This window comes from Clostridium frigoris (assembly GCF_018861865.1).
Taxonomy (GTDB): Bacteria; Bacillota; Clostridia; order Clostridiales; family Clostridiaceae; genus Clostridium_AD; species Clostridium_AD frigoris.
Window position 1 is genome coordinate 1 of sequence record NZ_JAHLDV010000023.1, and the last position, 49,855, is coordinate 49,855.

Annotated in this window: 50 protein-coding genes and 2 pseudogenes; 19 read left to right on the forward strand and 33 right to left on the reverse strand. The window is 29.8% G+C overall.

All coding sequences use genetic code 11. The features are described from left to right. Positions 1 to 843, forward strand: a pseudogene (locus tag KPL37_RS10975) (ISNCY family transposase); the annotation flags it as partial. Between the two features lie 460 nt (positions 844 to 1,303). Beyond that, positions 1,304 to 1,711, forward strand: coding sequence for a bacteriohemerythrin (locus KPL37_RS10985; RefSeq protein WP_216149268.1), 408 nt, complete (start codon positions 1,304 to 1,306; stop codon positions 1,709 to 1,711). A gap of 152 nt (positions 1,712 to 1,863) precedes the next feature. Here the strand turns inward: KPL37_RS10985 and KPL37_RS19735 are convergent, their stop codons facing one another. Then, entirely contained in the window at positions 1,864 to 2,217 is a 354-nt protein-coding gene (locus KPL37_RS19735) for a helix-turn-helix domain-containing protein (RefSeq protein WP_246578229.1), read from the reverse strand. Then, positions 2,207 to 2,644, reverse strand: a complete 438-nt coding sequence (locus KPL37_RS19740) for a hypothetical protein (protein WP_246578230.1) — start codon at positions 2,642 to 2,644, stop codon at positions 2,207 to 2,209. Before KPL37_RS19740 ends, KPL37_RS19735 begins: the two co-directional genes overlap by 11 nt. Positions 2,645 to 3,009: 365 nt before the next feature. On the opposite strand from KPL37_RS19740, the gene KPL37_RS10995 reads away from it, so the two are divergent. From KPL37_RS10995 to KPL37_RS11005, 5 genes are all read left to right on the forward strand, one after another. Continuing rightward, positions 3,010 to 4,731, forward strand: coding sequence for an FAD-dependent oxidoreductase (locus tag KPL37_RS10995; RefSeq protein WP_246578231.1), 1,722 nt, complete (start codon positions 3,010 to 3,012; stop codon positions 4,729 to 4,731). 51 nt (positions 4,732 to 4,782) lie between these two features. After that, the gene (locus KPL37_RS19745) at positions 4,783 to 5,253 is read left to right on the forward strand and encodes a hypothetical protein (protein ID WP_246578232.1); all 471 of its coding nucleotides are present in this window, start codon (positions 4,783 to 4,785) and stop codon (positions 5,251 to 5,253) included. A gap of 37 nt (positions 5,254 to 5,290) precedes the next feature. Continuing rightward, positions 5,291 to 6,361 carry an MFS transporter gene (locus KPL37_RS11000; RefSeq protein WP_246578233.1) on the forward strand — a complete coding sequence of 357 codons (1,071 nt, stop codon included), beginning with the start codon at positions 5,291 to 5,293 and terminating at the stop codon, positions 6,359 to 6,361. Further along, entirely contained in the window at positions 6,312 to 6,455 is a 144-nt protein-coding gene (locus KPL37_RS19750; protein ID WP_246578234.1) for a hypothetical protein, read from the forward strand. Before KPL37_RS11000 ends, KPL37_RS19750 begins: the two co-directional genes overlap by 50 nt. 255 nt (positions 6,456 to 6,710) lie before the next feature. Beyond that, positions 6,711 to 7,385: an HAD family hydrolase gene (locus KPL37_RS11005; RefSeq protein ID WP_246578235.1), complete on the forward strand. Its 675-nt coding sequence runs from the start codon at positions 6,711 to 6,713 to the stop codon at positions 7,383 to 7,385. A gap of 108 nt (positions 7,386 to 7,493) precedes the next feature. Here KPL37_RS11005 and KPL37_RS11010 read toward each other — a convergent pair whose 3' ends face one another. From KPL37_RS11010 to KPL37_RS11035, 6 genes are all read right to left on the reverse strand, one after another. Continuing rightward, on the reverse strand, positions 7,494 to 8,504 hold the full coding sequence (locus tag KPL37_RS11010) for a LacI family DNA-binding transcriptional regulator (RefSeq protein WP_216149270.1): 1,011 nt from the start codon (positions 8,502 to 8,504) through the stop codon (positions 7,494 to 7,496). A 30-nt stretch (positions 8,505 to 8,534) separates the two neighbouring features. Then, on the reverse strand, positions 8,535 to 10,769 hold the full coding sequence (locus KPL37_RS11015; protein WP_216149272.1) for an alpha-galactosidase: 2,235 nt from the start codon (positions 10,767 to 10,769) through the stop codon (positions 8,535 to 8,537). Between the two features lie 296 nt (positions 10,770 to 11,065). Further along, on the reverse strand, positions 11,066 to 11,602 hold the full coding sequence (locus KPL37_RS11020) for a PTS sugar transporter subunit IIA (protein ID WP_216149274.1): 537 nt from the start codon (positions 11,600 to 11,602) through the stop codon (positions 11,066 to 11,068). 180 nt (positions 11,603 to 11,782) lie between these two features. Further along, on the reverse strand, positions 11,783 to 12,538 hold the full coding sequence (locus KPL37_RS11025; RefSeq protein WP_216149276.1) for a MurR/RpiR family transcriptional regulator: 756 nt from the start codon (positions 12,536 to 12,538) through the stop codon (positions 11,783 to 11,785). A gap of 253 nt (positions 12,539 to 12,791) precedes the next feature. After that, positions 12,792 to 14,114, reverse strand: coding sequence for a 6-phospho-alpha-glucosidase (locus KPL37_RS11030; protein ID WP_216149278.1), 1,323 nt, complete (start codon positions 14,112 to 14,114; stop codon positions 12,792 to 12,794). A 109-nt stretch (positions 14,115 to 14,223) separates the two neighbouring features. Next, positions 14,224 to 15,801: a PTS transporter subunit EIIC gene (locus KPL37_RS11035; protein ID WP_216149280.1), complete on the reverse strand. Its 1,578-nt coding sequence runs from the start codon at positions 15,799 to 15,801 to the stop codon at positions 14,224 to 14,226. A 287-nt stretch (positions 15,802 to 16,088) separates the two neighbouring features. Between KPL37_RS11035 and KPL37_RS11040 the strand changes: the two genes are divergently transcribed. The 4 genes from KPL37_RS11040 to KPL37_RS11055 all read left to right on the forward strand — a co-directional run bounded on the left by KPL37_RS11040 (position 16,089) and on the right by KPL37_RS11055 (position 19,726). Next, a complete protein-coding gene (locus KPL37_RS11040; protein ID WP_216149282.1) occupies positions 16,089 to 16,658 on the forward strand; it encodes a TetR/AcrR family transcriptional regulator in 570 nt (189 codons plus the stop codon). A gap of 107 nt (positions 16,659 to 16,765) precedes the next feature. Continuing rightward, positions 16,766 to 18,217 carry an MDR family MFS transporter gene (locus tag KPL37_RS11045; RefSeq protein ID WP_216149284.1) on the forward strand — a complete coding sequence of 484 codons (1,452 nt, stop codon included), beginning with the start codon at positions 16,766 to 16,768 and terminating at the stop codon, positions 18,215 to 18,217. A gap of 92 nt (positions 18,218 to 18,309) precedes the next feature. After that, the gene (locus KPL37_RS11050; RefSeq protein WP_216149286.1) at positions 18,310 to 19,245 is read left to right on the forward strand and encodes an NAD(P)H-dependent oxidoreductase; all 936 of its coding nucleotides are present in this window, start codon (positions 18,310 to 18,312) and stop codon (positions 19,243 to 19,245) included. A gap of 115 nt (positions 19,246 to 19,360) precedes the next feature. Next, positions 19,361 to 19,726 carry a winged helix-turn-helix transcriptional regulator gene (locus tag KPL37_RS11055; RefSeq protein ID WP_216149288.1) on the forward strand — a complete coding sequence of 122 codons (366 nt, stop codon included), beginning with the start codon at positions 19,361 to 19,363 and terminating at the stop codon, positions 19,724 to 19,726. Between the two features lie 69 nt (positions 19,727 to 19,795). On the opposite strand, the gene KPL37_RS11060 is transcribed toward KPL37_RS11055, so the two are convergent. Continuing rightward, the gene (locus KPL37_RS11060; protein WP_216149289.1) at positions 19,796 to 20,968 is read right to left on the reverse strand and encodes an iron-containing alcohol dehydrogenase; all 1,173 of its coding nucleotides are present in this window, start codon (positions 20,966 to 20,968) and stop codon (positions 19,796 to 19,798) included. A gap of 314 nt (positions 20,969 to 21,282) precedes the next feature. On the opposite strand from KPL37_RS11060, the gene rpiB reads away from it, so the two are divergent. Beyond that, the gene (gene rpiB, locus KPL37_RS11065; RefSeq protein ID WP_216149292.1) at positions 21,283 to 21,753 is read left to right on the forward strand and encodes a ribose 5-phosphate isomerase B; all 471 of its coding nucleotides are present in this window, start codon (positions 21,283 to 21,285) and stop codon (positions 21,751 to 21,753) included. 178 nt (positions 21,754 to 21,931) lie between these two features. On the opposite strand, the gene KPL37_RS11070 is transcribed toward rpiB, so the two are convergent. From KPL37_RS11070 to KPL37_RS11105, 8 genes are all read right to left on the reverse strand, one after another. Further along, entirely contained in the window at positions 21,932 to 23,017 is a 1,086-nt protein-coding gene (locus KPL37_RS11070) for a GerAB/ArcD/ProY family transporter (protein ID WP_216149294.1), read from the reverse strand. Between the two features lie 212 nt (positions 23,018 to 23,229). Continuing rightward, the gene (locus tag KPL37_RS11075) at positions 23,230 to 24,414 is read right to left on the reverse strand and encodes a DHHW family protein (RefSeq protein ID WP_216149296.1); all 1,185 of its coding nucleotides are present in this window, start codon (positions 24,412 to 24,414) and stop codon (positions 23,230 to 23,232) included. Positions 24,415 to 24,435: 21 nt separating this feature from the next. Beyond that, on the reverse strand, positions 24,436 to 25,842 hold the full coding sequence (locus KPL37_RS11080) for an MBOAT family O-acyltransferase (RefSeq protein ID WP_216149298.1): 1,407 nt from the start codon (positions 25,840 to 25,842) through the stop codon (positions 24,436 to 24,438). 30 nt (positions 25,843 to 25,872) lie between these two features. Beyond that, positions 25,873 to 26,358 (reverse strand): DUF4358 domain-containing protein, encoded by a 486-nt coding sequence (locus tag KPL37_RS11085; RefSeq protein ID WP_216149299.1) that lies wholly within the window; start codon positions 26,356 to 26,358, stop codon positions 25,873 to 25,875. A 24-nt stretch (positions 26,359 to 26,382) separates the two neighbouring features. Further along, positions 26,383 to 27,150: a GDSL-type esterase/lipase family protein gene (locus KPL37_RS11090; RefSeq protein WP_216149301.1), complete on the reverse strand. Its 768-nt coding sequence runs from the start codon at positions 27,148 to 27,150 to the stop codon at positions 26,383 to 26,385. 257 nt (positions 27,151 to 27,407) lie between these two features. Next, entirely contained in the window at positions 27,408 to 29,180 is a 1,773-nt protein-coding gene (locus tag KPL37_RS11095; protein WP_216149303.1) for an aminopeptidase P family protein, read from the reverse strand. A 121-nt stretch (positions 29,181 to 29,301) separates the two neighbouring features. Further along, the gene (locus tag KPL37_RS11100) at positions 29,302 to 29,955 is read right to left on the reverse strand and encodes a TatD family nuclease-associated radical SAM protein (protein WP_216149305.1); all 654 of its coding nucleotides are present in this window, start codon (positions 29,953 to 29,955) and stop codon (positions 29,302 to 29,304) included. A gap of 74 nt (positions 29,956 to 30,029) precedes the next feature. After that, positions 30,030 to 30,860, reverse strand: coding sequence for a pyridoxamine kinase (locus tag KPL37_RS11105; protein ID WP_216149307.1), 831 nt, complete (start codon positions 30,858 to 30,860; stop codon positions 30,030 to 30,032). Between the two features lie 263 nt (positions 30,861 to 31,123). Here KPL37_RS11105 and KPL37_RS11110 point away from each other — a divergent pair, with 263 nt between their 5' ends. After that, complete coding sequence (locus KPL37_RS11110) at positions 31,124 to 32,218, forward strand: NADH:flavin oxidoreductase (RefSeq protein WP_216149309.1); 1,095 nt, start codon at positions 31,124 to 31,126, stop codon at positions 32,216 to 32,218. A 99-nt stretch (positions 32,219 to 32,317) separates the two neighbouring features. Here KPL37_RS11110 and KPL37_RS11115 read toward each other — a convergent pair whose 3' ends face one another. The 8 genes from KPL37_RS11115 to KPL37_RS11150 all read right to left on the reverse strand — a co-directional run bounded on the left by KPL37_RS11115 (position 32,318) and on the right by KPL37_RS11150 (position 38,823). Then, the gene (locus KPL37_RS11115; protein ID WP_216149311.1) at positions 32,318 to 34,057 is read right to left on the reverse strand and encodes an ABC-F family ATP-binding cassette domain-containing protein; all 1,740 of its coding nucleotides are present in this window, start codon (positions 34,055 to 34,057) and stop codon (positions 32,318 to 32,320) included. Positions 34,058 to 34,226: 169 nt separating this feature from the next. Then, entirely contained in the window at positions 34,227 to 34,796 is a 570-nt protein-coding gene (locus KPL37_RS11120; protein ID WP_216149313.1) for a DJ-1 family glyoxalase III, read from the reverse strand. Positions 34,797 to 34,889: 93 nt separating this feature from the next. Beyond that, positions 34,890 to 35,489 carry a P-loop nucleotide/nucleoside kinase family protein gene (locus KPL37_RS11125; RefSeq protein ID WP_216149316.1) on the reverse strand — a complete coding sequence of 200 codons (600 nt, stop codon included), beginning with the start codon at positions 35,487 to 35,489 and terminating at the stop codon, positions 34,890 to 34,892. Between the two features lie 218 nt (positions 35,490 to 35,707). After that, positions 35,708 to 35,869: a hypothetical protein gene (locus tag KPL37_RS11130; RefSeq protein WP_216149318.1), complete on the reverse strand. Its 162-nt coding sequence runs from the start codon at positions 35,867 to 35,869 to the stop codon at positions 35,708 to 35,710. 79 nt (positions 35,870 to 35,948) lie between these two features. Continuing rightward, the gene (locus tag KPL37_RS11135; protein WP_216149320.1) at positions 35,949 to 36,971 is read right to left on the reverse strand and encodes a potassium channel family protein; all 1,023 of its coding nucleotides are present in this window, start codon (positions 36,969 to 36,971) and stop codon (positions 35,949 to 35,951) included. 99 nt (positions 36,972 to 37,070) lie between these two features. Then, positions 37,071 to 37,751 (reverse strand): DUF1129 domain-containing protein, encoded by a 681-nt coding sequence (locus tag KPL37_RS11140; RefSeq protein ID WP_216149322.1) that lies wholly within the window; start codon positions 37,749 to 37,751, stop codon positions 37,071 to 37,073. Between the two features lie 69 nt (positions 37,752 to 37,820). Then, positions 37,821 to 38,498, reverse strand: a complete 678-nt coding sequence (locus KPL37_RS11145; protein ID WP_216149324.1) for a DUF1129 family protein — start codon at positions 38,496 to 38,498, stop codon at positions 37,821 to 37,823. Beyond that, positions 38,491 to 38,823 carry a PadR family transcriptional regulator gene (locus KPL37_RS11150; protein WP_216149326.1) on the reverse strand — a complete coding sequence of 111 codons (333 nt, stop codon included), beginning with the start codon at positions 38,821 to 38,823 and terminating at the stop codon, positions 38,491 to 38,493. Before KPL37_RS11150 ends, KPL37_RS11145 begins: the two co-directional genes overlap by 8 nt. Positions 38,824 to 39,162: 339 nt before the next feature. Between KPL37_RS11150 and yidA the strand changes: the two genes are divergently transcribed. Beyond that, positions 39,163 to 39,987 (forward strand): sugar-phosphatase, encoded by an 825-nt coding sequence (yidA, locus tag KPL37_RS11155; protein ID WP_216149328.1) that lies wholly within the window; start codon positions 39,163 to 39,165, stop codon positions 39,985 to 39,987. Between the two features lie 120 nt (positions 39,988 to 40,107). Here yidA and KPL37_RS11160 read toward each other — a convergent pair whose 3' ends face one another. From KPL37_RS11160 to KPL37_RS11175, 4 genes are all read right to left on the reverse strand, one after another. Continuing rightward, positions 40,108 to 40,575, reverse strand: coding sequence for an acyl-CoA thioesterase (locus tag KPL37_RS11160; protein WP_216149330.1), 468 nt, complete (start codon positions 40,573 to 40,575; stop codon positions 40,108 to 40,110). 218 nt (positions 40,576 to 40,793) lie between these two features. Then, positions 40,794 to 40,907: an oleate hydratase gene (locus tag KPL37_RS20375; protein WP_216149332.1), complete on the reverse strand. Its 114-nt coding sequence runs from the start codon at positions 40,905 to 40,907 to the stop codon at positions 40,794 to 40,796. 237 nt (positions 40,908 to 41,144) lie between these two features. Then, positions 41,145 to 42,377 (reverse strand): serine/threonine transporter SstT, encoded by a 1,233-nt coding sequence (gene sstT, locus KPL37_RS11170; RefSeq protein ID WP_216149334.1) that lies wholly within the window; start codon positions 42,375 to 42,377, stop codon positions 41,145 to 41,147. 169 nt (positions 42,378 to 42,546) lie between these two features. After that, the gene (locus tag KPL37_RS11175; RefSeq protein WP_216149336.1) at positions 42,547 to 42,999 is read right to left on the reverse strand and encodes a helix-turn-helix transcriptional regulator; all 453 of its coding nucleotides are present in this window, start codon (positions 42,997 to 42,999) and stop codon (positions 42,547 to 42,549) included. Between the two features lie 347 nt (positions 43,000 to 43,346). On the opposite strand from KPL37_RS11175, the gene KPL37_RS11180 reads away from it, so the two are divergent. Continuing rightward, entirely contained in the window at positions 43,347 to 44,066 is a 720-nt protein-coding gene (locus KPL37_RS11180; RefSeq protein ID WP_216149338.1) for an ice-binding family protein, read from the forward strand. 125 nt (positions 44,067 to 44,191) lie between these two features. Here KPL37_RS11180 and KPL37_RS11185 read toward each other — a convergent pair whose 3' ends face one another. Both KPL37_RS11185 and KPL37_RS11190 read right to left on the reverse strand, forming a co-directional pair. Next, positions 44,192 to 44,620, reverse strand: coding sequence for a universal stress protein (locus KPL37_RS11185; protein ID WP_216149340.1), 429 nt, complete (start codon positions 44,618 to 44,620; stop codon positions 44,192 to 44,194). A 76-nt stretch (positions 44,621 to 44,696) separates the two neighbouring features. Beyond that, complete coding sequence (locus KPL37_RS11190) at positions 44,697 to 45,407, reverse strand: GntR family transcriptional regulator (protein ID WP_216149342.1); 711 nt, start codon at positions 45,405 to 45,407, stop codon at positions 44,697 to 44,699. A gap of 192 nt (positions 45,408 to 45,599) precedes the next feature. On the opposite strand from KPL37_RS11190, the gene KPL37_RS11195 reads away from it, so the two are divergent. From KPL37_RS11195 to KPL37_RS11210, 4 genes are read left to right on the forward strand one after another with little or no spacing between them, the layout of a single operon-like run. Then, positions 45,600 to 46,988 carry a glycoside hydrolase family 1 protein gene (locus tag KPL37_RS11195; protein WP_216149344.1) on the forward strand — a complete coding sequence of 463 codons (1,389 nt, stop codon included), beginning with the start codon at positions 45,600 to 45,602 and terminating at the stop codon, positions 46,986 to 46,988. 16 nt (positions 46,989 to 47,004) lie between these two features. After that, positions 47,005 to 48,306 (forward strand): PTS sugar transporter subunit IIC, encoded by a 1,302-nt coding sequence (locus tag KPL37_RS11200; RefSeq protein WP_216149346.1) that lies wholly within the window; start codon positions 47,005 to 47,007, stop codon positions 48,304 to 48,306. Positions 48,307 to 48,336: 30 nt separating this feature from the next. Further along, positions 48,337 to 48,639: a PTS sugar transporter subunit IIB gene (locus KPL37_RS11205; protein ID WP_216149348.1), complete on the forward strand. Its 303-nt coding sequence runs from the start codon at positions 48,337 to 48,339 to the stop codon at positions 48,637 to 48,639. 12 nt (positions 48,640 to 48,651) lie between these two features. After that, entirely contained in the window at positions 48,652 to 48,972 is a 321-nt protein-coding gene (locus KPL37_RS11210) for a PTS sugar transporter subunit IIA (RefSeq protein WP_216149350.1), read from the forward strand. Between the two features lie 76 nt (positions 48,973 to 49,048). Here KPL37_RS11210 and KPL37_RS11215 read toward each other — a convergent pair whose 3' ends face one another. Together KPL37_RS11215 and KPL37_RS20260 are read right to left on the reverse strand one after the other, a co-directional pair. Further along, a complete protein-coding gene (locus KPL37_RS11215) occupies positions 49,049 to 49,549 on the reverse strand; it encodes an acyl-CoA thioesterase (RefSeq protein WP_216149352.1) in 501 nt (166 codons plus the stop codon). 140 nt (positions 49,550 to 49,689) lie between these two features. After that, positions 49,690 to 49,855, reverse strand: a pseudogene (locus KPL37_RS20260) (FprA family A-type flavoprotein); the annotation flags it as partial.

The window sequence follows — 49,855 nt, forward strand, 5'->3', positions numbered from 1 at the left end:
TTGGTTTGGTGAGTCTAAGAGCCAGCTTCATATTGCTGTAGACGATTCTACCGGAGCTATTGTAGGAGCTTATTTTGATGCCCAAGAAACACTAAATGGCTATTACCATGTACTTGAGCAAATATTGAAAACCTACGGTATTCCTTATATGTTTTACACCGATAGGCGTACAGTTTTTGAGTATAAACAGAAAAAATCCCCTTCTATCGAAGAGGACACTTTCACTCAATTTGGCTATGCATGTAAACAACTTGGAATCGATATTAAAACCAGCAGTGTTCCCCAAGCTAAGGGACGAGTGGAACGAATGTTCCAAACACTGCAATCAAGACTACCAATTGAATTACGTTTAGCCGGAGTAGGCACACTTGATCAAGCAAATGAATTTTTAAACTCCTACATAAAAAAATTCAATACTCAGTTTGCACTACCATTAGATAATATCAAATCTGTATTTGAAACACAACCTAGTATTGAAAAAATTAATCTAACTCTTGGCGTTCTTGCTGGTAGAAAAATAGACAATGGGAGTTGTGTAAAATACAATAAAGAATATTATCTTCCAGTGGATGCTAAGGGTCACCCTGTGTATTATCATAAAGGTACCTGCGGTATGGTAATAAAAGCGTTTAACAATGAGCTATATTTTGCGTAAATGAAAAAGTTTATGCTCTTGAATTGCTTCCAGCGCATGTTCCTTCATCAAAGAGCTTTGATCTTGCTGTGGTCCCTAAAGCTCCTAAAAAACATTACATACCACCGATGAATCACCCATGGAGGAAAGCATCATTTGAAATGTACTGTAACAAGCAGGCTCATCGCCCAAAAGAAGGCATAGCCTAAAAGACTAAAAAACCACTTGAAAACTGCTTAAAAAATCAAGTTTTAAGGTGTGTTTGCTATATCCAAAAACAGGTTGAAACGTAACAAAGCACCAGCTATTGCTGGTGCTAATAATTAAAACTTTTTGGGACATTTTCAAATTCAGTTGACAGTTATCTACCCCTATATATTATTTTATTATATAATATATGCATTAAGCTCCCACTTGCAACATAAACCGATACCTATCATAGATATTACTTATCGCTATAACTTTATTATTGAGTTTCCTCCAATAACTTATTATACGTTGTTTAGTCTAATTATCATTACCAGTAAATATAATATAAAATGTAATTGTTTACATTTCTTTCAAAAAAAATAAAGGGATTTCGAAAAATAAGGAGAATTATATGTTTAACTACCATCTTAAGTTCACTTTAGAATGTAGTTAAATTATAAATTTATAGGGAGTGATAAAATGGTGTTATTTGTATGGGAAGATAAGTATAAGGTTGGAATAGCTGAACTGGATGAACAGCATAAAACATTGATTGGATTAATTAATAAATTATACAATGCAATGAAGCAAGGACATGGGAAAGATGTTTTAAAATCTATATTAGATGATTTATTAGGGTACGTGAAATATCATTTTGGAACAGAAGAAAAATACTTTACTAAATATAACTATATAAATAAAAATGAACAGATAAAATCACATAATGATTTTAAAAATACAGTTATAGAATTCAAAAAAAAGTTTGAAGATGGGAATACATTTATCTCCACTGAACTTATGAATTTTCTAAAAAACTGGCTTGGTACTCACATTTTAGAGAGCGACATGAAATACGGAAAATTCTTAAATGAAAAAGGGGTTTATTGATATATTATATTATAATTTATATATCTTAAATTTATATATAAACTATACTTATTTTGTATACATTCAAAGAAAATATTTGTCTCTGGTAAGCTGAAGGCTTATTAAATATAAAAAAACGTGGAATACCCCACGTTTTTTATGCGTTAACTGAATTAACGATATTTTTTTCTATAATTTGAAGGCGTTATCTCCAAATTCTTCATAAATACCCTGCTGAAATAAAAACCGTTATCATAACCACATTTAGAAGCTATACAATCTACTGTATCATTTGTTCTTAATAAAAATATCTGAGCTCTTTTTAAACGAAGTGATGTTATATATTCTATAGGAGTTGTTCCTATGCATTTGTGAAATCTTCTTGTAAATTGAACAGAGCTAAGTCCCAGTGAGGTTGAAAGTTCTTTGATTTTAATGGGACTATAGGCTTCTTTATTTAAGTATTTAATAGCATAATTTATTAGTTCATCTTGAACAAAATTTTTAGGGGAATTGCTATACTGCATTTCTATATAATATAATTATGTCACTTATTAATGAACTTTTATATTCAGTTAACTCTATATTATTATTGTTATGACTATATAACTTTAAGTAATAGTATGTGTTATTAAGCCTTTTTAAATCTGATATAGAAATTTTCCCGATTGGAAAGGAATGTTGATTAGTTTTAGTAGTCACTGAAAATTTTATGACATGAAACGTTAAAGAACTAATAACTTTTCGTTTAAATATTGAACCAGGAGGGCAAATAATAATATCTCCGAATTTACCTATTCCTTTATGTGTCAATATCTCATAATCATATTCACCGTCCTCGATAGCATATAAAATCCAACTAGAATCTATATCTTCATCTAAAGAAAAATGTTTCTTTTTATCCCAAAAAATATGCTGATTAATATTTATATTTAAGCTATTTAAATTAAGCATATTATAAACCGCCTTTCAGAAAATATAAGAAGTGTCTATGCTACATAAAGTATAATTAAATTCATCTAAAATGTAAATAGTTAAATGTATTATTTACTAATCACATTCTTATTTACATTTAAATATTAATATAAGTTAATTATACATATGAAATAAAGTATATATGGATGACATGTTAGTGCATTGAAAAAATAAACGACTTATTATATTATAAATATGTAATCAGGTAAGAAAATAAATTGAAAAGCAAGTAAAATCAACATTATTAACTAGTTATAAAAAATAGTACGATGTATCTGTAAACGATTTATTATAACTATATAAAATAATATATAAAATTTTTGCTTTTTAAGGAGGAGAGGATTATGAATTACAAACATGAAAAAAAAGACATAACTATAATAGGAGGAGGATTGGCTGGAATATGTGCTGCAATTTCAATTGCTAGAAATGGCAAAACGGTTTCTTTAATACAAAATCGTGGAATTTTAGGTGGAAATTCAAGCAGTGAAATTCGTGTATGGGTATGTGGAGCAACTAAACATGGCATAAACAGATATGCTAGAGAAACTGGAATCATGGGAGAATTATTTCTAGAAAATCAATATCGTAATCCTGATGGAAATCCTTATCTTTGGGACCTTCTATTATTAGAAAAAGTAAAAGACGAAAAGAACATTTATTTATTTCTAAATTCAGAAGCAACAGAAATTAATGTATTGAAAAGTAAAAAAGGAAATATAATAAAATCTGTAACCGCATGGACTAATGGGTCAGAAATTAAAACAATATTTGAAAGTGATATATATATTGACTGCTCAGGAGATGGTTTTATTGGATCCGCAGCAGGAGCTAAGTATCATATAGGAAGAGAATCACGTTACGAGTTTAATGAATCACTGGCCCCTGAAAAAGCTGATAAAGTCTTATTAGGAAGTACTATATTATTTTATACAAAAGATGTTGGTCATTCAGTTAAATTTGTACCACCTAATTTTGCAAAATATATAAGCAAAACTAATATTCCTAAAAATAGAGTTATAAAGTGTAATGACTCAGGATGTTGTTATTGGTGGATAGAATTAGGCGGGGAACTAGATATCGTTAAGCAGAATGAAATGATAAGAGATGATTTATGGTCATTAGTCTATGGAATATGGGACTATATAAAAAATTCTGGCAAATATGATGCAGATAACTTAACTCTGGATTGGGTTGGATCAATTCCTGGTAAGAGGGAATATAGAAGATTCATTGGAGATTATGTACTAAATCAAAATGATGTTATTAATCAGACTAACTTTGATGATCAAATAGCATTTGGAGGGTGGTCCATTGATCTTCATCCTGAAAAGGGAATATATGAGGATGGTTGTGGTTCAAAGAATATACAAGCTAATGGGGTTTTTCAGATACCTTTTCGTTCAACTTACTCTGTAAACGTATTAAACTTAATGTTTGCAGGAAGAAATATTAGTGCTACACATATCGCGTTTGGTGCAACTAGAGTTATGGCAACTTGTGCCACTATAGGTGAAGCCGTTGGAACAGCAGCCGTTATCTGTATAGAAAATCAAATTAATCCAAGAAATTTGTACGAGAAACATATAAAAGAATTACAGCAGCTGTTACTAAAGCAAGATGGATCACTTATAGGCATACAAAATGAAGATAAAAAAGATAAAGCGAAATTATCATTTGTAAAAGCTTCTAGTTCACTAAGAAAAATAGAAATTGTAAATCCAGATGGAAACTATAATTTATCTACTGATGTAGGAATTCTATTTCCATTAATAGGTGTAATAGAAGATATAGAACTATTAGTTTCATGCTTAGAAGAAACTACTCTAGACATAGAAATTTGGAATACAGGTAAAGCTGAAAATTATATTCCTCAAAAATTTGAAAAGAGCATCACAATAAAAATAAAAAGAGGAAAAAATGTATGGATTAAAACGGGTCTATTTTTACAATCAAAAACACCAAAAAATATATTTTTAATTATAAAAGCCAATGATAAAATATCAATGCTTTTGTCTAAAGAAACATTAACCGGAGTACTTTCATTTACTAAAACAGTAATTTAAAATACTAATTTAGATGATTATATTGGTGTTAATCCAATAGTTGAGTGGTCTATGAAAGAGATGGTACGAAGAGACTTTTGCTTCAAAATCAAAGGAATAACAGACGTATTTGCTCCTAATAAAATTATAGATGGATATGTTAGGCCTTATGGTGAGCCGCACATGTGGATCTCTGAAAACATAACAAAAGACAACGAGTGGATTGAACTTCAATGGGAAAATAACATTGATATTAATGAAATTCACGTTACTTTTAATGATAACGTTAATGAAGATCTTATCAATCTCCATCATCATCATACTGATTTTCCAGTAATACCAGAACTTATAAAAAACTATAAAATAGAGGTATATAAGGACAATAAATGGGAGATTATTATATCTAAGAAAAATAATCGTGAGAGAAATGCAATATTTAAGAATATAAATAAAATGTCAGTATGTAAATTGAGAATTAATATTGAAGCTACAAATGCAAATGGAAGTAAAAGAGCCGAACTAGTTGAGGTAAGAGTGTATTAATAAGGTATTACTTATTCATATAAGGGGGATTAAATTTATGAGCATAAATAACAATTATAAGACGAATATTGTAGAAGAAACACCTAGTAAAATTAGGTACTCCATGCTAGCTCTAATATTCATAAACATAGTAATAAATTATATGGATCGTTCTAATATATCTGTAGCAGCAACTCATATGTCTAAAGACTTACAATTATCAACAGTTCAGATGGGATTAATATTTTCAGCTTTTGGTTGGATATATGCAGCATTACAGATACCTAGTGGATTTTTAGTTGACAAATTTAAGCCGCGTATTGTATATGCATGTAGCTTATTTGTATGGTCATTAGCTACATTATTACAAAGTATGGTAGGGGGTTTTGGCTCATTATTAGGCTTACGTTTAACTATAGGATGTTTTGAGGCACCAGTTATGCCAGCTAGTAACAAAGTAGTTTCAAGTTGGTTTCCTACTAATGAACGTGCATCTGCTATTGCAATATATGCATCAGCACAGTTTGTTGGGTTAGCATTTGTAAGTCCCTTATTATTCATAATAGAAGATAAATTAGGGTGGAGATCTTTATTTATAATTACGGGTGTAATTGGGGTTGTGTGGTCTATAATTTGGTACACATTATATAGAGACCCAGATAAAAGCAAACGTATTAATAAAGCAGAACTTAAGTATATAAAAGATGGCGGGGCTATAATAGATATAGATAATGATTTAACACCTATTAAGCAAAACACAAAGTTTAAATTTAGTGATTTAAAAATAATGTTTTCCAATCGTAAATTGATAGGAATATATATTGGTCAATTTGCTATATCATCAACTTTCTGGTTCTTTTTAACATGGTTTCCTACATATCTTGTGCAATATAGGCACTTAAGTTTTATAAAATCAGGATTTATATCATCAGTTCCATATTTAGCAGCATTCTGTGGAGTTTTAGTTTCAGGATTTGTATCGGATAAACTTATAAAAAAAGGTGTTTCTATAAATGTGGCAAGAAAAGCTCCAATAATTATAGGATTATTATTAACAACTACTATAATAGGAGCAAATTTTGTTAATAGTAATTCCAATTGTTATTGGCGTAATTGTATCAGGCGGTAACTTTACTCCAGCAATATTTCTAATAGGAGCTCTAGCTTTAATAGGAGCATTATCATATATTTTTATAGTTGGAAAAATAGAAGAAAACAACTAAAAAATATTTTATATTAGGAAAAACTAGTCCTGCGCCAATACTTTATTCTGATGTAAAAAAATAACGCTATTAAACATATGTAGTAGTGATATAATTAGTTTTAGTGGTGTTAAATATTTTACAGCATTAACTGATTTACGCTCTTATGGTAATCAATTAACAACCTTAGATTTAAGCAATCACGAAAAATTACATATGAATTTAGTATATAATATATATTATTTCAAATGCTATAGTTATAAGGAGATGATAAGTTTGGATAAAAACCAGGATAATTTTATGTTGAAAGCAGTTATATTTGACATGGATGGCGTAATTATTGATAGTGAACCAACACACATGAAGCTGGAAAACGAGACTTATAAAAAATTAGGCATAGAGGTTACAGATGATGAGCATCACTCTTTTGTAGGAGCAAACTCTCATTATATGTGGGAAGCTCTAAAAAACAACTATAAACTTAATCAAACACTTGACGAGTTAATTGAATATGATCGAAATAAATATTTTAAATATCTTAATTCAGATGAATGCGATATAACTCTTATTGATGGGGTGAAAGAACTAATAAAAGACTTTCATGAGAATGGAATAAAGCTAGCCATTGCATCATCATCTCCACTAGATGTAATTATGGTCATTGCAAAGAAATTTCAAATAGAAGAATACTTTGATGTTTTTGTTACCGGTGACTATGTACAAAAAAGTAAGCCTGAACCAGATATATTTCTTTTTGCTTCAGATAAGCTTGGGGTAAGCCCTGAAAATTGTATGGTTATTGAGGACTCTCATAACGGAGTTCGTGCTGCTAAAAAAGCAGGTATGAAGTGTGTAGGAATTAATAGTGGTGCTGCAGGAAGCCAAGATATTTCCATGGCAGATTTAGTTATAAATAGCTTTAAAGAAGTTAATTACAAAAAATTAAGTTAACAATTATAAGGTTACTCTAAAAGAGGCAAAATTAAGGGGGATACAAAAATGGCAACACTGACCTCCCCTTTTACCTTTGTAGCCATATTATATATTTGTCCTTGACCTTCAAACCTTAAAATTTTTACAACTTTCTCTAATCATTAACTTAGTTGGAATAACAACTTTTTTGTTTACATTTCTTTCTTTTATAAACCGTTCTAATAATAAATCAACTGCTGCCTCACCTATAAATTCAGTATATACCTTTACTGTAGTCATAGCTGGAACCATAAACTTTGCCATTTCAATATCATCAAACCCCACAATGCTTATATCACGCCCAATAGTAAATTTATTTTCAATTATTGCTTTATAAGCACCAATAGCGATAGCATCACTACCTGCAAAAAAAGCTGTAGGTATCTTATTGCTCAGTATTATTTTTTGCATAATATTATAACCATATTCATAAGAAAACTCACCAATGTTAATTAATTCAGGATTAAATAAATTTTTATCTTTCATATATTTCGTATAAGTATCAAGGCGAATACCTGCATTATTTTCTTTTTTTTCTCTACCGGTTTTAATTAATTCGTTTCCGCCTATATAACCAATATTACAATGCCCAAGTTTTACTAAATAGTCTAATACCTCCGTCACAGCCTTTTGAAAATCAATTACTACTGAGTCATATAAACTCTCATTAGGCGATGAATCAACAAAAACTATTTTACTTGAGAACTTTTTAATTTTATTTATCTCGCTTTCAGAATAGGTTCCAATTGCAATAACTCCATCAATATAATCCAATTCATCATACTCTACTTCAGTAAATAGTCTTTCAACTCTAATTAGGTTATTTGCACATTTTTTCTCTATAGCAGTTCTAATAGATAAATAATATTGATCACTTATCTCCTCTTTATCCGTAAACCACTGTATTAATCCAATTGTGTAATTAGTTTTTTTCTTTTTTCTTTTTCTTAATGTTACATAGTTTAATTCCTCTGCTACTTTAAATATGTTATTCTTAGTTTTTTCTGAAACATTAATTGATTCATCCAAATTAAGGACCCTTGATACTGTGGATGAAGATACAGCTGCCTTTAATGCTATTTCCTTAATTGTTGCCACTTAAATCCTCTCCTCACCCAAATAATGTTTTTAATTATCCACAGTTAAAACGAAAATTTGCGAATTAAAGTCACCATCTTCAATTTCACCAAAATTTTCATTAAACCCTGTAAAATTGTCATTTATAAGTAATCCAATATTCATAAGTTCATCCCCGTAATATTTATCTCCAGTTGAAATTATTTTGTATAGTTTATTATTATCAAGTCCCACTAATCTCAATCTTTCATAACCTGGGTTTGGCTTATTTAAAATTCTATATCGTCCTACTATAACAGTATTTTTATCCTTTGAAATTATCATCCATGAAATGTAGTTAACATCATTTTCAAATGGACTACTCAATCTATAAAAGATACCCTTTTGAATGATTTCTCTATATTTTTTGTAGAATTCTATTTGTTTCTTAATTTTCAACTTCTCATTATCATTTAATTTATTTAAGTCTAATTCATATCCTAAAGCTCCAAAATAAGCTACATTTCCACGAGTATCAAGGCTTGTAATTCTCTTAGCCTGATGATTAGGAACAGCTGACACATGTGCCCCCATACAGCTTATAGGATAAACCATCGATGTCCCATATTGTATCTTCAATCTTTCAACGGCATCCGTATCATCACTAGTCCATGCCTGAGGTGCATAATATAACATTCCCGCGTCAAACCTCCCGCCACCACTAGCACAAGATTCAAAAAGAATATCTGGAAATTTACTAATTAATCTTTCATAAAGATCATACACTCCTAAAATATATCTATGCATAACTTCACCTTGTCTCTTAGCCGAAAGCTTTGCAGAAAAGGCCTCAGTTATATTACGATTCATATCCCACTTTACATAAGAAATAGAAGATTGAGTTAGTATTTCACTCATTTTGTTATAAATATAATCTACAACATCTGTTCTAGAAAAATCCAATACAAGCTGATTTCTACCATGTGATACTCTTCTATTAGGTGTACTTATTATCCAATCTGGATGATTTTTATATAGCTCAGAAACCTTGCTTACCATCTCAGGTTCAAACCAAAGACCAAATTTCAATCCCATCTTTTCAATCTCTGAGGCTAAATTTGAAATTCCATTAGGAAGTTTATTTTTATCCACAACCCAATCACCAAGTGAAGTGGTATCGTCATTTCTCTTTCCAAACCAACCGTCGTCTAGTACAAATAGTTCCATTCCTAATTGTTTCCCAGTCTTTGCAATGTTTAATATTTTGTCTTCATTAAAATCAAAATAAGTTGCTTCCCAGTTATTCACTAAAATTGGTCTTACTTTATCTCTCCATTGCCCTCTAGCAAGTCTTGTTCTGTATAATTCATGATAGGACTGACTCATATAATTTAGACCCTTATTAGAGTACACGAGTACTGCTTCTGGAGTTTGGAATTCTTCTTCTTTATCTAGTTTCCACTGAAACCCAAATGGATTAATTCCAATAGTCACTCTCGCAACTGAATATGCATCCACTTCTACCTGTGCCTTGAAATTTCCACTGTACACTAAACTAAATCCATAGACCTCACCCTGAAATTCATCCGCATTTAGAGATTTTAAAGCTATAAACGGATTATGGTTAGCACTGCTTGCTCCTCTCGCACTATAAATAGATTGAATACCCGGCTTAAGTTTTCTTTCCGTTATATATCTTTCACGACTCCAAGCTCCTGAAAGTTGAACCATTTCATATTCATCGCTAGGTAAGTCTAAGCTCAAACTCATGCAACCAGTAAGATAAATTTCATCATTTCCATAATTTTTATATCTTGCACTTCTTGTTATTATTGGATAATTTTCAAAAATAGTATAACTTAAAATTAATTCTGCATTTATTAAATCATCGAAAAGTGTTATTTCTAAAGTAGTTGCCTCATCATAATTTTCCACATAAGTGGCTGGAAGTCCTTTTAACTTCTTTTTACCTTTAAAAATATGGTTAGACTTATATTTAAAATCGGTAATCCTACTTCCATTTCCCTGAAGAATTTCAAAGGCCGGTTCCCTAAAATCTGTTGTTCCATATGATGGATATTCTTGTTTAACATGTTCGAGAGAGAAAGTTAAATCCCCTTCAAAAACGCAGGCTGTTAAAGCCCTAGCTTCAACTTGAAAAAGATGTTCAAAAGAATCTCTATGTTTAACATTCTTTCCAAAATACAAATGACCTAATTGAGAATTGGGCATAATATTAAAAATATAGCTGATTTCTTTATTGTATAAATGGAACTCCTTAGTTTTTTCATTAAATATTATAGACATAAATGATACCTTCTTTCTTTAATAGTTAAGTTTATAATTTTCCATTCTTTTATGTATACGTTTAACTCTCTTTTACTTATAGTATATAATATTTAGTAAATAGTCAACCATTTTTCTTGATAATTTTAGTAAACTTTTCTTAATATTAAATTATAATAATAGCAGCACCTATTCTATATGTACCAATTTAGAATAGGTGCTGCTATATAATTTATTACATAGGGATACTAATATGAATAATCATTTTCATATTTCTTTCGATATATATTAATAAAAGTATAAGTTATTACAAGAGATTATTTTATAATAATAACATTTTTGTCCTTAGCTTTAACCTTTCCAAGATTATAACTAAAACTTTTTCCATTGAGTTCAATGAAAACTATAAGTACAACAATAGATGGTACCTTATCCTTTATTTCTTCAATATTAACTTTTAATAACCTATCTCCCGCCTTTACTAAATCCCCTTGCTCAACATAAACATCAAATCCTTCACCCTTTAAATTAACAGTATCCAATCCAAAGTGAATTAAAATATCAACTCCATTATTACTTTTTATTGAAATAGCATGTTTGGTAGGAAATACTGATGTAATTACTCCATCAACTGGTGAAAACAGGTCTCCATTTTCAGGCTCTATGGCAAACCCATCTCCCATCATTCTTTGAGAAAACACTTCATCTGCTACGTCCTCTAAGCTTATTACCTCTCCAGAAATAGGTATTATAAATGTTTCACTCTTTTCTTCGTTTTTCTTAACTTCCTGCACTTTTCCTTTGTGAGTGTCTGATTGATCATTAGACATAAAAGCTTTAATTTTATTAAACATTTTTCGCCCTCCAAATATCATATATTATAATAAACTTGTGTTAAATTAAATATTGAAACTTCTTTATAATACTATTATATTAAAAATTTCAATTAGTTTAAACCTTTTCATTACTTTTTAAAACAGGTACTACATAAAAATAACATGTATTTACTATGACCTTTTGTCTTAGTATTAAATTCAATTTTTCTGGTTTTTTTCTAAATATATACCTATTAAAAATTCAAATAACATTAAAATATTAGAATAGAAAGAAGTGGCTAATTTATTACGATCGTCAATAGTATTCATATCATATAATTTAAAATTTATATCTGATATTTTAGCTATTGTATTATCCACATCTCCAGTAAATGAAACTACTTTTATTCCATTCTTTTTAGCTGATTCTGAGACTTTCACCAAGAAATCAGTTTCACCTGACTTTGATACAGTTATAAATAGCTTTGCTTTTATTGCATTTACATCATAACTTTCATAAGCTTCAGAATAAATACAATTAAAACCAAGTACTAATAATTTTTTAGTAATATATCTTACAATCGGATCTGAAAATCCTTGTCCACAAGTGTATATAATTTCTCCTTTATTTTCTACTAACAAATTTATAAAATCACTTATTTTTTTAGATTCTATCAAAGCTAATAATTCTTCTAAATCCACTCCATAATACTTATTATTCTTTTGACATGAAAAATGAGATTTCTTTTGTTTTAATGTAAAATTTAAATTATAATACATATCTAAAAAACCTGAATATCCTAATTTTTTTGCTAAATTCATAATAGTAGTAGTAGATGTGTAATTTTCTTTTGCTATGCCTCTTACACCTATATCTTTAACATTCTCTATATTATTTATAATATAGAGTAATATCTTTTCTTCTGTCTCACTTAATTGATATTTATCCACCATTTTGCTAATATCTAAGTTCATGCAACTCTCACCCACTATAAATAGTATATAATTTATTTAATAAATATTGTATTATTTCACTACTATATTATACCTTATATTCGACAAGATAGGTTAATAAAGCCATTAATTTATATTTATGTGTTTTTATTATATTTGGGAATTTAAGATAATGGTTAATAAATTTCAATTGTATCTGAAATTAATCAAAAATAAAAAAGAGACTGCTAAATATAGATCTGAAATCTATATTTAGCAGTCTCAATTTTAAAAGTTATTTTAATTCAGGCCAATATTCTTTGTTTACTTTAATTAAATCATCTAATATATTCTTAGCAACAGATGCACTAGGTACAGTTTTAGAAAGTGTAATAGCTTGCCATAATTTTAGATAAGATTTTTCTACCCAAGCTTCAACTACTAATTTTTCTACAGAAACTTGTTGCTCCATCAATCCCTTTTGAAATTGAGGAATTTTTCCTACTACTAATGGTTCTGGACCATTACTTCCAACCATGCAAGGGATTTCAACCATAGCTGTTGGATCGAAGTTTTCAATAGCACCGTTATTCTCTACAATTAATAACATCCTTGCCTGTGAATTGTAGGCTATAGCTCTTGCTAAATCAACTATATATGATGCATGATCATCTACATGCAAAGCGCATCCTTTTGTAGATTGTTGTTCAATGACTTTCGTACACTCACCAAAGACAAACTTTTCTCTTCCATCCATTACTTCATTTGCTCTTGAATATTCTTTATTTGAGTGCTTAACAACATAATCCTGGAATAGATAATATTTTAAATAAGTATTAGGTAATGTATTTGGGTCTAATGCATATACATCTTTTGCTTTTGCAAAGGTATCGTACCAACTTGCCTCCTTTTCTTGGGTACCTCCTTCACTAATATAGCCATACTTAGCAACATGTTCCTTTAATCTTGGCATTAGGTCATTTCCGTCATTATCACGTATGTCTGTCCACCATCCAAAATGATTAAGACCATAATAGCGAGTTTTCATTTCTTTTCTCGAGTTTAGTCCTAAAATTTCAGCCATACGTACTTCTATACCTATTGGCATATCACATATGTTTAATATTTTTGAATTAGGCCTTAATTTTCTAGTTGCTTCTGCAACTATTGCTGCAGGATTGGAGTAGTTAAGCATCCATGCACTAGGTGAATATTTCTCCATATAGTCAAGTATCTCAATAACTCCACCGATAGATCTCATTCCATAAGAAATTCCTCCTGGACCACAAGTCTCTTGTCCAAGTACATCATACTTTAATGGGATTTTCTCATCTAATTCACGCATTGCATATTTGCCTACTCTTATATGGGCCATAACAAAGTCTATATCCGTAAACGCTTCTTTTGGATCGGTTGTTACACAAAATTCAATCTCCGGTGCTTTCTCCTTCAAAATAATTGCACATGCGCCAGCAACTATTGCCTGTCTTTCCTTATCATTATCATATAATTTTAGTTTTCTTATAGGGAACCTGTCTAAGTTGTCTAAAAGCATTAATATTATTCCTGGTGTAAATGTACTTCCACCACCAGCTATTGTTACTGAAAATTTATTCATTATTATACCTTCTTTCTAATTTTATATATTGTAAATGAATGGGTAAACTATATTCTAATTATTCACCAATTCACTGTATTAACCGTTTTGAATGTTTAATATAACTTTTTCAAACAGAAAGATACTTGTCAACAGCAGTTCTTACTCCACTTACTTTAGGTCCATATATAGCTTGAATATTGTTACCGTTTTTTATTACCCCTAAAGCTCCAGTGGCTTTTAACGCTATCTCATCAACTTTATCTGCATCTGTTATCTTTACTCTTAAGCGAGAGAAACAATTATCCACAGTTTCAATATTTTCCTTTCCACCAAGTGCTTCGACTATAACACATGCTAAATCGGAACTATTGGTTTTAACTACTGCTTCTTTTACTGAACTATTACTAACTTTATCTTGATAATCTTTTTTAGTATATAGTTTCACTTCACTATCTTCTCTACCTGGAGTTTTTAGATTAAACTTAGTAATTATAAACTTAAATAAAAAGTAAAATGCTACTAGTTCAACTAAACCTACAACCACAGCAATAGGCCATCTAGTTCTACTAATTCCTGCTGGTAAATTGTATGTCAAGAAATCTATAATACCACCAGCTGAATAAGTTCTAACTCCAAGTGCTACAACAATTACTTGAAATATTCCATCAAATACTGAGTAAGCTATCCATAAAGCTGGTGCTACAAATAAGAACGTAAATTCTAAAGGTTCTGTAATTCCAACCAAAACTGATGTTGCTACTGCGGGTATTAAAATAGCTTTTAATTTAACCTTATTTTCTGGTTTAGCCGTTTTATAAAATGCTAAAGCTGCTCCTACAAGCCCAAACATTTTGACCATACCATACTGTAAATATTTTGATGAAGGATCAAATATTTTTATTGATGGATCTGTTAACTGTGCCAAAAATATATTATAAGCTCCAAATACCGTTTTACCACCAACTGCTAATGTTCCACCTATATTAGAGTAAGAAAATGGAGTCCATATTAAGTGATGTAATCCTGTTGGAATTAACACTCTATTTAAAAATCCGTATAAGAATACACCAACATAACCTGATACATTTATAAACCCAGTTAGGCCACTAATACCTATTGCAATAACAGGCCAAATATAACTAAATGCCACACCAAGGATTAATAAACTAGGTACTAAAACTAAAAGAACTAATTTTGTATTTCCGTAAAATGCAAATGCACCTGGGAACTCTTTATTACTAAATTTATTATGGATAAGTGCTACAACCACACCAAGAATTATTCCTAAAAAAACTCCCATATCAATTACTTGAAATCCCAAAATTATAGTTTGGCCTGTACCATATAAATCAGAAGTAGTTTTATAGCTTACCAGTTTCCCAGTTAATGTAAGCCACTCATTATTAGCTCCTAAAAAAATCAAAAATGAAAGTAATGCGACAAGAGCTGCTTCCGCCTTTTTATCTTTTGCCATCCCCATAGCTATACCAACGCAGAAGAGGATACCCAAATTATTCATAATGGGCCAAAGACCACTTGCAATATATTTTCCAACATTTATTAAAGAACTACCATCTCCAACAATTGTCGGATTGCTTAAAATAGAAGATAATGCAATAATGATACCAATTATAGGTAAGAATAATACTGGAACTACTATAGCTCTTGCAAAAATTTGCATTCCATTTACTATTTTTTCTTTCATCTAAAATCCCCCTTTTCAATTTTACCGTTAGATTAAATGTAATCATTTACTTATTTTACAACAGGTCTCCTTTCTTTTATTTTTTTATTGGTTTGTTATTAGTTACACTCTAACAAATTTTTGTAATAATTTAAATAGAAATACCTCCTTTAAAAACAGGTTAACTCAATTGACAACCTGTTTTTATTTAACATTATGATTAATTTTTAATTATTGACATTCGCTATGACCTAAAGTATAATAAAATATAGACCAGTCACTATAATATATTAAAGAGGGATATTAATATGAATAATAAGGTAAATGTAAAAGAAAAATTTATAGAAACTGCATCAAAACTTTTTCAAATTAAGGGATATAACGCAACTGGACTAAATGAGATTTTAACAAAAAGTGGAGCGCCAAAAGGATCGTTATATTATCATTTTCCTAAAGGAAAAGAGCAACTTGCATTAGAATCTGTAAATTTAGCAGGTCAAAAAATAATAACTAAAATAGTTAATGCATTAGGCAGTATCGAAGATCCAATTGAAGCTATTAAATTTAATATAGAAAACATTGCAATACTAATTGATAATGAACAAAGTACTCCAGATATTTCTATAAGTTTAATAGCTTTAGAGACATATATAACAAGTGAAATTTTAAGGAAAGCTTGCGACGAAATATTTACTTCATTAGAAAATATATATGCAGAAAAATTAATCAAATCTGGAATTAGCAAAGATAAAGCCTATGAATTAGGTTGTGTAATTGCTGCAATGATAGAAGGCGGAATTACTTTATCACTTACAAAACAAAGTGGTGATTCACTTAGAATCCTAGCTAAACAAATACCTAATTTAATAAATATATAGTAATGAAATACAAAATTTAAATGATTAATCAAAACCTATTTTATAAGTAGGTGTTTTTTTAGGAGTTTATTATAAAGACTGGTCTAATATTAGGAGGAACGAGATTTATGGAAACAACGAAACCTACAAAAAAATTCAATTCAAACGCAATTATAGGAGTTTTAGCCTTCAGCGCATTTTTAGCTGTATTTAATGAAACTATATTAAATGTCGCATTATCTCCTCTTATGAAAGAAATGAATGTTACCGCAGGAACAGTGCAATGGATAATTACTGCATACATGATAGTTGTATCAGTTATGGTACCAATTACAGCATTTCTAATTCAAACATTTGAAACAAAGCATTTATTTTTAGGTGCAATGACATTACTTTTAGTTGGAACAATATGTGCAGCTTGTTCAGGCTCTTTTGCAATGTTACTTGTTTCAAGAATGTTACAAGCATGCGGAACTGGAATGATGATTCCACTTCTAATGAATACAGTATTAATAGTAACCCCACCAGAAAAGCATGGTGTGGCTATGGGAATTTGCGGTTGTGTAATTTCAATTGGACCAGCACTTGGACCAACAGTTTCAGGGATTTTATTACAATTTTTTAGTTGGCATGCATTATTCATAATGTTAATACCACTTATATTAATAGCTATGGTTTTAGGTTCAATTTATTTAGTTAATGTGTCAACTCTAACAAAACCTAAAATCGATTTTATATCAATTATATTGTCAAGCCTTGGAATTGGTGGAGTTATATATGGTATAAGTAGTTTTAGTGGTGATGGAAATATGAAGATTATTAGTTTAATATTTATTGCTGGAATAATATCATTAATTATATTTGTTAAACGTCAATTGTCTTTAAAAGAACCAATGTTAGAAATGCGTATATTTAAATATCCTTTATTTTCAGTAGGGGTAGTACTTGTTATGCTAACAATGATGACCATGTTCACTATGAACGTAATGTTACCTATGTTCCTTCAAGGAGCGCTTAAAACAACAACCTTTGTAGCCGCTATGGTATTACTTCCAGCATCACTTGCTTGTGGAGTTGTAACTCCACTAGGCGGGAAAATTTATGATAAAATTGGAGTAAAAGTACTAATACCAGTGGGTTTTACTATAATCCTTGTGGCATTATTCGTTTTATCACGTTCAAATAGTGATACATCTCTTATTAAGATTATGGATTCATATATTGTAGTGTGCATTGGGGTTGGTATTACAATGTCACCTTGTCAAACGAGTTCTCTTAACCAATTACCAAAGGAAGCTTATCCACATGGAATAGCAGTTATGAATACTCTTCAACAAATATCAGCAGCAATTGGTTCATCATTATTTATTGGTATTATGTCAGCTTCGCAGCTAAAAGCCTTAAATAATTCAGCTTCCGAGCAAATTGCAGTCACTACCGGATTTCAGTCAAGTGCAACAGTCGCAGTAATATTTGTTTTAGTAGGACTTTGTTTATCCTTTGCTTTAAGATTTGGGAATAAGAATTCTTGTTCAACCTCTGATTTAAGCTTAAAAAACGAAAAAGTGAGTGGTCTTTAATTTAACGACATTTCAAAATGAGATACATTTTCTTTGAAGCTGTTCAGCGACCCAGGAGATGATTTAACTAATGTATAATGCGGAGGATAAAAATGAAAATTTTAGGTGTTTCAGGTGGAAGAAAAGATGGTAATAATGATTCTATGTGTAAAGAAGCTTTGATGGCTGCAAAAGAAATGGGTGCAGAGGTTGAATTTATTCATTTATTAGATTTGGATATAAAATATTGTATTGGGTGCACAGCATGTGTTGGCTCACTTATGACAGGGAAAGGAAATATGTGTGTACTAAAAGATGATTTTGATTGGTTACTAGATAAGATGCTGGATGCAGATGGAATAATTTTTGCAAATCCGATTTTTTGCAAAGGTGCTCCAAGTTTATTCCTTACAATTAGAGACCGTTTCGGCCCAAGAATGGATAGAGGTAATAATGTTATCGCAACTAAATTGGCACAGGCAACAGGAGGTAAAGCTCCAGATCCAAGAATATTAAAAGATAAAGTGGTCTCTTATATAGGGTTTGGTGGTTCAGACTGGGTTACAAGATTTCAATGTGACTGCGCAATACAAGCTTTAACTCCTATGTGGAAAGTTATAGATAACGAAGTATTTCCTTGGTCTACAGGCATTATTATAGATAATGCTAAAGTAGCACGTGTACATGAGATAGGTATGAATCTTGCAACAGCTGCAAAAGACATTACAAATGCTTCTTATAAAGGAGAAGAAGGAGTTTGTCCACATTGCCATAGCAGAAACTTCTATTTAGATAAAGACTCTACACATGCAATTTGCTGTATGTGTGGTATTGAAGGTGATGTTAAAATTGTAGAGGGTAAAGTAAGATTTGAATTCCCCGATGAGCAATTAGAACACGCTCATGATACTTTATCCGGAAAACTTATTCATGTAGAGGATATCAAAAAAACTGTTGCCATAAGCATGGAATTAAAAAAATCAGATGATTATAAAAAACGTTTAGAAAACTACAAGAAATTTATTGTGGCAACTAAACCAGGAAAATAAAATATATTTTTATCTACTGTTAAAATAGGTTATAATTTCCAGCTTATAACTGCCATTATGAAAATTGCTTTCACTAGTACCTTCGTATATAATTATGATACAAGGAAGTGATGTTATGCCCGCAGATAGACTAAATAAAGTTAGTTGTAGTTCTTATAGATGTGAAATTGAAGTTACTTTAGAGATTTTAAGTGGTAAATGGAAAGCTCTTATTATTTGGAATCTTAACATACATAAAGTTATAAGATATAATGAACTTAAAAGATTAATTTCAGGAATAACCCAAAAAATGTTAAGTCAACAATTAAAATATTTAGAACAAAATGGGCTAGTCCATAGGACTGTTTATTCTCAAGTACCTCCTATGGTTGAATATTCACTTACTAAAATGGCAGAAGATTTAATTCCTATTTTGGAAGCAATGGATATATGGGGAAAATATTTTGTAGATAATTACAATAACCCAGATCATACATCTTAAAATCTATTGTTGATATAAAAAACAAAAGGGTATAGCTAATTATTAATTAGCTATACCCTTTTTATGTATTTAGAAGTTTACTTGTGTTCCATAATAAGTAGCTTCAAATAGTTTCTTCATTTCTTCTACAGATATTTCTCTTGGATTCGTACCTGTACATGCATCAGATACTGCTGTCCTAGAAATTTCATCTAAGTTAGACTTGAAGTCCTCTTCTAATACTCCAAATTCTTTTAAAGTAGCAGGCATATTCATAGAAACTCTAAAATCTATAACAAGTTGAATTAATGATTGAACTAATTCATCTGTTGTTTCCCCTTTTAATCCTAATCGCTTAGATATATCAGCATAAGCAACTGCAGCACTAGCTGTTTTAGCATTAAACTGTATCACAGATGATAAATATATTGCATTTGCACATCCATGAGGTATGTTAAATATTTTTCCAGTTTTATGAGACATTGAATGAACTATTCCAAGTATTGCATTTGAGAATGCCATTCCAGCTAAACATTGAGATATATGCATATCTTTTCTAGCTTGTTCTTCTCCTTCAAACGATTTAATTAAAGTATCAACAGTCATTTCTATTGATTTCATAGCTACTGCATCAGTTATTGGGTTTTTAGCTTTTGAAACATAAGCTTCAAATGCGTGACTTAGAGCATCCATTCCAGTATTTGCAACTAATGTTTTTGTCATGCTCTGTACTAGATTAGTATCAACTATAGCAATATCTGGAGTTATGTTATAGTCTGCAATTGGATATTTAACACCTGTTTCATTATCGGTTATTACAGAAAATGAAGTAACTTCTGTACCTGTACCACTTGTTGTAGATATAGCTATAAATTTAGCCTTTTGTCTAAGCTCTGGTAAGTTAAATGGTTTAGCTGCCTCTTCGAAAGTGAATTCTGGATGCTCATAAAATATCCACATCGCTTTAGCCGCATCTATTGATGACCCACCACCAATACCAATTATTACATCAGGATTAAAATTGTTCATAGCGAGAACACCGCTCATAACTGTTTTAACTGAGGGATCATTTTCAACTCCTGAAAATATTGAAGTTTCAATATTAGCTTGTTTCAATAATTCTTGTATTTTTGTAACAGTTCCATCTTTTATTAATCTTTGAGAACCAATAACCAGCATTGCCTTAGTTCCTTTTACTGATTTTAAATGATCCATTGCGTTATCACCAAAATAAATATCTCTAGGTATAGTAAATCTTTGCATTTGTAGTTCCTCCTTTGAATAATTGCTTGCTTTTAATTATTAATAAATTTATTATTAAAATTTTCTTCTTTCTTTAATGCCTCGGTATGAGCCTTAGTATAAACCTATTAAGTTCATAAAAAAAGAAGCCACTTTTCGGTATGGCAGTTACTAAAAGGTAGGAAATGGGACAACATCAAATTTCATTATGCTCAATAGTTTTACCATTAAAGTTTGCTATCACAATAATACCTATAAAAATAACCCATTGCTTTACTTTTGAAGTTTACAAGTGTTAATATTAATTAAACTAAAAAAATGGAGGTTACATAAATATGAAAATTGCTATTGCAAGTGATCATTCTGGATTTTCTTTAAAAAAAGAGGTAAAGATATTTTTAGAAGCAGAAGGATATGAGGTTCAAGATTATGGAACATATAATGAAGAATCCAGTGATTTATCAGATTTTGTTTATCCTGCAGCCTTAGCTGTTGCACGCGGTAAAGCTGATAGAGGGATTTTTATTGACGGAGTTGGATACGGAAGTGCCTTAATTGCTAACAAAATATATGGTTTATATGCTGCTGTTTGTCAAGATCCATTCTGTGCAAAATTAGCACGTTTACACTCTAATACAAATGTCCTTTGTATTGGTGCAAAAATAATTGGTTCAGGGATAGCACTTGATATCGTGAATACATGGTTAACTACAGATTTTCTTGTTGATACTAAAAAATATAAATTGCGAGTGGACAAAATAAACGAAATCTCTGAAAAGCATTTGAAAAAGCTCTCTGACATATAACATAGCCGTAAATTTATCTTATTGTCCAACCTATTGTACAATAGGTATAAGGAGTAGTTCACTAAAAGTGAACTACTCCTTATTTTTTTTACATAAGTGCTCTTAATTTTCCAAGTGCTTGCTTGTTGCAAAATACTAATTCACAGAATATAACATCTTTTTTATTAATAGAAACGTTTTATATTGACACCCTTTTTCTGCCCTTAATCTCTGCAGCAATAAAAATAATTAAAGGTATTATGACTTCAAATGCGAATGAATAATATGACAATACATTTGAAATCCAGAAGTACATTTCCATGGTGCTTTTGAAAACAAAAATAGAAAAGCTTAACATTAGAAGAGTTACAGGTGTTGCAATAAATTTATAATCATTAAAAACAAAAACCTTTGAAATTCCATTGCAAACTGCAAAAATACATATACTTATTTTAATAAATGCACACACTAAAAATACAATCATTACTGTCAGTTCAAGTCTTTCAAGTAAACCTAGTTTAATAAGGCTTACTGCCATGGTAGACTGAAAATATAATCCATTCACAGTTTCACTACCTAATACTAAAAGATTTCTTAATGTTGTTAAAAGTATAAGCCCTCCACCTATGAATAAGCCTACCATAAATGTTTTTTTATAATTTTTCACTTTAGTTATATTTGAAAATACCATTGTAAAAATTACGGTTTGACCAAATGGAAAAGTAAAACTTGCTAAAGCACCTTTTAACACTGGCGCTACACCACTACTAAGTATTGGTTTTAATCTACTAATATCCATTTGAGAAATTGATAATACAGGCACAATTATAACTATTAGAATTACAACCCAACTGAAGAACTCAGCCCACCTTCCTAAGACTTCAATACCCGCTTTTAAACTCCATATAAGCAGTATGGTAAAAAAGATCATTGGCAATAACACTGGTGTATTAGAAAACACCATTATATTAGTAAATTCAGATAGAACTCTAAGAACTAAGGTACCCGTATGGAAGGCAAACCATATCATTATTATACTTATTATTTTCCCTATAAACTTTCCCATAACGATTTGAAGTATATCAAATAAATCTTTTCCAGGATATAAAGATAAAATTTTAGAGTACATGAGCAACACTATGATAGACCATGAGAAAGCAATTATTATTGCAATCCAAGAATCTTGTTTTGCCTGATTTCCCGCTCCTATCAAAAGCGAATTTCCAAGTATGAAAAGTATTATTAATATAATTGCTTGTCTTTCGGAAATAGCTTCATTTTTCATTTTTACCTCCCACACCATTTACTGTAATTAACCATGTAGATTATATTTTATCCAATTTAAACATATCCTACTCTTATATTACAAATATCTTAATTCAGATGAATGTGAAATAACTCTTATTGATAGAGTTAAAAAGCTAAAAAAGTAGGTATGAAGTTACCTAAAGAAAACTAAATATATAATAGATAAATGTTGCTAAGAAATTCTTAACTTTAATCATAGTCACTAATATTAAGTATTGATTCATCTTCAAAAAATGTATTTGTATTATAAAGCATTAAAACATTAGTGACATTGTAGTCTTTAATTAAAGTATTTATATTATCTGAGTAGTATCTTAAATCGACAACTATTATATCACTAAAATGAGAAGTTAAAAAAGGTATAAAACAGTTAGCATATGAATCCTTTATAACTAAGAGCTTTTTACTACTCTCACTCATAGTACTTATCTTTATAATAGGATGATTTCCACCTAAAAATATAGAGTATTTATCTTTAGTATTTAAACTACTGGGATTATATAAACTGACGCATTTTCTTTTCTCTTCTAGGTAATTTACTAATACATCTTCGTGTTCTCTAGGTAAATATACATTTATTGTGTCACTATCAACATTTGTAACTCCAGCTTTTGAATAAAGAGTTCCATAAAATTCATTGCTGACTTTTTTAATATCATAATTATTTGCATCTTTTGGTGTTAACCCTGAGCTTTTACAAAATTCTAAATATGCATAATATGCTCCCTGTGTTGTCCAATGGTGATCAGTTTTATAATATATGTACTTATTTTTGTTCTTATTTAGTGTATCAAAAACACTTATTGTTTTTACTGATTTATTTAATCCAGAATAAAATTTATTTATATATTCAGATTGATTCTCTACTGGAGCAAACTCTGGTAATTTATCTTCTAATACTTTTATTTTATTTGGAACTAACATAATATATTTATTCAATTTTTTATTTTCATTACTAAAATCATTTATAGCTTTCACTTTCTCATCAAAGGCCTCTTCATAAGGCTTCTTGAACTTAGCTATTAAATATTTGTCTTTGCCTAGATATACATCATTATTTTCCTTTTTACCAGCAAGTATTTCTGATCTTGACTTTGCATTTATCCAAAAGTTTCTTATTATAAATTGATCCGCAATATACTTTTCATATTTTGATGTAAATTTGTTGTATAGTAAATTATCTACTGATAATTTAGGTTTACTTTTAAGGTTCCTATTTTCCTGAGAAGAAAACTTCTTGTCTGGAACTATAACATTTAATAACATTACACTAAATATAAAAAATAAAAACATTAAAGTTAAAGATTTTATATATATATTATTATATTTTTTCCTTGTGCTATTATATTTTTTCCTTGTGCTATTATATTTCATATTTATCATCATCCTTTTTATCTAAAATCTAAAGTACAAGAATGGGTTAAAGCTCTGATTTACAAGGTATGCTGTAGATAAAAACAATATAAAAATACGACTTACCGCCATCGCTATAGCACCTCTTGCATTAAAGTGACTTTTAATCTTTTTATGAAAATTATATATAATTGGTGTTGCACAAAGTATTGCTATTAAAAACAAGATGAAGTTTTCATGAAAATAATATTTAGTAGCACTGTCTATAAAGACATTTCCGCTAAGTCCAAACATTAATTTTATATAATTTAATGCATCACTTAAGTTATTACTATTGAAAAATACCCAGCCAACTATAACAATTATCATAGTATATAAATTTGGAATACACCTAGGAAGTATATTTAACAGCTTTCCCCAAAAAAACTTCTCGCAAGCTATAAAAAAGCCGAAATATAATCCCCAAAATATAAAATTCCAACTGGCCCCATGCCATAGTCCAGTTATAAACCATACTACAAATAAATTTCTAAGTTGCTTTATTAAAGAAACCCTATTACCACCTAAAGGGATATAAAGATATTCTTTAAACCAACTTCCGAGGGATATATGCCATCTTCTCCAAAATTCAGTTACACTTTTAGATATGTATGGATAGTTAAAGTTATCAATAAATTCGAAACCAAACATTTTTCCAAGACCTATTGCCATATCAGAATATCCACTAAAATCAAAATAAATTTGAAATGTAAACGCCACTATTCCAATCCAAGCTGAAATTACAGATACTCTTGAAACTTCAGTTGCTTTTATGATTGTCCAAACCATTCCTATGTTGTTAGCAATCAACACCTTCTTGCCAAGACCTATTATAAATCTATCTATACCTTGTGAAAATTGATTAATATTTTCTTTTCTATTTTTTAATTGAAGGAATATATCATTGTATTGTACTATGGGTCCAGCCACTAGCTGTGGAAACATAGTTACATATGCTCCAAAATCTATAATGTTTTTTTGAACTTTAACTTTGTTTAGATAAACATCGACTACATAAGATATAATTTGAAATGTATAGAATGATATACCCACCGGTAAAGCAAGCTTTTCAAAATATATATTTAGTCCAAATAGTGCATTAATATTGTTAATTATAAAACCTAAATACTTAAAAAATGCCAACATTCCTAAATCAGTCACAAGTGTGACTACAAATATTTTTTTTGAAAGCTTCTTACGTTTTCTATATTTATATATAAATAAAGTGCTTAAATAGTTGAAAATAATACAGAAAATCATAAGGCTTATGTATATTGGTTCACCCCATCCATAAAATATAAGGCTCATAACTAAGAGAATTAAATTTCTTCTTTTTTTGGGCGAAATAAAATATATGGCAAGGGTTAATGGTAAGAATATAAAAATAAATATTAAGCTGCTAAAAACCACTTATAGTCCCTCCGCTTCATGTTACCTTTTTTATTTAAAGCTGTCATTAACAACTTTTGTTATTTCATCTTCATCTTTTGATACAATTAATATAAGGCAATTTCCTTTTATTTTCAAAGTACGGTTTTCTAAAAACTCATATTGATTAGGACTATATTCTTTAAAACTATTGGATTGATTCTCAATTGTATTATCAAGATTTTCTAATAACCCATCCATATCGTCTTCACTTTTAACTTTTAATATAAGTATTTGATTTGCCTCCATATTGCTTTTGGGAGCATACAAAACAAAATCATCCAATCCCTTAGTGTTTATTGAATAAATTTTTTTAAGATTAGTTTTATTGCCCTTCTTCATTGCTGATAAATCTGTAACCTTTTGAATATCGGCTATTATTTCACTAATTTCAGGACTTTTAGGTCTAATGAAAGCACATCCTTGGAATACAATGCTAATACTAATAAACAAACTTAAAATCAATATCTTCTTTTGTATTTTATTAAACATCTTCATATTCATCATCCTTATTACTTAATATTAAATCTTTAATTGAGTCTTTAAATCATCTAACCATAAACCATAAAAGTCCGCTTTAAAATGAATGCCATCTTGTTCAAACAAATCTTCTCTATTTTCAAGCATAGGTCTTATATCTATGTAATTCACACTTTCTTTCCTCGCAACCTCAATTATTGCTTGTGTAAATTCATCTAATCTATCTTGTGAAAAACTATTATTTTCTTGTTGTACTTTAGCTTGTACTGGAGTTAAAGATTGAAGATATATTTCAGCACTGGGAACTGTTTGTTTTATATCCTTTACAAGCTTAATATAGTTAGATTTAAAATCATCACTATTTTCAGAACTTTTTAAGTCATTCATGCCATAAAGCACAAATACTCTTTGTGGATTAATATTTGCTAAAACACTTACTGATTCCTTTGCTTGTACCAATCCTTGCCCTTTTTTAGCTATAACAGAAGATTTATTTACTATATCATAAAAATCTAATCCTTCAGTAATAGAATCGCCCATAAAAACAGACTGTTCAAAGTAAATTTTATTGCTTATTTCTTTTGAGTTATCACCATCTTTTTCATCATTTAGCTTATGCTTTTTATTTATTTTCTCCTCCACAGTAGCAATATTTACATCTCCTAGATTCTCCAAACTAATATAATTGTTTTTTATTATTTTTCTTTCTTCATTATTATTTATTGAGGATTTTAATAAAAAACAACATGGTATTAATATTATTATTACAATTATAATATTCAGTTTTCTTTTTTTGCTCTTATTATTCATAATCATCACCTTATTTTACATATATTAACTCATGTTTTGTTGCAACAGAGTTTATTATAACTCTTTTTAGTAACGAAGTTATTACAAAATAATTACTTTTATAATTTATTGACTAAAACAAAAGATCAGAAATATATATAAGGAGTAGTTCACTAAAAGTGAACTACTCCTTATTTTTTACATAAGTGCTCTTAATTTCCCAAGTGCTTGCTTCTTGTAAAGAACTAAAGGGAATCTAATTTTTTATAATATTGTATTTATATTGCCACTGTTGCTTGCTTTAAGTATTCTAATTCTTCTCCTTGTAAATAAATAGAAAGCTTTTCAAACACAGTTTTATGATAATTGTTTAGCCAAGATTTTTCATCATTTGTTAATAGGGACACATCTATTGCCTCTAAGTCTATAGGGCAAAGCGTTAAAGTCTCAAACTTCATAAATTGTCCACCATACTCAGTCTTTTCATCTTCCGCAGCGACGACTAAGTCTTCTATTCTTATACCATGCTTTCCTGCTTTATAAACTCCTGGTTCGTTAGAGACTATCATTCCTTTTTTAAGCACAATATTATTGGGAAGCACAGATATTCTGTGTGGTCCTTCATGAACATTTAGAAAGAAACCTACTCCATGTCCTGTTCCATGCTTATAATCCATACCTGCATTCCAAAGTGGAATTCTTGCTATAATATCTAAATTTGAACCCGTAGTTCCATATAAAAATCTCTGCAATGTTAGATTAATCATTCCTCTTAATACTAATGTAAAATCTGTTTTTTCTTCCTCAGTTAATGGACCTACAGCTAGTGTTCTTGTAATATCTGTTGTTCCATCTAAATATTGAGCGCCAGAGTCTAATAGATAAAGCCCTTCTGCCTTTATAGTAGCTTGATTTTTCTCTGTAGCGCAGTAATGAGGCATAGAAGCATTTGCTTTATAAGCTGAAATTGATGCAAAGCTTAAATCATAGAAATTTTCTCCTGCACTTCTTATCTCTTCGATTTTATCTGATGCTTCTATTTCTGTAATATTACGCGATTTTATAGTTTTCTTCATCCATGTTATAAATTTAACCATAGCCACACCATCGCGTACCATAGCCTTTCTAACATTTTTAATTTGAATATCATTCTTTATAGCCTTAAATCTTGTAGTAATATCCATAGCCTCTAAAATCTTAATATTTATGGAACTATAAATCCAAGTACTAGTTCTTGCTGCATCAAGTAATATTGCTCCATCTTTGATTTTTCCTAAAAATTCTCTTATATTTTCATAAGGTATTATTTCTACATTAGCCTTTTCAAGTTCTCGCCTGACCTGTGAATTTATTTTTTTATCGTCTATAAATAAATAATTTTTTTTATCTGAAACAACGGTGTAAGCTATAGTTAGTGGATTGCATTTTACATCTCTCGCCCTAATGTTTAACAGCCATGCTATGTCATCAAGTCCCGATATAACATAGTAGTTTGCTCCCATAGTTTTCATTTCACTAGCTACCCTTTCAAGTTTTGATTCTCTTGACTCTCCGGCATACGCTACATCATGCAGAACTACATTGCTACAAGGTTTTTGCGGCCTATATTTCCAAATTATATCTATTAAATCTTCATTAACTTCATAGGAAAATTCACTACTTTCTAAAGCACTTTTTAACCCTCTAAAATACTCTATTGAAATAACCTTACCATCAAAAGCAATTTTTGCTCCCTGATGTAGGGTTTCTTTCAAAAATGCTTCCACAGTTGGAACACCATCCTGCCCCATCCTAAATAGTGTTACTCCTGTACCGATTAATTGATCTTCTGCTTGCACAAAATACCTTCCATCTGTCCATAAACCTGCCTTCGCTAAAGTTACAATTGCAGTACCCGCAGAACCAGTAAATCCTGTCATAAAAGTTCTAGCAGCATAGTGCTCTGCTACATATTCACTTTGATGTGGATCCGAACTAGGAACAATGAAGGCATCTATGCCTCTTTCTCTCATTTCATTTCTTAATTGTTCAATTCTCTCTTTTACACTCATCCTAATCACCTCTTTTAAATTATATAGTTTCTCTTTTAAAATAAAAATATGTACCATCAACACCGGCCAATTCCCAACCTTCTTTACCTAGTAAATTTAACTTTTCAGAAGTAACTTTATCTTATTCAAAAGGACGTATTCTTAAAGGTACTCCAATACTATCACATACAGTTTTACAATCATCTATTTCCTTTTGTCCAATACAATCTACTACTGTCATAACTACATTTGGAACATACTCTTTGCAGCTTATCGTAAATTTCAACATGGCGTCATAAGATTCTATACCAAATTTGCTACGAGTTAATCTTAAATATTCCTTGGCATTTGATGCATTAAGGCTTATAGATACAGTATTAATTAAGTCTTTAAAAAATATTGCAGTTTCCTTTTTATTAACCAAATCCGCGAGTCCATTAGTGTTTATACGAATTGGATTATTGCTGCTTCTGTTTTTTAAGTATTTTGCCACGTCTATCAAATCATCAAGACGGGTTAAAGGTTCTCCAAATCCACAAAATATGATTTCACCGAACTTAGCTAAATCATATTTTTCAAACTCTTCTATAACCTTCTGAGCGGTAGGTTCTATATCTAACCATAGACTATTTGATTTAGCCATTTCCTTAGTGTTTCTCAAACAAAATATGCAAGAACAAGGGCAATTGTTAGTTAAATTAACATAAATATTTTTCTTGCTCAATTCTTTACTCGTAATATCAACATCTTTTAAATTGATATAAACGCCATTGTTATATGTATATAAGATAACCATATTCTACCATCCTCTTTTCTTTATATTTTAAATTTATATTAACTAGTAATAATAAAATACTAAATATACTTATGTTATTGCAGGTCAGTCAAATATTCTTCAAAGCAAATACCATTCTGTATTGGCGTACCGATTTTAGCAGTATAATCAATGGCTTTGCTAATAAAATCTGTAGCTTTTTTTACCGCAGTCACGATATCTATTCCTTTTACAATATTCGCAACTACAATAGAAGAAAACACATCTCCAGTACCTGAACGATCCTCACCAATTTTTTTCACTTCAATTATAGTGTATGGTTTTCCTGTTTCATATATAAAGTTTCGTATATTCCCATTATGCTGCAGTCCAGTAATAACAATTTTATCTGGGCCTTTTGTACAAAGCTCTTTTGCAATGTTTTCAAGTTGCTCAGGATTCATTGCTCTTTCTGGATAAGGAATATCAAGAAGTCTACAGGCTTCAGTAAGATTAGGAGTCATTACATCCGCATATTTAATTAACTTCTTCATTTCATCACACATTTCCTGTGTATATGTAGAATAAAGCTTACCATAGTCACCCATCACAGGATCAACCATGACAATAGTATCTTTTGTTTTAAAATTACAAAGAAATTCTACAACAATATCTATTTGTTCTTTTGAGCCTAAAAATCCGGTACAGATTCCATCAAATTGTAAATTAAGCTCTTTCCAATTATTCATGTAATCCCTCATATGAGGAGTATAATCATCAAAAAAGAAACTTGGGAATCCCGTATGTGCTGATAATATTGCAGTAGGTAATGGACAACATTGTATCTTCATTGCTGATATAATGGGCAATGCAACTGCTATAGAACATCGTCCAAATCCAGTAAAATCATTCACAATAGCAATTTTCTTTTGTTTGTTTAAACTCATTATAGCACCACCTTTTCTAATACCCCTTATTATAATCTAATCAAGGTAAAAAATAAAGTGTAGTGATACGTGACCTAAAGAAAACTAAAAATATAATAGATAAATCCATATCATTACTTTCCTTTTAGTTAGTATCTTACATTAAAGTGCATACTATCATTAGTGTCCTAATAATCATATAATATATGTTAAGATTCTTTGCGAAGTAAAATAATTATTAGGAGCCTATAATACAGATTAATATGTAAATAAGGAGGATCAGTATGAAAAATTTATTTGAGAAAACAAACATTAATAATATAGAGGTTAAAAACAGATTCATTAGAGCGGCTACTTGGGATGAGATGGCAGAAGATGATGGTCATATAAATAACGCATTTATTCAGCGATATGAAAATTTAGCAAAGGGAGGGGTCGGATTAATACTAACTGGGTATGCATTTATATCAAAAGATGAGAAACCTAATCCTGGCATGTCTGGAATTTATGACGATTCTTTTATTGAAGAATATAAAATTTTAGTAAATAAAGTACATAAATATGAAACTAAGATCGCAATGCAGATAGTATATGGAGGATCACAAAACGAGCATCCAGATGCCAGTGAAATGAACATATACGGACCTTCGGCTATAAAAAATATAGTAAGTGGAATTACACCTAAGGAAGCTACAAAAACTGATATAAAAAGGATTGTTACCAAATTTGCCGATGCTGCGATGAGAGTAAAAAAAGCCGGTTTTGATGCTGTAGAAATTCATGCAGCCCATGGATATTTACTAAGCCAATTTTTAACACCTTATTATAATAGAAGAACCGATGAATATGGTGGAGATATACATAACAGAGCAAGAATAATTTATGAAGTAATAGAGGAAATAAGAAAAAGAGTTGGCAATGATTATCCAATTATGATAAAAATTAAATTTGATGACTTTATGGATAGTAATCAAGGGCTTAGCAAAGAAGAATCTATAGAAGTTTTTAAGAGAATTGATAAACTAGGAATAGATATGATTGAACCTAGTGCAGTTAACCTATCTTCTGGAGAAAGTAAAGTTCCATTTTCAAAAGGAATTAATACTGTAGATAAAGAATCATATTTTAAAGAAGATGTAATGAATATTGCAAGTGTTGTAAATGCCAAGGTAATCCTAGTTGGAGGAAATAAAAATATAGATTTAATGAATGAAATTTTAAATACTACCCAAATTCAATTTTTCTCATTATCTAGAACTTTACTTTGTGAACCAGATTTAATTAATAAATGGGCAAATAACAAAGATTATAAGCCTAAATGTATTTCTTGTAATAAATGTTGGGATGAGATACCGAATTCTTGTATTTTTAATAGGTAAAATATATGAGAATATTTGTATATATTTATAAGGAGTAGTTCACTAAAAGTGAACTACTCCTTGATTTTTTACATAAATACTCTTAACTACTCACTAAACTTAGAGTAACTTATTCAGCCCTTCTAACTCCTCAGATAAAACTTTAGCAAGCTCAATATCAGTCTCTTTTAAAGCCAATGCTATTTTTGTTTCAACTAATTTTTTCTTTTGTTCAATTTCTAAATAGTCTTTCTCAAAATAACTAGCATAAATCATCTTCCTAAATTTTCGCATACTCATTCTTCTAATTGTCTTATCTTCAATGATTAAAACAAAATCCATACAGTTTACTATAGAATAGAAATCATGAGAAATCATGAGAATCGCACCCTTATAGTTTTTTATGGCTTTTTCCAGTGCTATTTGTGAATAAGTGTCTAAATGACTTGTGGGTTCATCAAGAAGTAACATATTTGCATTACTAGAAGAAATTTTAGCCAGCTGAAGCATATTTTTTTCTCCGCCAGATAAAGACCCTATCTTTTGATTAATAATTTCTTCTTCAAAACCATAATTAGCAATATATGATTTAATCTCGTCATAAGTTTTAAAACCAGCATCAAAGAACTCTTCAAGTATAGTATTAGACTCATTTAGTGTTTTTCCTTGAAGTTGAGATAAATAAGCTACTTCAACATTTTCATTTATCTCAATAGAACCATTATTATTTTTAAATATTTCTTGAAGTAAAGTAGTTTTACCAGTACCATTTAAACCGACGATAGCTACTTTATCGGTAGATTTAATCTCAAAGTTAACATTTTCTAGAAGAATATCATCAAAGCTAGCACTGTAATCATTAACTTTTAAAGCGATGGTTTCTTCAATTTCATTATTTGTAACTAAACTGATATTTGGCTCTTTAATATCTACAAATGGTGCTTTAATTCTACGTTTTTCTAATCTTTCTTGAATTTTAACTCTAGCATTTAGAGATTTCCCTCTAGCAGCTTCAGTATGCTCAGTTGCGAGATATCTTAGTTTTTTTATTAACATCTCATTTCTCCAAAATTCCTCATCATCAGAAGTAGCTAGTTCTTGCATTTCAATTTTAGTTTGGAGTAAAGAGAAGTTATAATCAATATAGCTTCCATCAAACTCTTGGAGCTCCTTGTTTTCAAGATGCAGGATTTTGTTAAAACAATGATTTAATAGATATCTGTTGTGCGTAATAATTAACATTGTTCCTTTATGTGAAATAATTAGATCTTTAAGAGAATTAAGATTTCCAAAATCTAAAAACACATCAGGTTCATCCATAATCATTAATTCTGGACTATTTAGCATTTCCCTAATTACTTGAATAAGCTTGAATTCCCCACCACTAAGTTCAGATATCATTAAATCTTTAAACTTGATTAAGTTTGCAAGATTTAGGTTTTTATTAATGTTGTTTTCGAAATCATCCCCATTAATTGCATCAAATGCGTCTAAAGCTTGTTGATACTTTTCTAGTAAAGATTCAATATCCAACGATGTTTCCATTTCGCTGCAAATAGATGTTATTTCATTTTGTAGTTTAATAAATTTTTCGCCAATATATTCGAATACTGTAATTTCTTTCGTTTCGCCTAGTTGTGAGAATTGACTCACATACCCAATTCTACAATTTGGGTCCATCTCTAGCTTTCCATCAAACATATATTTTTCTGGATCCATAATTATATCTATCAGTGTACTTTTTCCGCTGCCATTTGTTCCTATAAAGGCACAATGCTGACCATCTTCCAATGTAAATGAAATATTATTATATAAATCCTTTTGTGGAAATGAGTAGGATAAGTTATCAACTTTTATCATATTATTACCTCTCTTTATCACTAAAAAAGAGCTTATAAAAATAAGCTCTTCAATATATTCTGTTATAAATCGCAATTTTACATTTTATTTTTATGTAGTAAAAACATTCTACTAAGTTTAACATTGATAGCATAACACTTTTTACAACTAAGTTCAATATTTATATTATCTACTCGAATTGACTTTCTCTTACCATATTATAAAGCATTCCTTGCTTTAACAAAGTACTATTACCACCTAGTGCATCAACTAATGTATAAGCAAATGGTAGGACCGAAGCTGGCCCTCTGCTAGTGATCAAGTGATCATCTACCGCAACAATATCTTCTACATAATTTGCATCTTTAAATAATGTAGTATTTTCATCTCCAGGATATGATGTTATTTTGCGTCCTTTGATAATTCCTGCTTTTTCTAGAATCATTGGTGCTGCACAAATAGCAGCAACAAATTTTTCAGGTGCTTTATCAAAATATTTTACTAATTCAATGACCCTTTCATCATCTCTTAAATTTGTTGCACCAGGTAATCCACCAGGTAAAACAATCATATCATATTCTTTTATTTCATCACTTATAATTTTATCCGCTAGTACTACAATACCATGAGAACCTTTTACCATTTCTTCATTGATACTTACCGTATTACATTGAAATTCTGCCCTTCTTAAAACATCAACTACAAATAATGCTTCACCCTCTTCAAATCCTTCTGCTAAAAAAACTGCAACTTTTTTCAATTTAACTCTCCCCTTCTCTTAACTATTATCTCCTACTAAATAACCTGAGTACAAACAAAAATATATTTATAAAGTATAAATTTGTTAAATCATTTATTTTCTACCTGATGTTTCTTCCAGTATTTCTATTGTTTTTGTTAAGGAACCTTCGAATTCTTCATCAGAAGAGTTTTTGAAGATAAGTAAATCATCTTTTACACACGGATCATCCAAAGCAATAGGAATATCAAAATTAATTCCTGCAACATATTCATTCCAATTCTCAAGTTTCCAAGTATCCCTATCAGAATTTCTCTCAATCATTCTTCGCTGAGTTACCTCGATTGAAGTTTCTACCCAAATAACTACTAATGATGCGTTCTTATCTTTTAATGCTGCCTTTAGCTTTTTTATATAGTTTAAATCTCGTATTTCTTTTGTAAATGGTGCATTAATTAGCACAATATCATCATAATTGAGAGCTTCCATTGCAAGTTCTACTATTGTTTCGTATTCATAATTACGTATATTTTCATTAAAAAAATCTGAACTTCTATTGTATTCTTCACCTGCTACAACAAAAATCTGTTTTGATAATTTTATGAGTGTATCTTTATCAAGATAGACAACATGGCATAATGCCTCTGAAAGTTTTTTTGCGATATAAGTTTTTCCACTTGCTGGTGGTGATGTTACTAAAATCAGTTTTTTCACAACAATCCTCTCCTAGTAAAAAATTTTAAGTTTTAAACTTTTCATGTTCACGTTTATTATACCTCTTTTACGTGTTTAATAATTCAGCAAATTTACTTTGCTCATGAAAAACAAGAAGTTAAATTTTCTTTTAGTACAAAGTCTGAATCAACTCCATAAATAATAAGAACTGTTTCTAATATACTAGAAACAGTTCTTATATGAATAGTTAATATCTATTATTGCGCGCTTAAAGCTTTTTTAAGGGCTTTAATTTCATCTTGGTGTATTTGCTTACTTTTCCTATCACCTTTTTTATCATCTATAGGTAATAGGCTCTGTAAGGCTTTAATTTGTTTTTTTATTTTGTCCTTATCATTGGGAATTTCAAATTTTGGCATTTATTTGACCTCCTTTAAATAATCTTTCATATATCTATTCTACATTCGGGAGTTTTTTCCTTCTAAATTGTTAAAAAGATTAACTTAACTTTCTTTGTCCTATGTCTTTAGCAATCTTTTTAAGTTTAATAACCTGTTCTTCTGTTCCTAGAACTACCATGGTATCACCAATTTTTAGTACATGGTTACAACTTGGATTAAAAACTAATTTTTCATTACTATTCATCTTAAGGGCTAAAACTATTAGCCCTGTTTTTTCAGGAATTTTAGCTTCCATGAGACTCCTATTTATTATAATGGAATCTTCACAAATAGTAACATCCTCTAAGTCTAAAACTAGATCTCCATCATGGGTTACTATATCTAAAAAAGCAATAACGGTAGGTCTAAGCATTAGAGCTGCCATTCTAGTTCCGCCTATTTCATTTGGAGAAATTGTATTGTTGGCACCTGCTCTTTTTAGCTTTTCATTTGCATTTTTATTTATAGCTCTAGATACAATATATAAATCACTATTCACTTCTCTTGCGGTTAAGACAGTATAAACATTATCCGCATCTGTAGACAATGAAGAAATAAGACCCTTAGCAAATTTTATCTGTGCTTTATCTAGTACCTCTTCCTCCGTTGCATCTCCTTGAATAGCATATATTTTATTTTCTATTAGTCCCTTTATTATTTCTTCATCTTTATCTATTACAACAAATGGAACATTACTTTTTTTAAATTGCTTTATAGCATTTCCACCTGTTTCGCCCCCTCCACATATTATATAGTGGTCTTTTAGCTTGGCTATCCCAACTTCCATACGTCTCCTCCTCAAGGCTACTTTTAAATCTCCTTCTAAAAAATAGGCTACAATGCTACTGAATATATACCCCACAGTACCTAAACTTAAAAAAATAAGAAATATAGTAAAAAGCTTAGCTTTTGCATCCATAACAGCCACTTCAGTATATCCTACTGTTGATATGGTTATAACCGTCATATATAATGCATCTACAATACTAACACCTAATAACAGTTTATATCCTAATGTTCCTATAAGGAGCAACGCTATTAGAATGGTGATAACAAAATTAATTTTACGATAACCTTCCATAACTCAGCCCCCTAATTACTTAAAAAAAATTATACCATAAAAGTTATATTTTATACAAAATTGTATTCTCCTCTTAAATAGAAATTATATTAAATGAATTTATTTGTTTTGTGATAAATAATCACCTATAAAATATAAAGCAATTCCAACAATAAGAACTATAATTATATTTAATCTAAATAATATTATTTTACCTACAAACATTATAAAAACAACCATTATGCAAATTAATAAAACATTTAACACCCAAAGTATAAAAAATTCTTTTACTTTACTACGCTTTGTAGTTTTCTTAAAACAACTTTTTCTCAAATAAGCATAAGCAGCGATAAACAAAGGAACTATGATTAAAAGTTGAAAAATCAATTCTAAATCAAAGTTTAGATAAAAAGTGAAATTTTCAATATTATGTCTCCAAAGTATAGTAAAATTTTGTGTAATATAATTAATAATTGAAAACACTAATATAACTATTCCTGTAACCATAATGTATTCACTACTAAGTGACAGATAATTATAGCTCGATTTATAGGCCCTTACTATTTCTTCACAGTAATGTTTAATATCGTTTGTTCCCAACATATATTCAATACTTACACCTTGCTGCTCTGCATTTAAAAAACTTTCTAATATCTGTTGAAGAAATTCCTCACCATCTCTTGTTTTTATATTTGAGAATCTAATATAAAGTATAATGTCATCAAATACTTTTTTATTTTCTTTAGATAAATTTTTAGCTGATTTATTTAATTGTTTTATTAATACACTTGTTTTAATCATTTAGATCATCCCCCAATATCTTATTAACTCATATTCATAGGTTTCTTTTTTAACTTATATTTTAAAGTTTTATTTTTCAGATAAATAATGACCTATGAGATATAAAACAATCCCAACAGTAAGTACTATAATTATATTTAATCTAAATACTAATAATTTATCTAAAAACATGACACAAACAACCATTATACAAATCCACAAAAACAATATTACCCAAAGTATAAAAAATTCTTTTATTTTATCACCTTTGACAATTTCCTTAAAACAGGTTTTTTTGGTATAAGTCATAATAGCAATAATCATAATACCTATAAGCAAAAATTGAAACATTATTCCCATATTGAAGTTTAGATAAGTAGTGAAATTATTAACACCATCTCTTTTAATTGTAATTAGACTTTGTGTAATATAATTAATAATTGATAACATTATTATGATCATACCTGTGTACATAACATATTCGCTACATAGTGATGAGTAATTATAACTTGCTTTATAGGTATCTACTATTTCTTCACAGTAATACTTAATATCTGATGTTCCTAGTACATTTTCAATAGTTACACCTTGCTTTTGTGCATTTAAAAAACTGTCTAGTATCTGTTGTAGAAATTCTTCAGCGTCTCTTGTTTTTATATTTGATGTTCTCACATATACTACAATGTCAGTAAATTTTTTTTTGTTTTCTAAAGATAAGTTCTCAGATGCTTTATTTAATTGTTTTATTAACGATTTTGTTTTAATCAATTAGATCATCCCCTAATATTCTATTCACTGATTTTGAAATTTTATCCCAAGAACTACAAAAGTCTAAAAATTCCTGTTCCCCAAGTTTTGTAAGAGAATAATATTTTCGTTTTGGTCCTAGCGGTGAGTCCCTGCTTATCGAGGACAATAAACCATTTTTTTCGAGCCTAATTAACAAAGGATATAAAGTTCCTTCAGATAAGTCATCAAAACCACTGGTTTTTAGTGAACTATATAATTCATATCCATAGGTTTCTTTTTTTAAAATTATTTTTAATATACAGCCTTCTAAAATCCCTTTTAATAATTGAGACGAATTTGCCATTTCATATCACCTACCTTGTAATGTTACTTAGTCACTATATTGTATTGCAACTATGTTGTTATGTCAAGTACGTAAAGTATAGACCTTACCCTAGTTAAATCTTTTGTGGAACTACGTGAATGTAAGATAATTCTTAAAAGTAAACCTAATATTGGGAATGAATCAATATTGAGCTGTCCGATATATATACAGAATAATGCAGCTTGTTAAGCATCGTTAAATATTAATAATCTCCATAAAAACTTAATGCAAACTTTACAAACCATGAAATCCATTACTTACAAACTTCTATGATATACTTAAATTATCATTTAAAATGTAGTTACATGGAGGTAATTAATGTATAAATTAGTAGCAATAGATATGGATGGAACATTATTAAATAGTGATTATCAAATTTCACAAGCAAATTCTTATGCAATACAACAAGCAATTGATATGGGTGTGAAAATTGTATTAGCATCAGGAAGACCTTTAATTGGTTTTAAAAAATTCTTAGAAGAATTAGACTTAATTTCAAAGGATAATTATGCAATATCATATAATGGCTCTCTTGTTCAAGCAACAAAGGGTAATGAAATAATATTTAAAAAGACATTAACACTAGATAATTATAAAGATTTATATAATCTAAGTAAAAAACTAAATGTTAATATACACGCATTAACAGATACAACGATAACTACTCCCAAAAACAGTAAATATACTATACATGAATCAGAAATTAATAACATTCCAATTGATATAATTCCTGTAGAAGATGTATCAACAAGCACTTCTATAGTAAAAGTTATGTTTGTGGACGAGCCAGAGATTTTAGATAGAGTATTTGAAAATATTCCGAAAGAGCTATTTAATAAATACACTATAGTTAGAAGTACACCATTCTACTTAGAGTTTATTAATAAATCAGTTAATAAAGGTGTAGGAGTGGTTGCCCTTGCAGAAAAATTAAATATTAAACAAGAAGAGATTATGTGCATAGGAGATGCAGGTAATGATATTCATATGATTAAATATGCCGGACTTGGAGTTGCAATGGGAAATGCATTTCCAGAGATTAAAGACGCCGCAGATTTTGTAACCAAAACTAATAATCAAGATGGTGTAGCCTATGTTTTTAATAAGTTCATTTTGGATATTGACAAAGAATTAGCTGTATAACCATAAATTTCTCTTTATTTTCATAAAAGAATAGCCAGTAAATTATTATTTACTAGCTACTCATTTAATCCTCTAACTCTAAGAGCTCCCCTTTTAAAGAGTTTATCATAATATGTTTCGCTAATTTTGCTTCCTTTTTGCTTTATACCATTCATATCTTTTTTTACCCTCATCAAAAGCAGCAATTTCTTCTGGTGTATTTAAAATAAGTTCCGGTACTAAATTAGTTTTCCCTTTTTTATCTAACGATACCATCGTGAAAAATGCAGATAACGCTTTTTTTCTATCAGAACACTCCAAATCTTCAACTTCAACAGTTACTACTACTTCCATAGATGATTTACCAGCGTACGCAACCTGAGCAGTACAAATAACCAAATCACCAATAAATATAGGTAAATGAAATTCCAACTCATCAACTCGAGCTGTAACAACATTTGTATGTGCAAATCTTCTAGCTACAGCATATGCTGCTAAATCCATTAGCTTCATGATTTCTCCACCATGTATATTACCTGCAACATTAGCTTGATTAGGTAGCATTACTTCACTAATAATTAATATTGATTCTGATGAACTTCTTTGCATATTTTTAACTCCTTCTTTATAATCCTTTACTTAATACTTACCCCAAACCTAATTCACCATTTTTTTCTGTTACAAAGCAAATAATAATTTTATTCGAGTGTATTTATATTATCATATTATATTATCATATATATGTTACGATTTCATAATAAACTAATAACAAGGTGTAAATAGCTAATTTTTTTTAACTTTATGTATATGATATATTTTACAATAATTCACAACATAAACATAATATTTTTCATATGGCTCATTCCAGGAAGTAGATGCATAAAACCTTGCATATATCGTCTCACTTCCACAACGCTGTGCCAGTTTTTTAATGCAAACATAGAACGCCGAAACACCCCCTATTGGTTTCTAAAAAAGATATATTGAAATACTGTTTAACAGTGATTGCTCCCAAAGTTTCTTCTGTTGCAAGAAGAAGCATCGTAAGTTGCTTAATATGAATATCGTTTAGTCCAAGATATAAAAACAAAAGCAACAATTAGGTAATTTAAAAATTATCTAATTGTTGCTTTTATACTATATTATTTTATACTTTTCAAGTTATATTCTAAGGTTTTCTATTTATTAATAATGATTTCTTTTTCTTCTTTACGCATCTTCGCAAATTCAGCTGCTGCTGTGAAGAGTACATCTGTGGATGAATTAAGTGCAGTTTCGCAAGAATCTTGTAAAACACCTACGATAAAACCTACACCAACTACCTTCATAGCAATATCATTTGGAATCCCAAATAAACTACATGCTAGAGGAATCAGTAATAACGAACCACCAGCTACTCCTGAAGCACCGCATGCGCATACTGCTGACAATATACTAAGTATAAGTGCTGTAGGAATATCCACTTTAATTCCAAGTGTGGTAACTGCTGCAAGTGTTAAAACAGAAATTGTAACTGCTGCACCAGCCATATTAATTGTAGATCCTAATGGAATGGATACTGAATACGTGTTTTTATCCAAACCTAGTTTTTCACACAAGCCCATATTTACAGGAATGTTTGCAGCTGAGCTACGTGTAAAGAATGCTGTAATACCACTTTCCCTTAAGCACATAAACACAAGCGGATATGGATTCTTTCGAATATTAATGTAGACAATGATTGGATTGACAACAAGAGCCACAAAAACCATACAACCAATAAGAACTAAAAGTAACTGTCCATAGCTAGCTAAGGCTTTAATCCCATTTTCAGAAATTGCTTGAAATACAAGACCCATGATTCCAAGTGGTGCAAAATCTATTACCCATTTAACTATTTGAGTTACTGCATCTGAAAAATTAGTAATCATCGTTTTTGTAGTATCCGGTGCATTTTTTAAAGCAGCTCCAAGAACTAACGCCCAAGACAATATACCAATGTAGTTGGCATTAAAAAGTGCCTTTACTGGGTTATCAACAACGTTCATTAGTAGTGCTTTAAGAACCTCTACAACGCCTCCGGGTGGTGTCAAACCCTCTTTAGCCATTCCAAGTGTAAGTGTTACTGGGAACATAAAGCTTACAACCACCGCTGTAAGTCCAGCTAAAAATGTTCCTAAAAGATAAAGAACAATAATTGATTTCATATTGGTTTGATGACCACTCTTATGTTGAGATATGGCCGACATGATTAGGAAAAATACCAATATAGGTGCAATTGATTTCAAAGCACCAACAAATAAAGAACCAAAAATAATAACGAATTTTGCTTGTTGTGGAATGGTGAAAGCCAAGATAATACCAATAACTAACCCTATAATTATTCGTAATACTAAGCTTATTTGACTCCACTTTTTAAATAAATTTTTCAAAATAGTTTCCCCTCCAATAACTAATAATAACTAAATAGTGCAAGTTTAGTGTATATAATACTTCATTTTAACATTCATAATATATTAATTCAACATAAAGTTAACTTTTATTACTGGTTTTTTTAAAACGAGTAAAAGAATCTAATTGTGCTTATATAATATGATTCATTTATTTGATTTTTTTAAAAATATCTATAGCATAATTATAATTGACAAAAGCTTGATTATAATCCTTTCTATAAAAAAAGAACTCACCAAGTTTGGCATATGCCATAACATTAATTTTTAATAAATTAAACTTATCAGCTATCTCAATAATTTCTTTAATATCCGTATCTTTATTTATTTCATTAAGTTTTTTCAAACAATATAATTCTGCATCCTCACTTGGGGAACGTAGTAAAAACCCACTATCTATTTTTAGTTCAATATCAAGTAGTTTCGCCTTTTGTTCGAATTTATTATAGATTTTTAGAGCTACATTGTTGCTTATTTCTCTTTTTCCTGTCTCAATCATACTAATAAGTCCTCTAGTAATATTTTCATCCACTAAGTCCTCTTGTTTCATTTTTAAATATATTCTTATAGTTTTAAGTTTTTTAGCATTAGTCAAAAATACCATTTTCCACTCCAATCAATGTTAAATATATTTTTACATACATGTAACATTTTTAACGTAATTATGTTGCATTATTTTTTTTTAAGATGTAATATGAGATTATAAATAGCAATCTTATATATACATTTCCATTTTGAACTAAACCTCTACCACAAGGAGAAAAACAACATTACTTACAATACCCACATAAAGAATATCGTTTCCACTCTAAACTAACGTTATACATTCGTACAATATTTATATGATTTATTTTTAATCAAGATTTGTTTTTACGATTTAATGTAATTTTACCATAATATAGTCGATTATACTTAAATATAAAAATTAAATAGGGAGGATTGAATAAATTTATGAAAATACTAAAATTTACGAAGATACTTACTGAGGTTTCATTTAAATCTTTATTACTAACTCCATTATTGGTAACTACGATGGTAGCACAAACAACGAGTGTGTTAGCTCAACCACGTGTGAAAACAGAACCAACCTACAATTTTGCAATTTTAGCTGGCACAACAATTACTAATACCGGAAAAACCTCAATTGACGGAAGTGTAGGTCTATTTCCAGGCACTGCGTTTACAGGTCAGGAAAGTGCATCTGTAAATGGTAATAAACAATTAGCAAAGGCAGCAGCACTTAATGCTAAAAACGATCTCATAACTGCATATAATGACGCCGATGAAACAAAAAATGTAACCCGCATCCCAACTGAGCTTGGTGGAACTACCTTGACTCCTGGCACTTATGATTCAGCCTCAGGCACCTTTGAGATAACGGGCAATTTAGTACTCGACTCACAAGGTGATCCTAATGCGGTTTTCATATTCAAGGCTGCCTCCACTCTAGTAACTGCATCAAACAGTAGTGTTACCCTCATTCACAGTGCGCAGGCATGCCAAACCTTTTGGAAGGTTGGAAGCTCTGCAACATTAGGAACAAACTCTTCTATAGTCGGACACATCGTAGCCCTTACATCAATTACAGCAAATACCGGTGCTAAAGTTCGAGGACAATTAGTGGCAAGGAACGGTGCAGTAACACTAGACAGTAATACCATAACAAAATAGATCATAATACAATAAATGGTGGAATCAATATTTGTAAATATTGATTCCACCATTTATATTAATAGACTATTTTATGTTAAAATCAAAACTTTTAAACTAAAGTTTTTATCTTACTTTAGTAAATACTAATCCGGAATAACTATTACTGATACTTTAGCATTTCTAACAACTTTACTTGTTACAGAACCAATTATTCTATATAAACCTTTTTTACTACACTTTGTCATTATTATTATATCATGGCTATCCTTTTCAGCCTTTTTTAATATTTCATCTGCAGCATATCCCAAAATTGAAAACTTTTCAATTTCATACCCTTCCAGTTTCATTATTGCTTTATCTAAAACCGCTCTACTTTCCTCTGCTAAATATCCAAATTCATTTGGAGTTGAATTTGGCGTTGTAACTATCATCTTATTAGTTAAAACCGTTTCCACTACATTCATTAGTGTAATAGAAATAGAATCCTTACTAAAGAAATCCTTCAACCAATTAATAGAGTGCATGCTTCTCTCAGTACCATCTAATGGCACTAATATTTTTAATTTTTTCATATTCAACGCCCCCTTAAACTGTTTATATATATATAGTAACATGAAAATAAGTAAATGTGGTAGAAGCTAATAAAAATTAAACATTATTTACTAATACAGTGCTAAATTCAAAGCTTTCATATCTATGATGAGTTTTAGAATATTCAAAAATTTTACCATTTTCGAGGAAAGCTATTTTTCCTATTTCCATAATAAAGTCATCGTCTGTTAAATTTAAATATTTTTTATCATTAGAGTTAGCTTTATCGCCTCTTATAGATATATGTGAACTTTGAATTTTAAACCCAAGCTCATTATTTATGTAGTCATAAATAGATTCTTCTAAGTGTTTCTCTTTAAGGCCGGGTATAACATAAATAGGCATATAAGTTTCTTCTAGTATTTGAGGAATATTGTCTACAGAACGTAATCTTAAAATCTTATATACAAATTCATCAGTAATATTAAGTTTTTTTGCAACTTCTATAGTTGGCGTGATAATGGAAAATTCAATTACTGTTGATTTTAGATGTTTCTTTCCAAATTTTTTTGAATAACCGGAAAACTGTTCTAGCTCTACGGTTGTTCTTGAGGGAAAATTTTCTTTTACATATGTTCCAGAACCTTGTCTTCTTATTAACATACCTTCTTGAACTAATAAGTCTAATGCTTTAGCTACAGTAAGCTTGCTGCAAGCATAATCCACAGCTAAAGATCCTCCATCTGGAATTTTTTCATTAGGTTTATAAACGAGATTTTTTAGCTTATCTTTCATATCTTCATATATTACTTTATATTTAGGCAACATACATAACCCTCCACTTTAATTATTTACATGAATATATTATATATCATATTAATTTAAAAATATACCTTTTAAAATAGATATATATCTATTTTAAAAAGATATTGACTATTACATAAAATGCATATATAATAAAAATGAAAATGTTTACAAACAAGTTGTGAAACATAATAAGATTTAAAACGGAGGTTACTTATGAAAAAGATATATAAATTTCCAGAAGGATTTTGGTGGGGTAGTGCATCATCTGCGGAGCAATCAGAAGGAAAAGGTAATACTGGAAAAGGAAAAACTATTTGGGATCATTGGTTTGAAATAGAGAAAAACAGATTTTTTGATGAAGTCGGTCCAGATGTTACTTCAGATTTTTTTAATAGATATAAAGAAGATATAAAGCTAATGAAGAGTCTTTCACATAATTCATTTAGAATGTCTCTTTCGTGGGCAAGGTTATTTCCAAACGGAGATGGAGAGGTTAATGAAAAGGCAGTTGAATTTTATAACAATGTAATTAATACCTTTATCGATAATGATGTTAAACCTTTTGTTAATTTATATCACTTTGATATGCCAATGGCTATGCAAGAAAAAGGTGGTTGGGAAAGTAAAGAAGTTGTTGAGGCCTATGCAAACTATGCTGACACGTGCTTTGAACTATTTGGTGATAGAATTGAATATTGGTTTACGTTCAATGAACCTTTAGGACCAGTACTTGGAGGATATATGCAAGACTTCCACTATCCAAATATAATAGATTTTAAAAGAGCAGCTCAAGTGGCATTTAATACTATTCTTGCTCACGCAAAAGCTGTTGAAAAATTTAAAAAACATAATCTTAAATCCAAGATTGGAATTATATTAAATCTTAGTCCAACATATCCAAGAAGCTCAAATAAATGTGATGTTGAGGCTGCACGAATTTGTGACTTATTCTATAATAGAAGTTTCTTAGATCCTTGTGTAAAAGGATCGTTTCCTAAGAAATTAGTAGATATTCTTAAAAAATATGAACAAATGCCTGTATATACTCAAGAGGACATAGAAACAATAAAAGAAAACACAGCCCAAATACTTGGAATCAACTATTATGAGCCAAGAAGAGCAAAAGCAAAAGAAAATGTTGTAAATCCAAATTCACCATTTATGCCAGAGTGGTTATTTGATCCATATATATTGCCAGGAAGAAAATTTAATCCGTACAGAGGATGGGAAATATATGAAAAAGGTATATTAGATCTTTGCAATGATGTTAAAGAAAACTATGGTAATATAGAAGGCTTTATTTCGGAAAATGGAATGGGCGTTGCTGATGAGGCGAGATTCATTGAAAATGGTCAAATTAATGATAAATATAGAATTGAATTTATTAAGGGACATTTAAAATATATTCATAAAGCAATAGAGGAAGGATGTAACATTAAAGGATACCATTTATGGACTTTTATTGACTGTTGGTCATGGATGAATGCATACAAAAATAGATATGGGTTAGTTAGTTTAGATTTATTAACGCAAAAGAGAACTGTAAAGAAAAGTGGAGAATTTTATAAACTACTATCTGAAAATAATGGTTTTGAAGAATAACAAAGGAGGAGTCTAAATGGAAAAGCTCTTTAACAAACTAGGTAAAGTATCTCAAAAATTGGGTGGTCAAATCCACTTAAGATCAATTAGGGATGCGTTTGCATCACTAATTCCATTTATTATTATTGCAGGTTTAATGATTTTTATTAATAACGTTATTATTATACCAACAGGATTTATGTCTAAAGTTATTAATCCAGCAACATTAACTTCTTGGCAAGACATTGGGACATCTATTATTAATGGTACATTAAATTTTCTAGCAGTTTTGCTAGCAGGTGCATGTGCTTATCACTTAGCAGTAAATAGAAAGTTTGAAAATCCTATTGCACCAGCATTTTTAGCTATTTCTATATTTGTTATTTTATTGCCACTTGCAAGTTCAGTTACACCAGTAGGAGCTAAAGAAGCAGTCAACGTTTTAGGAGTTATCTCTTTTAATGCTACTAACTCAGGTGGTATGTTTGTTGGTATAATAACTTCAATTTTATCAACAGAATTATTTATATGGTTCTCTAAAAATAAAAGGCTTAAGATTAACATTGGTGGCGAAGGAGTGCCTCCAGCTGTTATAAAATCTTTTAATTCTCTAATTCCTATAATACTTACAATTATAACTTTTGCTATAGTCTCTTATGGCGTAAAGCAAATTTCTGGAACAGATATAAATACGTTAATTTTAAAAACAATACAAACACCATTGGTATCATTAGTTACTAGTTTACCAGGCTTTATAATATTAATGTTTTTATCGAATTTATTGTTTGCGATGGGTATACATCCAGGTGGAGTAGTTGCACCAATTATGGATCCAATATTATATGTAGCTATGAATCAAAACATGACAGCATATGCTAATGGCCAAGTTATTCCAAACATAATTAACATGGCATTTAAAGATACATTCGGTGTTATGGGTGGATCTGGTAATACTATAGCATTATTAATTGCTATATTTTTAGTCTCAAAGAGGAAAGACTATAGAGATATAGCTAAACTTTCTGCAGCACCCGGTATCTTTAATATTAATGAACCGATTATTTTTGGATTACCAATAGTATTTGACTTAAGATTAATGATTCCATTCGTATTAGCTTCACCAATTTCTCTAGCAGCTGCATACTTTGTAACGAAGATGGGATGGATGTCACGGGTAGTAATTCAAACCCCATGGACAACTCCACCAGTACTATCAGGATTTTTAGCAACAGGAGGAGACTGGAGAGCTTCAGTATTTCAAATAATTATGATAACACTTACAGTTTTATTATATATTCCTTTCGTAAAGCTTTCAGAGAAAAGAAATAGTGAATTTTAAATATAAAAAATAAAAGGGAGATGTTTTATTATGAAAAAAATATTATTAGTATGCAATGCAGGCATGTCAACATCAATGCTAGTACAAAAGATGAAAAAAGTAGCAGGAGAAAAAGGTATAGAAGTAACAATTGATGCTATACCCTCAACAGATTTATCTACGTGTTGGGAAAGTTCAGATGTGATTCTACTAGGACCACAAATTGGATTTATGAAAGATAGTGTAAAAGATACAGTAGAAAATAAGATACCAGTAGAGGTTATAAATACTATAGATTATGGGCGAATGAATGCTGATAAAGTATTAACAGTTGCTTTAGATTTAATCAAATAAGGAGGAATCAAAATGGAAGGATTAGAATTAATAGCTTTTAATATTATTAGTAATGTTGGAACAGCAAAGAGCATGGGAATAGAGGCTTTAATGAAAGGAAGGAGTAGGAAAATGAAGGAAGCAGAAGACTTACTCAAAGAAGCTTCTACTTTTATGAGAGAAGGACATAAATCACATGCTGAGCTTATTCAAAATGAAGCTAAAGGAAACAAACAAGAATTTTCATTACTTCTTATGCATGCAGAAGATCAGTTAATGTCTGCTGAGACAATATTATGCCTTGCTAAAGAAATGTTATACTTGCAAAATGAGCTAAATGAACTAAAAAGTTAAACTTTAAAAAAGTTGTCTTAAAATAGAATTGTTTTCTATTTTAAGACAACTTTTACTTGCAATGTTAAACATTCAGTTAATTATTAACTTGCTTATCTGTAATATTCTCTGTTCTTTGCTTCCTTTTTGCTTTATACTGCTCATATCTTTTTTTACCCTCATCGAATGCAACTATTTCTTCAGGGGTATTTAGAATAAGATTCGGTACTAAACTGGTTTTTCCTTTTTTATCTAAAGCCACCATCGTAAAAAATGAAGATAATGCTTTTTTTCGATCAGAACACTCTAAATCTTCTACTTCAACAGTTACGGCAATTTCCATAGACGATTTGCCCGCATAAGCAACCTGTGCAGTACAGATAACTAAATCACCAATAAATATAGGTAAATGAAATTCCAATTCATCAACTCGAGCTGTAACAACATTTGTACGAGAAAATCTTCTGCCTACTGCATATGCTGCTAAATCCATTAACTTCATGATTTCTCCACCATGAATATTACCTGCAACATTAGCTTGATTAGGTAGCATTACTTCACTAATAATTAATTTTGATTCTGATATAAGTCTATCCATATTTTTAGCTCCTTCTTTATAATCATTGAGATAATACTTTTAAAGTTTAGTCTCACAACCACATATAATCCTTAGTTTTTCTATCTTAAAATTTGAAAACAAGCTTGTTATATAAACTTCTCCATCTACTAGTTCTAGATTTACTTCAATGACTCGATAATGCTACCTGCAAGGGTATCCATTAAATCCCTATCTTCTTCTTTCATACTAGAGTTTATTGACATCTCATTGTCTAAAATAGTTATTTCTTTCATGTCATCCAAAAGTTCGCGCATCAATTTACCAGATTGAGGAGCCCATGAACCA

Coding starts and splice junctions, on each gene's coding strand:
- KPL37_RS11160 (WP_216149330.1), bottom strand. CDS start 40,575: ATGCAAAGAAGTTCATCAGAATCAATATTAATTATTAGTGAAGTAATG.
- KPL37_RS11075 (WP_216149296.1), bottom strand. CDS start 24,414: ATGAAATATAATAGCACAAGGAAAAAATATAATAGCACAAGGAAAAAA.
- KPL37_RS11055 (WP_216149288.1), top strand. CDS start 19,361: ATGCCCGCAGATAGACTAAATAAAGTTAGTTGTAGTTCTTATAGATGT.
- KPL37_RS11000 (WP_246578233.1), top strand. CDS start 5,291: ATGAGCATAAATAACAATTATAAGACGAATATTGTAGAAGAAACACCT.
- KPL37_RS11200 (WP_216149346.1), top strand. CDS start 47,005: ATGGAAAAGCTCTTTAACAAACTAGGTAAAGTATCTCAAAAATTGGGT.
- KPL37_RS11090 (WP_216149301.1), bottom strand. CDS start 27,150: ATGAATAATAAGAGCAAAAAAAGAAAACTGAATATTATAATTGTAATA.
- KPL37_RS11210 (WP_216149350.1), top strand. CDS start 48,652: ATGGAAGGATTAGAATTAATAGCTTTTAATATTATTAGTAATGTTGGA.
- KPL37_RS11085 (WP_216149299.1), bottom strand. CDS start 26,358: ATGAAGATGTTTAATAAAATACAAAAGAAGATATTGATTTTAAGTTTG.
- KPL37_RS11070 (WP_216149294.1), bottom strand. CDS start 23,017: ATGAAAAATGAAGCTATTTCCGAAAGACAAGCAATTATATTAATAATA.
- KPL37_RS11110 (WP_216149309.1), top strand. CDS start 31,124: ATGAAAAATTTATTTGAGAAAACAAACATTAATAATATAGAGGTTAAA.
- KPL37_RS11025 (WP_216149276.1), bottom strand. CDS start 12,538: ATGAACTTAGATATTAGCAAAATGGTGGATAAATATCAATTAAGTGAG.
- KPL37_RS10995 (WP_246578231.1), top strand. CDS start 3,010: ATGAATTACAAACATGAAAAAAAAGACATAACTATAATAGGAGGAGGA.
- KPL37_RS19735 (WP_246578229.1), bottom strand. CDS start 2,217: ATGCAGTATAGCAATTCCCCTAAAAATTTTGTTCAAGATGAACTAATA.
- KPL37_RS11135 (WP_216149320.1), bottom strand. CDS start 36,971: ATGGAAGGTTATCGTAAAATTAATTTTGTTATCACCATTCTAATAGCG.
- KPL37_RS11180 (WP_216149338.1), top strand. CDS start 43,347: ATGAAAATACTAAAATTTACGAAGATACTTACTGAGGTTTCATTTAAA.
- KPL37_RS11140 (WP_216149322.1), bottom strand. CDS start 37,751: ATGATTAAAACAAGTGTATTAATAAAACAATTAAATAAATCAGCTAAA.
- KPL37_RS11015 (WP_216149272.1), bottom strand. CDS start 10,769: ATGTCTATAATATTTAATGAAAAAACTAAGGAGTTCCATTTATACAAT.
- rpiB (WP_216149292.1), top strand. CDS start 21,283: ATGAAAATTGCTATTGCAAGTGATCATTCTGGATTTTCTTTAAAAAAA.
- KPL37_RS11035 (WP_216149280.1), bottom strand. CDS start 15,801: ATGAAAGAAAAAATAGTAAATGGAATGCAAATTTTTGCAAGAGCTATA.
- KPL37_RS11150 (WP_216149326.1), bottom strand. CDS start 38,823: ATGGCAAATTCGTCTCAATTATTAAAAGGGATTTTAGAAGGCTGTATA.
- KPL37_RS11045 (WP_216149284.1), top strand. CDS start 16,766: ATGGAAACAACGAAACCTACAAAAAAATTCAATTCAAACGCAATTATA.
- KPL37_RS11040 (WP_216149282.1), top strand. CDS start 16,089: ATGAATAATAAGGTAAATGTAAAAGAAAAATTTATAGAAACTGCATCA.
- KPL37_RS11185 (WP_216149340.1), bottom strand. CDS start 44,620: ATGAAAAAATTAAAAATATTAGTGCCATTAGATGGTACTGAGAGAAGC.
- KPL37_RS11020 (WP_216149274.1), bottom strand. CDS start 11,602: ATGTTTAATAAAATTAAAGCTTTTATGTCTAATGATCAATCAGACACT.
- yidA (WP_216149328.1), top strand. CDS start 39,163: ATGTATAAATTAGTAGCAATAGATATGGATGGAACATTATTAAATAGT.
- KPL37_RS11030 (WP_216149278.1), bottom strand. CDS start 14,114: ATGAATAAATTTTCAGTAACAATAGCTGGTGGTGGAAGTACATTTACA.
- KPL37_RS11195 (WP_216149344.1), top strand. CDS start 45,600: ATGAAAAAGATATATAAATTTCCAGAAGGATTTTGGTGGGGTAGTGCA.
- KPL37_RS11215 (WP_216149352.1), bottom strand. CDS start 49,549: ATGGATAGACTTATATCAGAATCAAAATTAATTATTAGTGAAGTAATG.
- KPL37_RS10985 (WP_216149268.1), top strand. CDS start 1,304: ATGGTGTTATTTGTATGGGAAGATAAGTATAAGGTTGGAATAGCTGAA.
- KPL37_RS11190 (WP_216149342.1), bottom strand. CDS start 45,407: ATGTTGCCTAAATATAAAGTAATATATGAAGATATGAAAGATAAGCTA.
- KPL37_RS11205 (WP_216149348.1), top strand. CDS start 48,337: ATGAAAAAAATATTATTAGTATGCAATGCAGGCATGTCAACATCAATG.
- KPL37_RS19740 (WP_246578230.1), bottom strand. CDS start 2,644: ATGCTTAATTTAAATAGCTTAAATATAAATATTAATCAGCATATTTTT.
- KPL37_RS11095 (WP_216149303.1), bottom strand. CDS start 29,180: ATGAGTGTAAAAGAGAGAATTGAACAATTAAGAAATGAAATGAGAGAA.
- KPL37_RS11100 (WP_216149305.1), bottom strand. CDS start 29,955: ATGGTTATCTTATATACATATAACAATGGCGTTTATATCAATTTAAAA.
- KPL37_RS11050 (WP_216149286.1), top strand. CDS start 18,310: ATGAAAATTTTAGGTGTTTCAGGTGGAAGAAAAGATGGTAATAATGAT.
- KPL37_RS11115 (WP_216149311.1), bottom strand. CDS start 34,057: ATGATAAAAGTTGATAACTTATCCTACTCATTTCCACAAAAGGATTTA.
- KPL37_RS20375 (WP_216149332.1), bottom strand. CDS start 40,907: ATGTTTGCATTAAAAAACTGGCACAGCGTTGTGGAAGTGAGACGATAT.
- KPL37_RS19745 (WP_246578232.1), top strand. CDS start 4,783: ATGAAAGAGATGGTACGAAGAGACTTTTGCTTCAAAATCAAAGGAATA.
- KPL37_RS11105 (WP_216149307.1), bottom strand. CDS start 30,860: ATGAGTTTAAACAAACAAAAGAAAATTGCTATTGTGAATGATTTTACT.
- KPL37_RS11130 (WP_216149318.1), bottom strand. CDS start 35,869: ATGCCAAAATTTGAAATTCCCAATGATAAGGACAAAATAAAAAAACAA.
- KPL37_RS11060 (WP_216149289.1), bottom strand. CDS start 20,968: ATGCAAAGATTTACTATACCTAGAGATATTTATTTTGGTGATAACGCA.
- KPL37_RS11175 (WP_216149336.1), bottom strand. CDS start 42,999: ATGGTATTTTTGACTAATGCTAAAAAACTTAAAACTATAAGAATATAT.